At 48.2% G+C, this 57,671-nt stretch carries 44 protein-coding genes (2 of these 44 cut by a window edge); 27 read left to right on the top strand and 17 right to left on the bottom strand.

Going from position 1 to position 57,671, the window contains the following annotated elements:
• Positions 1-60: the 3' end of a sodium:proton antiporter NhaD gene (nhaD, locus tag MED92_RS10325; RefSeq protein WP_007021482.1), read on the top strand. It extends 1,176 nt beyond the left edge of the window; 60 of the gene's 1,236 nt are visible here — the last part of the coding sequence; the start codon falls outside the window, past its left edge; it ends in the stop codon at positions 58-60.
• 65 nt (positions 61-125) lie between these two features.
• On the opposite strand, the gene MED92_RS10320 is transcribed toward nhaD, so the two are convergent.
• Positions 126-1,625 carry an aldehyde dehydrogenase family protein gene (locus MED92_RS10320; protein WP_007021481.1) on the bottom strand — a complete coding sequence of 500 codons (1,500 nt, stop codon included), beginning with the start codon at positions 1,623-1,625 and terminating at the stop codon, positions 126-128.
• 470 nt (positions 1,626-2,095) lie between these two features.
• Between MED92_RS10320 and peaA the strand changes: the two genes are divergently transcribed.
• From peaA to MED92_RS10285, 7 genes are all read left to right on the top strand, one after another.
• Positions 2,096-3,697 carry a quinohemoprotein amine dehydrogenase subunit alpha gene (gene peaA / locus MED92_RS10315; protein WP_007021480.1) on the top strand — a complete coding sequence of 534 codons (1,602 nt, stop codon included), beginning with the start codon at positions 2,096-2,098 and terminating at the stop codon, positions 3,695-3,697.
• 73 nt (positions 3,698-3,770) lie between these two features.
• Positions 3,771-5,201, top strand: coding sequence for a quinohemoprotein amine dehydrogenase maturation protein (gene peaB, locus MED92_RS10310; RefSeq protein ID WP_007021479.1), 1,431 nt, complete (start codon positions 3,771-3,773; stop codon positions 5,199-5,201).
• Between the two features lies 1 nt (position 5,202).
• A complete protein-coding gene (gene qhpC, locus MED92_RS10305) occupies positions 5,203-5,529 on the top strand; it encodes a quinohemoprotein amine dehydrogenase subunit gamma (protein ID WP_007021478.1) in 327 nt (108 codons plus the stop codon).
• 16 nt (positions 5,530-5,545) lie between these two features.
• Positions 5,546-6,688 carry a quinohemoprotein amine dehydrogenase subunit beta gene (gene peaD, locus MED92_RS10300; RefSeq protein ID WP_007021477.1) on the top strand — a complete coding sequence of 381 codons (1,143 nt, stop codon included), beginning with the start codon at positions 5,546-5,548 and terminating at the stop codon, positions 6,686-6,688.
• Between the two features lie 118 nt (positions 6,689-6,806).
• A complete protein-coding gene (locus tag MED92_RS10295; RefSeq protein WP_007021476.1) occupies positions 6,807-8,135 on the top strand; it encodes an alginate export family protein in 1,329 nt (442 codons plus the stop codon).
• Between the two features lie 356 nt (positions 8,136-8,491).
• The gene (locus tag MED92_RS10290) at positions 8,492-10,447 is read left to right on the top strand and encodes a sigma-54-dependent Fis family transcriptional regulator (protein ID WP_007021475.1); all 1,956 of its coding nucleotides are present in this window, start codon (positions 8,492-8,494) and stop codon (positions 10,445-10,447) included.
• Positions 10,448-10,899: 452 nt separating this feature from the next.
• Positions 10,900-12,417, top strand: coding sequence for an alanine/glycine:cation symporter family protein (locus tag MED92_RS10285; RefSeq protein ID WP_007021474.1), 1,518 nt, complete (start codon positions 10,900-10,902; stop codon positions 12,415-12,417).
• Positions 12,418-12,531: 114 nt separating this feature from the next.
• Here the strand turns inward: MED92_RS10285 and MED92_RS10280 are convergent, their stop codons facing one another.
• Positions 12,532-13,914: a peptidoglycan DD-metalloendopeptidase family protein gene (locus tag MED92_RS10280; RefSeq protein ID WP_007021473.1), complete on the bottom strand. Its 1,383-nt coding sequence runs from the start codon at positions 13,912-13,914 to the stop codon at positions 12,532-12,534.
• 193 nt (positions 13,915-14,107) lie between these two features.
• On the opposite strand from MED92_RS10280, the gene gmk reads away from it, so the two are divergent.
• The 3 genes from gmk (at position 14,108) to spoT (ending at position 17,297) form a co-directional block, all read left to right on the top strand.
• A complete protein-coding gene (gmk, locus tag MED92_RS10275; RefSeq protein ID WP_007021472.1) occupies positions 14,108-14,722 on the top strand; it encodes a guanylate kinase in 615 nt (204 codons plus the stop codon).
• A 59-nt stretch (positions 14,723-14,781) separates the two neighbouring features.
• Complete coding sequence (gene rpoZ, locus MED92_RS10270; protein ID WP_007021471.1) at positions 14,782-14,994, top strand: DNA-directed RNA polymerase subunit omega; 213 nt, start codon at positions 14,782-14,784, stop codon at positions 14,992-14,994.
• Positions 14,995-15,155: 161 nt separating this feature from the next.
• The gene (spoT, locus tag MED92_RS10265; RefSeq protein WP_007021470.1) at positions 15,156-17,297 is read left to right on the top strand and encodes a bifunctional GTP diphosphokinase/guanosine-3',5'-bis pyrophosphate 3'-pyrophosphohydrolase; all 2,142 of its coding nucleotides are present in this window, start codon (positions 15,156-15,158) and stop codon (positions 17,295-17,297) included.
• 50 nt (positions 17,298-17,347) lie between these two features.
• On the opposite strand, the gene ggt is transcribed toward spoT, so the two are convergent.
• Positions 17,348-19,093, bottom strand: a complete 1,746-nt coding sequence (gene ggt, locus MED92_RS10260) for a gamma-glutamyltransferase (RefSeq protein WP_040662724.1) — start codon at positions 19,091-19,093, stop codon at positions 17,348-17,350.
• Positions 19,094-19,216: 123 nt separating this feature from the next.
• Between ggt and MED92_RS10255 the strand changes: the two genes are divergently transcribed.
• Entirely contained in the window at positions 19,217-20,524 is a 1,308-nt protein-coding gene (locus MED92_RS10255) for an HDOD domain-containing protein (RefSeq protein WP_050764189.1), read from the top strand.
• A 38-nt stretch (positions 20,525-20,562) separates the two neighbouring features.
• On the opposite strand, the gene MED92_RS10250 is transcribed toward MED92_RS10255, so the two are convergent.
• The gene (locus MED92_RS10250; protein ID WP_007021467.1) at positions 20,563-22,485 is read right to left on the bottom strand and encodes an ATP-binding cassette domain-containing protein; all 1,923 of its coding nucleotides are present in this window, start codon (positions 22,483-22,485) and stop codon (positions 20,563-20,565) included.
• On the opposite strand from MED92_RS10250, the gene MED92_RS10245 reads away from it, so the two are divergent.
• Together MED92_RS10245 and MED92_RS10240 are read left to right on the top strand one after the other, a co-directional pair.
• On the top strand, positions 22,484-23,008 hold the full coding sequence (locus tag MED92_RS10245) for a TIGR02444 family protein (protein ID WP_007021466.1): 525 nt from the start codon (positions 22,484-22,486) through the stop codon (positions 23,006-23,008). The two genes, MED92_RS10250 and MED92_RS10245, sit on opposite strands and share 2 nt — an antisense overlap.
• A 153-nt stretch (positions 23,009-23,161) precedes the next feature.
• Entirely contained in the window at positions 23,162-23,866 is a 705-nt protein-coding gene (locus tag MED92_RS10240) for an FKBP-type peptidyl-prolyl cis-trans isomerase (protein WP_007021465.1), read from the top strand.
• Between the two features lie 55 nt (positions 23,867-23,921).
• Here MED92_RS10240 and MED92_RS10235 read toward each other — a convergent pair whose 3' ends face one another.
• Positions 23,922-24,899: a WD40 repeat domain-containing protein gene (locus tag MED92_RS10235; RefSeq protein ID WP_007021464.1), complete on the bottom strand. Its 978-nt coding sequence runs from the start codon at positions 24,897-24,899 to the stop codon at positions 23,922-23,924.
• A gap of 4 nt (positions 24,900-24,903) precedes the next feature.
• Positions 24,904-25,374 (bottom strand): Rsd/AlgQ family anti-sigma factor, encoded by a 471-nt coding sequence (locus MED92_RS10230; RefSeq protein ID WP_007021463.1) that lies wholly within the window; start codon positions 25,372-25,374, stop codon positions 24,904-24,906.
• Between the two features lie 294 nt (positions 25,375-25,668).
• Between MED92_RS10230 and MED92_RS10225 the strand changes: the two genes are divergently transcribed.
• The gene (locus MED92_RS10225) at positions 25,669-26,073 is read left to right on the top strand and encodes a flagellar basal body-associated FliL family protein (RefSeq protein WP_007021462.1); all 405 of its coding nucleotides are present in this window, start codon (positions 25,669-25,671) and stop codon (positions 26,071-26,073) included.
• 72 nt (positions 26,074-26,145) lie between these two features.
• Here MED92_RS10225 and gshA read toward each other — a convergent pair whose 3' ends face one another.
• Both gshA and pyk read right to left on the bottom strand, forming a co-directional pair.
• The gene (gene gshA, locus MED92_RS10220) at positions 26,146-27,711 is read right to left on the bottom strand and encodes a glutamate--cysteine ligase (RefSeq protein ID WP_007021461.1); all 1,566 of its coding nucleotides are present in this window, start codon (positions 27,709-27,711) and stop codon (positions 26,146-26,148) included.
• Between the two features lie 151 nt (positions 27,712-27,862).
• The gene (gene pyk / locus MED92_RS10215; RefSeq protein ID WP_007021460.1) at positions 27,863-29,299 is read right to left on the bottom strand and encodes a pyruvate kinase; all 1,437 of its coding nucleotides are present in this window, start codon (positions 29,297-29,299) and stop codon (positions 27,863-27,865) included.
• Between the two features lie 184 nt (positions 29,300-29,483).
• On the opposite strand from pyk, the gene MED92_RS10210 reads away from it, so the two are divergent.
• Both MED92_RS10210 and MED92_RS10205 read left to right on the top strand, forming a co-directional pair.
• A complete protein-coding gene (locus MED92_RS10210; protein WP_007021459.1) occupies positions 29,484-31,712 on the top strand; it encodes an ATP-binding protein in 2,229 nt (742 codons plus the stop codon).
• 20 nt (positions 31,713-31,732) lie between these two features.
• On the top strand, positions 31,733-33,097 hold the full coding sequence (locus MED92_RS10205; protein ID WP_007021458.1) for a sigma-54-dependent transcriptional regulator: 1,365 nt from the start codon (positions 31,733-31,735) through the stop codon (positions 33,095-33,097).
• Between the two features lie 5 nt (positions 33,098-33,102).
• Here the strand turns inward: MED92_RS10205 and MED92_RS10200 are convergent, their stop codons facing one another.
• The 4 genes from MED92_RS10200 to MED92_RS10185 all read right to left on the bottom strand — a co-directional run bounded on the left by MED92_RS10200 (position 33,103) and on the right by MED92_RS10185 (position 39,086).
• Positions 33,103-34,329: a hypothetical protein gene (locus tag MED92_RS10200; RefSeq protein WP_007021457.1), complete on the bottom strand. Its 1,227-nt coding sequence runs from the start codon at positions 34,327-34,329 to the stop codon at positions 33,103-33,105.
• The gene (locus MED92_RS10195; protein WP_007021456.1) at positions 34,322-36,670 is read right to left on the bottom strand and encodes a GGDEF domain-containing phosphodiesterase; all 2,349 of its coding nucleotides are present in this window, start codon (positions 36,668-36,670) and stop codon (positions 34,322-34,324) included. The genes MED92_RS10200 and MED92_RS10195 overlap by 8 nt, the downstream gene beginning before the upstream one ends.
• 17 nt (positions 36,671-36,687) lie before the next feature.
• The gene (locus MED92_RS10190; RefSeq protein ID WP_007021455.1) at positions 36,688-37,347 is read right to left on the bottom strand and encodes a cupredoxin domain-containing protein; all 660 of its coding nucleotides are present in this window, start codon (positions 37,345-37,347) and stop codon (positions 36,688-36,690) included.
• Positions 37,348-37,475: 128 nt separating this feature from the next.
• Positions 37,476-39,086, bottom strand: a complete 1,611-nt coding sequence (locus MED92_RS10185) for a methyl-accepting chemotaxis protein (RefSeq protein WP_007021454.1) — start codon at positions 39,084-39,086, stop codon at positions 37,476-37,478.
• Between the two features lie 431 nt (positions 39,087-39,517).
• Here MED92_RS10185 and MED92_RS10180 point away from each other — a divergent pair, with 431 nt between their 5' ends.
• From MED92_RS10180 to MED92_RS10160, 4 genes are all read left to right on the top strand, one after another.
• On the top strand, positions 39,518-40,501 hold the full coding sequence (locus MED92_RS10180) for a TRAP transporter substrate-binding protein (RefSeq protein WP_007021453.1): 984 nt from the start codon (positions 39,518-39,520) through the stop codon (positions 40,499-40,501).
• A 184-nt stretch (positions 40,502-40,685) separates the two neighbouring features.
• On the top strand, positions 40,686-41,276 hold the full coding sequence (locus tag MED92_RS10175; protein WP_007021452.1) for a TRAP transporter small permease: 591 nt from the start codon (positions 40,686-40,688) through the stop codon (positions 41,274-41,276).
• On the top strand, positions 41,276-42,673 hold the full coding sequence (locus MED92_RS10170) for a TRAP transporter large permease (protein WP_007021451.1): 1,398 nt from the start codon (positions 41,276-41,278) through the stop codon (positions 42,671-42,673). Before MED92_RS10175 ends, MED92_RS10170 begins: the two co-directional genes overlap by 1 nt.
• A 180-nt stretch (positions 42,674-42,853) precedes the next feature.
• Positions 42,854-43,354, top strand: coding sequence for a hypothetical protein (locus tag MED92_RS10160; protein ID WP_007021449.1), 501 nt, complete (start codon positions 42,854-42,856; stop codon positions 43,352-43,354).
• Here MED92_RS10160 and MED92_RS10155 read toward each other — a convergent pair whose 3' ends face one another.
• A complete protein-coding gene (locus MED92_RS10155) occupies positions 43,355-44,056 on the bottom strand; it encodes a substrate-binding periplasmic protein (protein ID WP_007021448.1) in 702 nt (233 codons plus the stop codon).
• A 177-nt stretch (positions 44,057-44,233) separates the two neighbouring features.
• Here MED92_RS10155 and MED92_RS10150 point away from each other — a divergent pair, with 177 nt between their 5' ends.
• Complete coding sequence (locus MED92_RS10150; RefSeq protein ID WP_007021447.1) at positions 44,234-45,175, top strand: RluA family pseudouridine synthase; 942 nt, start codon at positions 44,234-44,236, stop codon at positions 45,173-45,175.
• Positions 45,176-45,219: 44 nt separating this feature from the next.
• On the opposite strand, the gene MED92_RS10145 is transcribed toward MED92_RS10150, so the two are convergent.
• Positions 45,220-46,911: a methyl-accepting chemotaxis protein gene (locus MED92_RS10145; protein ID WP_007021446.1), complete on the bottom strand. Its 1,692-nt coding sequence runs from the start codon at positions 46,909-46,911 to the stop codon at positions 45,220-45,222.
• 366 nt (positions 46,912-47,277) lie between these two features.
• Entirely contained in the window at positions 47,278-48,795 is a 1,518-nt protein-coding gene (ilvA, locus tag MED92_RS10140; RefSeq protein WP_007021445.1) for a threonine ammonia-lyase, biosynthetic, read from the bottom strand.
• A gap of 168 nt (positions 48,796-48,963) precedes the next feature.
• On the opposite strand from ilvA, the gene rpiA reads away from it, so the two are divergent.
• From rpiA to MED92_RS10125, 3 genes are read left to right on the top strand one after another with little or no spacing between them, the layout of a single operon-like run.
• Positions 48,964-49,635, top strand: coding sequence for a ribose-5-phosphate isomerase RpiA (gene rpiA / locus MED92_RS10135; RefSeq protein WP_007021444.1), 672 nt, complete (start codon positions 48,964-48,966; stop codon positions 49,633-49,635).
• 24 nt (positions 49,636-49,659) lie between these two features.
• Entirely contained in the window at positions 49,660-50,412 is a 753-nt protein-coding gene (locus MED92_RS10130; RefSeq protein ID WP_007021443.1) for a hypothetical protein, read from the top strand.
• A complete protein-coding gene (locus MED92_RS10125) occupies positions 50,409-50,939 on the top strand; it encodes a GNAT family N-acetyltransferase (RefSeq protein ID WP_007021442.1) in 531 nt (176 codons plus the stop codon). Before MED92_RS10130 ends, MED92_RS10125 begins: the two co-directional genes overlap by 4 nt.
• A 168-nt stretch (positions 50,940-51,107) precedes the next feature.
• Here MED92_RS10125 and MED92_RS10120 read toward each other — a convergent pair whose 3' ends face one another.
• Both MED92_RS10120 and MED92_RS10115 read right to left on the bottom strand, forming a co-directional pair.
• Complete coding sequence (locus MED92_RS10120; protein ID WP_007021441.1) at positions 51,108-51,506, bottom strand: heavy metal-responsive transcriptional regulator; 399 nt, start codon at positions 51,504-51,506, stop codon at positions 51,108-51,110.
• 449 nt (positions 51,507-51,955) lie between these two features.
• Positions 51,956-52,543, bottom strand: a complete 588-nt coding sequence (locus MED92_RS10115; RefSeq protein ID WP_007021438.1) for a hypothetical protein — start codon at positions 52,541-52,543, stop codon at positions 51,956-51,958.
• A gap of 77 nt (positions 52,544-52,620) precedes the next feature.
• On the opposite strand from MED92_RS10115, the gene MED92_RS10110 reads away from it, so the two are divergent.
• A complete protein-coding gene (locus MED92_RS10110; RefSeq protein WP_007021437.1) occupies positions 52,621-55,203 on the top strand; it encodes a DUF748 domain-containing protein in 2,583 nt (860 codons plus the stop codon).
• 119 nt (positions 55,204-55,322) lie between these two features.
• A protein-coding gene (locus tag MED92_RS18545; protein WP_083774928.1) for an EAL domain-containing protein crosses the window boundary here: on the top strand, positions 55,323-57,671 show its 5' portion. 771 nt of this gene lie beyond the right edge of the window; 2,349 of the gene's 3,120 nt are visible here — the first part of the coding sequence; the start codon lies at positions 55,323-55,325; its stop codon lies beyond the right edge, outside the window.

Below are 57,671 nucleotides of genomic sequence, written 5' to 3'. Positions count from 1 at the left end.
CTAGTGGCCTACACGGTGGGCTATTGTGCAGTGTTGGGTATTGCCAGTATTGCGATGTGATAAGGGGCATTAAGTGATAAAAAAGGAGGCTATAGCCTCCTTTTTTATGTCTGCGAATAATCGGGTTAGATGCTCATCAGTACCGATTTAACTTCGGTGTAGTGTTCAATGACATCGCTACCCATCTCGCGTCCGAGGCCAGACTGCTTGTAACCACCGAATGGAAGAGCCGGGTCGAGCGCCGTGTGGCAGTTCACCCATACGGAACCGGATTTAATCCGTGGGATCATGCGGTGGACTTCCGATAGGTTGTTCGACCAGATGCTTGCTCCCAGGCCATATTGGCTGTCGTTGGCGATGCGCACAGCTTCATCGATATCATCAAATGGCATAGCGACCAGTACCGGACCAAAGATCTCCTCTTTTACTACCGATGCATTGTGATCTACATCGACCATTACCGTTGGTTTAACGAAGAAGCCAGGGCCGTCTGCTGCACTACCGCCTGCGACAACTTTAGCGCCGCTGGTGATCCCCTGATCGATATAACCACAAACACGCTGCTGCTGTTTTGCCGACACCAGTGGGCCCATCTGCGCGTTCGGGTCCAGGCCTGCGCCCAGCGTCATACCATTAGCGATATCGGAGATATCCGCGACTACATTGTCGAAATGCTTTTTATGCACATAGAGGCGAGAACCAGCGCAGCATACTTGGCCCTGGTTGAAGAAGATGGCGTTTGCTGCACCGGCAGCCGCGTTTTGCAGATCCGCGTCCTGAAGCACGATCGTCGGTGATTTACCACCCAGCTCAAGCGTCACCCGGGTCATGCTGTCCATTGCGGCTTTACCGATCAGTTTGCCCACTTCGGTAGAGCCGGTGAAGGTTAACTTATCCACATCCGGATGGCTGGAAAGGGCTGCGCCCGCTTCATGACCCAGACCCGTGACTACATTAAATACGCCCGGTGGATAACCGGCTTCGAGGGCCAGTTCTGCCAATTTCAGTGCCGTCAGCGGGGTATCTTCAGCCGGCTTTAGCACCACGGTACAGCCGGTCGCCAGTGCCGGGCCTAATTTCCAGCAAGCGAGTAGCAGCGGGAAGTTCCAGGCAACGATAGCGCCGACAACCCCAACCGCTTCACGACGGGTGTAACCGTGGAATTGTGCATCGGGCATAAAGGGTACTGATACATCAACACTACGTCCCTCAATTTTGGTGGCGAAGCCGGCCATATAGCGAAGGAAATCAACCGCCAGGCGGATATCTACATGCTCAGCAATAACCACGCTCTTACCATTATCCAGTGCCTCAAGCTCGGCAAGGAGTGGCGCATTCTTCTCGATGAGATCAGCGAAGTCCCAGAGTAGTTTCTGACGGTCAACCGGTTTGATCCGGCTCCATTCTGAATCTTCAAACGCCTGTTTTGCGGCGCTTACCGCTCTGTCGATATCCTCTGCTCCTCCGCTGGGAACGGTTGCGATCTTTTCACCATCGGCAGGGTTAACCACGTCCAGTGTGCGACCGTCCTGGGCTGCTTGCCATTCGGCACCGATCAGGATTTTGTGCTGGCGCTGCAGAAATGCCTGCGCCGCTTCGGAAGGTGAAAATGTAGCTGTACTCATAAATTGGACCTTTTCTTATATTTGTTTTTTATCTCCGGGGGCTTTCACCTCGGACCACTATCTTCTTACGTGTTGTTAAGCTGATCGCAAAGCTTGTGCCAGAGTGGCTTTATTGGATTTAACTGACTGATTCTTAAGAGGATATTGGATGCGTGGCCTTGGAGGAGAGGGACTGAAGCTGATTTGGAGGTGTATCACTCTGAGACAGGGTGTCAAAAAATAAGTCAGTGCCTGAGACAGTCCTCAACCGGTGAGAAATCACGGAATTGTCTCGTCGGTGTCGCATTTTTGAACAGGGATGTCGCGGAATAAAACAGTGATTAACCCTTAGGTAAAACCCCTTATTTTTGTTATCTGATTGAAATATAAAGGTTTTGTTCTTTTGGCACGGGCTGTGCTCTATACCTGGCAGGCTTAGAACTAAAGCGATTGTTTTCGCCCCCAGAATAAACATAAAAAGGAGTCTGGCCTTGAACAAGAACCTTAAACTTTCCCGTTTGATGGGAGGTGTTTTGTTGGCAGGAGCGATGCTGCCCACAACGGCTGTTCAGGCAGCCGATGCCGAGTCCATCATCAAGAAAAACTGCCTTGCCTGTCATAGTGAGGAGCAAGCTAAACCTGCTCAGTTCAGTCGTATGAGTCATCAGCGAAAAACCCCTGAGGGTTGGCTGATGACAATTGCCCGCATGCAGCTGATGCACGGTCTTAAGATCACAGATGAAGAGCGCCGTACGCTGGTGAAGTACTTCTCGGATAAACAGGGCCTGGCCCCTGAAGAAACCGAAGGTGCCCGCTATGCGATGGAGCGTCGTCTAAACACCATGGAATCTTTTGAATCTGCTGAATTCACCGAGATGTGTGCCCGTTGTCACTCGGGGGCTCGTGTTGAGTTGCAGCGCCGCCCGCAAGAGGAATGGGAACATCTGATTCATTTCCATCTGGGCCAATGGCCAACGCTGGAATACCAGGCGTTAGCACGTGACCGTGACTGGTTGGATCTGGCCCTGGATAAGATGGTTCCTGCATTAGCAAAAGATTATCCGCTGCAATCGGATAGCTGGAATCAGTGGCAGAAAGCAAAAAAAATGCCGCTGAACGGGCAGTGGAGCTTCACTGCCAATATGCCGGGTAAAGGTGTGCTGCGGGGTGTGATGAGCATTCAGGGCGGCAAGAAAGACCTTTATACCGTCAAAGTAGACGGTGAATACGCCGATGGTTCTGCCTTCAAAGGCAAAGGTAGCGCGATTGTTTATACCGGCTACGAATGGCGTGCCAATCTCACCATTGATGGCGTTTCTATGCGTCAGGTTTTCGCAGCGTCAAAAGATGGCACTGAGCTGACTGGGCGTATGTTCGAAACTATCCATGATGAAAAGGGTATGGATTTTTCCGCGGTGAAAGCGGGATCTAAGGCGAAGCTGCTTGCGGTTCAGCCTGAATTTATCCGCGCTGGTAGCACTCAGGTGTTAACGCTGGTCGGTACCGGGCTGGGTGAGAAGATCTCTCTGGGTGATGGCCTGAAAGTGGTTGAAGTCCTTTACCGTGATAAGAACAAAGTAGTTGCGCAGGTGAAAGCGGATAGCTCTGCAAAACCAGGTAACCGTATGGTTAAAGCGGGTAAAGCGAATGGCGCATCGATCAATGTTTATGACCAGATTGGCAGCGTGAAAGTGGTACCGGACTTTTCCGTGGCACGTGTCGGTGGTAATGGTGGCTCTACGCCGAAATATAACGGCTACTTCCAGGCCGAAGCGTGGATGAATGGCGCGGATGGTAAAGCGGGTACCGATGATGATATGCGTATTGGATTTGTACCAGCGTCCTGGCATGTAGAGCCGTTTGATGCTCAGGCTGAAGCGGACAACGATGTTGAGTTTACCGGCTCGATGGATGCTAAAACCGGCGTATTCACCACAGCCGCTGCTGGCCCTAACCCGAAACGCCGCATGTCGACCAACAACGCGGGTAACCTGAAAGTGGTTGCGACTGTGGATGATCAAGGCAAAAAGCTGACAGCTGATGGCCAGATGATCGTCACCGTACAGCGCTGGAATAATCCACCGCTGCCATAACTCTTCCTGACTGAAGCATAACGGCAACGCTTTAGGCGTTAGCCAGAGAATAAGAATAGTGAGGAGGGTCGTTATGGGCGCCCAATTAAATTTAGTTGAACAGAACCTGCATCTGGTGGAAGTGGACAGCAACCAACTGTTGTTCCATATCCCGTCCAGCAGCTTGTTTCAGTTGGATAACCTAACGTTGCAGATGATCGAGACGCTGCGTGCGCAGGAACAAACCGCTGAGCAGCTGGTGGCAGAGTTACAGCAGCAATATCCAGCCGACCAGATCAGCGAAACATTGAAAGAGCTGATCGCGTTGGAGCTGGTCAGCGATGGTTCCCCGCTGACGCCCGAAATCGGGCTGAAGAAGGTAACCGAGTTTCCGCTGAATACCGTAGTTTTGAACGTAAATACTGGCTGTAATCTGAGTTGTAGCTATTGCTACAAAGAGGATTTGGATAAACCCTCTGCAGGGAAAAAAATGGGACTGGAAACAGCGATCCAGTCGATTGAGATGTTGATAGCGGAATCGCCACAAGAGGAACGCTACAACGTCGTGTTCTTTGGTGGGGAACCACTGTCAAACCTGGCGCTGATCCGTGAGGTAGTGGATTACTCAGAGCGGCGTTTTGCCGAACTGGGTAAGCCGGTGGACTTTACCATGACCACTAACGCTACCTTGCTGACTGAAGAGATCGTTGATTGGCTCAATGAGCATCGCTTCGGCATCTCTATCAGTATGGACGGGCCAAAAGCGATCCATGATAAGAACCGTATCACCGTGGGTGGTCAGGGCACTTATGATGTGGTGAGCCGCAAAGCGCGGATGTTGCTGGAACGTTACCAATCCCGCCCGGTCGGCGCACGTGTCACCCTGACTAAGGGGATCACGGATATTCGCCGCATCTGGGATCATCTGTTCAATGAACTTGGTTTTGCTGAAGTGGGCTTTGCCCCGGTAACCTCCGGTGATATCAGCTACTACAACCTCAGTGATGAGGAGTTGGCAGCGGTGTTTAGCAATATGAAAGCACTGGGCCAGGAGTATCTGGAAGCCGCGCTGGATCATCGCAATATTGGTTTTTCCAATATGCATCAACTCATCACCGATCTGCACGAAGGGAATAAGAAAGCCCTGCCTTGCGGTGCCGGTGTGGCGATGCTCGCAGTGGACCATGAAGGTGGCTTAAACCTTTGTCACCGCTTTACCGGTTCGGACTTGGATACTTTTGGTTCGGTTCAGCAGGGTATGGATAAAGCGCGTCTGGGAGATTTTCTGGAACAGCGTCTGGATCGTACCAACACCGGTTGTGCCAGTTGCCGTATTCGCAACCTCTGTTCTGGTGGTTGCTATCACGAAAGCTATGCCCGTTATGAAGACCCAACTCATCCCGTTTATCACTACTGCGATCTGATGCGCGACTGGGTAGATTTCGGAATCGAAGTTTACAGCCGCATCCTGGCCGAAAATCCGGCCTTTATCGACAGTTACATTACTCCTCGGAGGGCTCACTGATATGAAACATCTTAAGCCTCTAAACAATAAAGCACGCATTCTGGACAAAGCGGTTGGCGATGACCAGGTAGAAGAAGTGGTGGCTATGTCATCTTTGGCTGGCTGTACCGCGACCACAGACCCAGGTTGGGAGATCGATGCCTTCGGCTCGGTGACTTCTCTGTGTCAGCCCATGGAATCTGATCTTTATGGCTGTGCTGACCCTTGCTGGTGGCCAGCACAAGTGCCAGACATGATGAATACCTACCCGGACTGGAACAAAGATGCGCATCAGTCCGGTCAGGACTGGCGCAATCTGGGTACGGTTTTCCCGTCGGATAAAGACTAAGAACAGGATGCATACGATGAAAAACAACAAAAACATTCGTCGCTCCCTAACGACTCTGCTGGCAACCGCCACACTAGGGTTAGCGGCATTGGCTCCGAGCAGTCTGATGGCGGCGCAGGGGCCGGCACTGAAATCCGGTGACGAGTATATGATTGTGGCTAATTACCCTAATCAGCTACATGTACTGGATCTGAAAACAGACTCAATCTACAAAACCTGTGATATGCCGGACCGTTTTGGCCCTGGTGCACTACAGGTGGCTCCCGATAAGAAAACCGCCTTTATTCTGAATAACGGTTACGAAGATATTTACGGTGTGGAGTTGGATACCTGTGAGGTGACATTCCATGCGCGTATGTCACAGAAGCGCAATGAGCGTACCAAAAGCATTTATGCTTTCGCGCTAAGCTACGACGGTAAAGAGCTATATACCGTTCAGAACCCAACGATGCTTGAGCGAGACCACTATCGGGTTCAGCCAACCCGGCTCGCGGTATACAGCACCGACAGCGGTCTGGATGCGAAACCGATCCGTATGTTCCCATCCCCTCGCCTGGTGACGGCGATGCAGGTCGGTAAAGATGGTGGTCTGTATATGGCCGGTGCTGATATTTACAAGATGGATGTAAATACCGGTAAATATGAAGTGGCTGTCGCGAGTCGTAACTGGCAGCGTGAGCGTTATGTGCAACCGGATGTGCTTAACGTCTGGGCAGTACAAACGCCGACTAAGGATTTCACCATCCTCTATACCACCGCGCGTTTTCAGGAAGGCTCTGAAGACCTGAATACCGCTGACTGGCTGTACGGTTACTTCAATATCAATCTTGAGACCGGTGCGACGGAAACCAAAGACTTTGGCCCGATCACAGAGATCTACTTTACCGGGACCCGTTCACCTAAAGACTCCAACATCATGTATGGCGTACTTAACCGGTTGGCTAAGTATGACATTGAGAAGCAGACCTTGCTGAAAGCTGCTGAGCTGGATCACTCGTATTACTGCATCACGGTGAGCAATGATGGCAGTAAGATCTATCTTGCCGGCACTCATAACCATGTAGCGGTATTTGATGCGGATTCACTGGAACGTCTGAACACGATCACCCTGCCAGGGGGAGATATGTCGACGACCACTGCGCAAGTCTTTATCCGCTAAGACGTTCTTCACTCCAAGCACTACCCCAAGGCAGTACCTCCTGGTGCTGCTTAGGGGACCTTTTTGCCTGGAGAAACGCAAAAGACAGAATAAAAAGCACACGAGTGGACCATAAAAAATGAATAAAAAAAGAATGTTTCAACTGAACTCACTGGCAGGGGCAATACTGCTGGCAGGCTCGATGCAGGCAGGCGCTGCAGAGATATACAACCAGGATGGTAAAACGCTGGAATTTAATGTCGAAGGTATGGCCGGTATCTTCTCCACAGATGAAAACTATAAGGGAACCTCAGGAGGCGAAGATTGGCAGGAAGCATACCTGAAAGGTGATTTGGTTGGTCGATCAACGATTGCCAATGGTAGTTCCTTATACGGTGGCTTAGGGGTTATCGGTCTTGGAACATGGGGTGACGGTGATGCTGCAGGCTATACCGATGGCGAAGAGCGTGAACTGAAAATTGAAAATGCTTTTGTCGGTTGGCAGAGCAGTGATGGATTGCTCGATTTCTCCTTTGGCCGCCAGCAGTTCACATTGGGAGATGGCTTCCTGATTGCAGGTGATGCAATAAGCCTGGGTAATATATCCGGGGTCGATGTTGATCGTGGCGGTGCATACTATTTGGCAGGGCAGAAGAGCTTCGAGAACACGGCAATCCTGAAAATTGACCCGGAAGGTGCATTCCGAAGCGATCTTTTCTGGCTGCAGTCTGACAACCCCTACCATCAGGATACTGAGTTAGCGGGTATTAATCTGGAGCTGGTGGATGAGGAAAAAGGCACATTGGGTCTGAGTTATATGACCGTTCTGGATGTAGAGCAGAATACCGGTTTAAGTGCCTGGAATCAGCGTGACGGTATGGATGTGGTTAGTCTGCGCGGCCAGGGCAATCTGGGTGTGGATAACTTGTTCCTCTCATTCGAATATGTGGATGAAAGCGGTGGTGATACAGCGACTAAAATCGATGCAAATGCCTGGTATGTAGAAGCAGGCTGGACCTTTGCAGATCTGCCTTGGTCACCGACCCTCAACTACCGTCATGCAGAGTTCTCCGGGGACAGCAATGCCACGGCAAATACCAATGAGGCATTTGACCCATTGTTCTTCGGCTTTACCCGCGGCTTTGGTACCTGGTTCCAAGGTGAGGTGGCTTCGAACTATGCGGGCCCAGCGAATACCGGCAATACGGTTGATCGCATTGAATTGATGGTGCAGCCCCGTGAAGATCTGACTGTGGGTTTGCAATACTGGGACTTTGGTAAAGATGCGGATGCTTCTGACTTGTCCGGTACCGAGGTAGATCTGTTTGCTCTGTGGTCGATTAATGATAATTGGGTATTCAGCCCAATGGTGGGTGTTTATAACCCGGATGGTTCCAATGTGATCGCCAACCAGGGTAATGACAACACCAACTTATATCTGCAAGGGGTACTGATGTACTTCTATTGAGTTGTTTAGGAATCTGCGACAAAACCTACTACCAGCTTTGCTAACCCCTTCGGCGAAGCTCTATGGTGAGTATGCGGTTTGTTCGTGGTTTCTTATTGTTTCTTCAACGTTCTCTTGGTGGGGCAACCCGCCCCCTTCGCTGTGGTGATGGGGGGAATGCAATGTTCTTCCCGTTACCTTTGCACGGTATCTGCTTCGCAGTGCCGTGTTTTTTTCGTTGAAGCTGGCATGTCTAAATGAACAAACATTGATTGAATATTGAACAGGTATAAGGTACATAAGTGTATTCACTTATTTTTTCCGCTAAGGCAGGTGCGAATAACAAGCACCAGAACAATAACAAGAGGCCCGGCGATATGAGCAATCAGCAGCACAGTTCCGCGCTGACTGTAGAGGACGCCCGTAAACAGTTCTTACAGCAGGGTGAGGTGCCTAGTGGCATCGTTCGTAGTGAGATAGAAGATTCCTGGATTCGCAGCCTTGAGGCGGGGGTTAAGTGCGAATCCCCGTTAGACATGGAATCGCTTTCCCGGGGCGGTGTTGCTGATCTCAAAGATAAAAACCGTCACCTGATCGAAGCCGCACACCCAGAAGTTAAGCAACTGGTTGATTACTTTGCTGCGGATGGTGGTTTGGTGATGCTGGCTGATTGCGAAGCCACGATCCTGGGGGTTAAAGGAGATAAGCGCCACCTGGACAGTGCAACACGTCAGGCATTAGAGACCGGTGCTAACTGGGACGAGCAACTGCGCGGCACAAATGCGGTGGGTACCGCGGTGGTAGAGCGTAGCCCGGTGATGATTAAGGGCCATGAACATTTCCTGGATAAGGTTGGCTATCTCTCCTGTTGTTCTGCGCCTATTACGGATTCGAAGGGTGAGTTGATCGGGGTGCTGGATCTGACTTCACCTACAGATAATCGTGAGCTTCCCCCGAACTTAAGCCTTGTTCAGCAAGCGGTTCGCTCCATTGAAAACCGGATGTTCTCCGGTCAGTTCCAGCAGCAAGTTGTTTTAAGTGTGCATAGCCGCCCGGAATACCTGCGTTCTTCCTGGCAAGGGATGCTGGCTATGGAACTAGACGGTCATATACAAGCGGTTAATGAACAGATCTGCCAACTGCTCGGGCGAAAGCGTGAGCAACTGGTCGGTAAAAATCTGGAGGAGTTGTTTGGTATACGGCCGGAGGTGCTGCTAACGGACCTGCACCGTAAACAACGCGGTCAGTTGCGTACCCGTGGTGGCGATTTTGTTTGTGAACTCCTGCATTTTCCCAATAGCTTTCCGGCTTCAATCGCCAAAACACCGGCGAAGCCAGCAAAGGCCAAACCTTCTCAAATACCTCTGTCTGCACCTGAACTGAGCGAACTTGCTGGACAGGACCCACGACTGAAAAAAGGCGTACGTATGGGGAGTCGGGCGCTGGCCCATGAGCTCCCTGTACTGATTCAGGGAGAAACCGGCACGGGCAAGGAAGTCATGGCCAAATCCCTGCATCTGGACAGTCGTCGCAGCGACGGACCCTTTGTTGCAGTGAACTGTGCAGCAATACCTGAAGGGCTGATTGAATCTGAGCTTTTTGGCTATCGTGAAGGTGCGTTTACCGGTTCCCGTAAAGGGGGGATGACCGGGCGACTTGAACAAGCTCATGGCGGGACGCTATTTCTTGATGAAATTGGCGATATGCCGCTTGCTCTGCAAGCCCGATTATTGAGAGTGCTTCAGGAGCGGACAATTGCGCCACTGGGCGGCGGAGACGAGGTGGCTTTAGATATAGCGGTTATCTGTGCATCGCACCGGGATCTTAAATCACTGGTCGCCGAAGGTGCTTTCAGGGAAGACCTCTATTACCGTCTTAATGGTGTATGCCTGCGTATCCCGGCCTTTCGGGATCGCACGGATAAGCGTGAATTCATCAATGGTTTTCTTCAGCAGCTAACCCCGGATGGTCGTCGTATAGAGATCGATCCGGTTTTGCTTGAGGATCTGCTCGATTACCAGTGGCCAGGTAATATCAGACAATTGGAAACGACCCTTCGGGTGGCTATTGCCTTTATGGAACCTGATGAGGCGATCATCGATATGAGCCATATCAGTGATGATTTCCTCGAGGAGCTCAATCAGACATCGGTTGCTGAGTTACCCGATTGTATCCAGGCGGATGCGATCGGAGCACTGAAAAGTTCTGAGCTGGTCGCTGTACAAAAAGCGGTTGATCAGTGTGGAGGTAATATATCTGCAGCGGCCAACGCTTTAGGAATTAGCCGTGCAACGCTCTATCGCAAGTTAAAGCAATTGCAAGGAGATGGATAAACTATCCTCAATAGTTACCATTTTTGTAAGTTGAGAATTACAGCTGTTTGTATCCTGAGCGTCTCAGAGCCTGCTCTTCTGTAAGAATTCTCCTGTTTGGCGCGATCCGATGTGACATAGGCGCGTCAGGATGTTTACTTTAGTCTAATGCCCGTAATAATGGCTCCCGCTGATTTTTGAACGCTCTTCTGGAAATATGGTTTTGCTCAGCCTTTCCAGAAGAGCCTCAAAACCGGAGCAGAGATCGCTTTGCTTTCTAAGTTCTCATTTGATGAGTCGCTACAGGAAGTACGATTCATGTCCCATATTCCCGATGCTTATTTCTTGTAAAGCGGTCATCGTTGGTTTCCGTTCGCCCCACGAATGTTAGCCGGCCGGTTATCAGCACTTAATAGCAAACAATAATTCTAAATCTCGCGTGAATAACGCGTTGCTAATTGGAGTGCATCAATATGCAACAATTTGTAGATTTCATGAATGGAATTATCTGGAGCCCGGCTTTGATTTATCTTTGCCTGGGTGCGGGTTTGTTCTATTCAATTATTACCCGATTCGTTCAGGTGCGAATGTTCCGCGAAATGTGGAACCTGCTGCTGGCGGGCAAAAGCTCTGAACACGGTATCTCTTCTTTCCAGGCATTGGCGGTTTCCCTTTCAGGGCGTGTAGGCACAGGTAACATCGCAGGTGTTGCTGCGGCGATCGGTTTCGGTGGTCCTGGAGCGGTGTTCTGGATGTGGGTAGTTGCCTTCTTTGGTGCCGCAACCGCTTATGCTGAATCGACGCTGGCACAGATCTATAAAGAAGAACATGAAGGCCAGTATCGTGGTGGTCCGGCTTTCTATTTTGAAAAAGCGTTAGGTCAGAAGTGGTTTGCATGGCTATTTGCCATTGCGACGATTTTTGCTTGTGGTGTTTTCCTGCCAGGCGTTCAGGCAAACAGTATCGGTAATGCAGTAGAAGCTGCATTTGGTACGGGCAGCATGATCGAAACCTCTTTTGGTACGCTGAGCTCGGCTAAAATTCTAACCGGTCTTGCGGTGTTGATGGTGCTTGGCTTTATCATCTTTGGTGGTGTGAAGCGTATTGCTAACTTCACCCAGATTGTTGTGCCATTCATGGCGCTGGCTTACATCATTATTGCGGCAACGATCGTACTGCTTAATATTGATATGCTGCCAGGCATTATCGCGATGATCCTCGAAGATGCCTTCACTCCAATGGCAGGCCTGGGTGCAGCGATTGGCTGGGGTGTGAAACGAGGTGTTTACTCCAATGAAGCGGGTCAGGGCACAGGTCCTCACGCAGCGGCTGCAGCAGAGGTTGAGCATCCAGCCCAGCAGGGTCTGGTGCAGGCATTCTCGGTTTATATCGATACATTGTTCGTATGTTCCGCAACGGCGTTTATGATCCTGATTACGGGCGCTTATAACGTACATGGTGTTGGTGATAGCTTCCTGGTGCAGAATGTTGCCTCGGATATCGCTGCCAATGGCCCTGTTTTCACGCAAATGGCGATTGAGAGCGTGATGCCGGGTATCGGTAAACCATTTATCGCCTTCGCGCTGTTCTTCTTCTCCTTTACGACTATTCTGGCTTACTACTATATCGCTGAAACCAATGTCGCTTACATTCAGCGTACTATCAAAGTGCCTGCGTTGAACCTGCTGTTAAAAATTACCATCATGGCAATGACATTCTATGGTGCGATTAAAACAGCTAACCTTGCATGGGCGATGGGTGATGTTGGTGTAGGGCTGATGGCATGGTTGAATATCGTCGGTATTCTGGTCATCTTCTTCATGTCTAAGCCAGCGATTAAAGCGCTCAAGGATTATGAAAAGCAGCGTAAAGCGGGTGTCGCCAAGTATGAATTTAACCCAGCAGAACTGGGTATTAAAAATGCGACCTTCTGGGAAAAGCGTAGCGGTGTAAAAGCCGACGATAAGCAGGCTGAGAAAGAGCTGGCTTAATTCAGGGCGCGGCTTAACTTAATGACGATAAAAGCTCGAATTAGGGATAATTCGAGCTTTTTTATGGGCGGAAAACGGTGAGAGAACGCCAAACTTGAAGTTTTCGGCCTACCACTAAAGGGTCGACTGTTTGGCTTTATCGCTCTGATTCAGCGCTAACTGGCTATTAGAGGGTTTATCAATCTTAGCCAGGTAACTCTTCAGCTGACGTTGGAACGCCGACTTTTTCTTTCCTGTAAGCGATACCGCGATAGGGATCTTCGCTTTCATCGCATTAACCGGGCGACCATTTTTATGCAGTTCAAAGTGCAAATGTGGCCCCGTTGAGCGCCCTGAATTTCCAGAGAGGGCAATCTTCTGACCGCGTTTAACTCGCTGGCCTTTGATAACGTAAGATTTCTTTAGGTGCAGATAACGGGTTTTATAGCTCTGCCCGTGTTTGATCTCGATATAGAGACCTGCATATTTGTGACGAACAACGCGTGTGACAACCCCATCGCCGGTAGTGACAACAGGTGAGCCGATACGCATAGCGAAATCTGTGCCGTTGTGCGGACGAATCAGGCCGGTAACCGGGTGACGGCGTCGCGGGTTGAAGTGCGACGACAGCCGATATTTACCGTTAAATGGATAGCGCTGGAAGGCTTTCTCCAGATTACGCCCTTTTTCGTCGTAATAGTTGTCTTCAAACAGGAACGCGCTGATGTTGTGGCGGTTGCGGATACGTATTGCCTGAACTTTGCTGTTGCCGGTGGCTTCACCATCGACAAACTGGCGTGAAACCAGAACCTCAAATTTATCACCGCGCTGGATGTCACGGCGGAAATCGACCCGTTGTTTTAACACCTGGGTGATCGCCGACGCTTCAGCCTGGGACAGGCCCGCTTTTTTTGCAGACCCTGTAAATGAGTAGAGGATATCACCTCGAATCAGGTTTTCTTTCCAGTCGCCTTCAATACGGACTTCACTGAACTCGAAACCATCGCCTTTACGTTGATATACAACTTTATGATCCAGGCTAAACTGAAGTTCGAGGCGTTGCAGAGCCTGGTTCTGTTTTTCGAAAACCAGTGTGTGCCCGGGCATCAGATTGTCCAGCGCCAGAACGTTAACGTCTGTTTCCAGCAGTTGGTACATGGTTTTCTGCGGAAGGTGGAGACGTTCGAATATCTTGCCTAAGGTATCGCCGCTACGGACGATATAGGAGTAACTGTTCGGCCCGATGCTGGGCGCAGGAACCAAAAGGGTTTCGCTGTCAGGGACTTTGTCAAAAGCCCATGGGGCGCGTAGCTGTCGTAAGCTCAGTTCGGGCGCATCAAAAATGGGCGCTTCGGTATCGATCAGGTGATCCAGAGAAAGTGGAGTGCTGGAAACTGAGTTTTCATTGGAGGGCAGAAAAGCTGCCACTAGTAAAAGAGCCGCTAAGGCTGCCAGTGCCTGCTGATGCAGTTTAGGCAGGGCTGAAACAAATGTTGTTGAGGCTGAAATCCAGCGCATCAATGTAAACCGTCGTACTGAGTTATAAACAAATTCCGACCATCATATATCAATTTTGCCTGAAACACTCGTATTCACTGAGTTTAGCGGCAGTTTGCCCGCAGAATTTAGTCTAATGATGCTGAAAACCAGTAAAACATTCTATAATGTGCGCCTAAGTCAATCCAATTGAGTCAGGATATAGAGAGACATCATGGCAAAAGGCACCCTATACGTTGTTTCAGCTCCTTCTGGTGCAGGCAAGACAAGCCTGGTTAAAGCAATGTTGAAGCAAGATCAGAGCATTGTTGTCTCTGTATCGCATACCACCCGTGAAATGCGTCCGGGTGAAGTTGATGGCGTTGATTATAATTTTGTCTCTATGGATCAGTTCAATGAAATGATCGGCCAGGCAGATTTTCTCGAGTTTGCTGAGGTTTTTACCAACAAATACGGTACATCCCAGCGTTGGGTCGAAGATCAATTGGAGCAGGGTAAGGATGTCATTCTGGAAATTGACTGGCAGGGCGCCCAACAGGTACGTCGCCTGATGCCTGATTGTCTGTCTGTGTTTATCCTGCCGCCTTCCCGAGAAGCCCTTGAGGAGCGACTGACCAACCGTGGTCAGGATAGCGAAGATGTTATTGCGCTAAGAATGTCCGAAGCGGTCAGTGAGATGAGCCACTATGGCGAGTATGACTTCCTGGTGATTAACGACGATTTTGATCAGGCTTTGCTGGAACTGCACGGTGTGTTCCTTGCTCAGCGTATGAAGATCGAACAGCAGCGCGAACGTTGCCACGATCTGCTGGCTTCGCTCTTGTCATAAGCCCGCTTAGACGGTACACTGCGCGGTCTTTTATTACACCCAATTTCTGAGGTTAGCCCATGGCACGAGTTACAGTTGAAGATTGCCTGGAAAACGTAGATAACCGTTTCCAGCTGGTTATGGTTGCAGCTAAGCGCGCACGTCAGCTGGCAACAGGCGGTAAAGAGCCAAAAGTAGAGTGGGAAAACGATAAGCCTACTGTTGTTGCTCTTCGTGAGATCGCTGAAGGTCATACTGACCGTACTGTTCTGGATGAGATCGAACAAGACTAATTGTTCAATATCTATTCAAGTTAAAACGCCTCGCTAATTCAGCGGGGCGTTTTACTTTAAGTGGTTTGTAAATTATTCCCGCCTAGATCTTTTCCTACCCGCATGATTACGGCATTATCAGGGGTATATGCGGTTTGTAATATTGTAGTACCGGAGGGGCAATGCCTACCATTGACGCGCTTTCACAACGACTAAGTGATTACCTGGATCCTCAGCAGATCCGGCAGGTGCGTCGTTCCTATTTTTACGCGGAGCAGGCCCATGATGGCCAGAAGCGAAAAAGTGGGGAACCCTACGTTACTCATCCGCTCGCAGCGGCAAACATTCTTGCCGAGCTAAGGATGGACCATCAAAGTTTGATGGCGGCCATGCTTCACGATGTGATCGAAGATACCGAAGTGACCTACGAAGGGATCGAATCCCAGTTTGGTAAAGTGGTTGCCGATATCGTAGATGGTGTATCTAAACTGACTCACCTTGAATTCGAGACCAAAGCCGAAGCCCAGGCCAACAATTTCCAGAAGATGGTGCTGGCCATGGCGGAAGATATCCGCGTTATTCTGGTTAAGCTTGCCGATCGTCTGCATAACATGCGCACCTTAGGTGCCATGCCGCCGCATAAACAACGCCGTATCGCCCGTGAAACTCTGGATATCTACGCGCCGATTGCAGCGCGCTTGGGGATGCGTGATGTGCAGGTTGAGCTTGAAGATCTGGCTTTTCAGGCTCACTACCCGATGCGATCGAAGCATATTCGTCGTGCGGTGGTACAGGCCAGAGGGCAACGAAAAGATGTTATCAGCACGATTCAGGAAACCATTGAGAAACGCCTGCAGAAAGAGGGGCTCAGTGGTCAGGTAACCGGTCGAGAAAAGCACCTTTACAGCATCTATTCGAAGATGCGGGCTCAGCGCAAATCCTTCTCTGAAATCATGGACGTGTTTGCTTTCCGTATCGTTACGGATTCCGTTGATGACTGCTACCGAACACTGGGCGCCGTTCATAACCTCTACAAACCTGTACATGGTCGCTTCAAAGATTACATTGCGATCCCTAAAGCCAACGGTTATCAGTCGCTGCATACCGATCTGTTCGGTGCCCGGGATATTACCATTGAGGTACAGATTCGTACCCATGAGATGGATGCGGTGGCGAGTCAGGGTATTGCTGAGCATAGCCATTACAAACACGATGAAGATGATATTGATGCTTCTGAAAGCGCGTTAGGAAACTACAAACGTGCCAGAAAGTGGGTGCAGGGTCTGCTCGAAATGCATCAGCGCGCGGGTAACTCGATGGAGTTTATCGATAGCGTTAAGACCGATCTGTTCCCGGATGAGGTCTATGTATTCACGCCATTAGGTAAGATCATGGAGCTGCCGAGTGGTGCGACGGCTGTCGACTTTGCCTATGCGGTGCATACCGATGTCGGTAACTCCTGTGTCTCCTGCCGTATCAATCGTCGTCTGGCGCCTTTGTCACAACCTCTGGAAAACGGTCAGACAGTCGAAATCATCACCACGCCGAGTGCTCAGCCGAATATGGCCTGGCTGAATTTTGTGGTGACGGGTAAGGCACGTAGTGCGATTCGACACTTCCTGAAGAATCAGCAGCGACATGAATCGGTGGAACTGGGGCAGCGTTTGTTGAATCAGTTCCTGGCTAATTATGGTGCGACACTGAACGATATTGATCCGTTCAAACTACGTGACCTGCTGCAGGAAGCGGAGCTTGAAACCCTCGAAGACCTGCTCGAAGATATTGGCTTGGGTAACCGCATGGCTTATGTGGTGGCAAGGAGACTGCGCCCTGATGAGGAGAGCCTGCCTTCAGGCGATGATTCATCAGATAGAGGTCGCCGTCAGAAACCTATGTCGATTAAAGGTACCGAGGGTATGGTCTTGCAGTATGCGAAATGCTGCCTACCGATACCTGGCGACAAAATCATCGGCCATATTAGCACTGGGCGCGGCTTAGTTATTCACCAGACCGATTGCCGTAATATCGGCTACCTGCGTGATGACCCGGAAAAGTGTATCTATCTGGAATGGTCAGATAATCTGGATGAAGAGTTCAGTGTTAATCTGAGCACGGAAGTAGAATCCCATCGCGGTATTATTGCTGAATTGGCAACAACTGCATCTAGTGTCGGGGCGGATGTCCTTGCGATCGACATCAGCGAACATGAAGGCCAACTGGCCAGCGTGCATATGGAAGTGACGGTGACCGACCGAATTCATTTGGCACGGGTTATGAAAAAACTGCGCCGCCTGAAGAGCGTTAACCGAATTAGCCGGGATTAACTGAAATCTTACGGGGGCTTTCAATTGCGCCCCCTAATCAAGCATTCATGCTATTGGCTGAGTGCTTCTCCTTCACGGCGGTTATCAACGCCGCTTTCCCAACGCCCATCGTTCAAGCGTCTGAAGCCATGTAGGCCACTGTTCAGATCTCTGACTTTGATTTTATGGCCCAGCTTTTCCATCTGTTCCTGTAACTGCTCTGCAGGGGTGCCTTGTTCCAGTTCTGTCAGGCTGTTTCGGTTGCTGACATGGGGTAGGTTAACTACCTCCTGTAGCGGGATGTCGGTGTTGAGCATAACTAACAGACTTTGAGCTACATAATTAATGATTCGGCTCCCTCCAGGGGAGCCTATAGCTGCATAGAGCTCGCCGTTCTTATCGAACACCATAAAGGGCGACATCGAGCTGCGTGGGCGCTTACCCGGCTGAACTCTGTTCGCAACCAGTTGGCCGTCTTTTTCTGCGACAAAAGAGAAGTCAGTGAGCTGGTTATTGAGCAGGAAACCACCGGCCATGACCGTTGAGCCAAAGGCCATCTCGATGCTAGTCGTCATCGAAACGGCATTACCCCATTGGTCTCTCACCACAAAGTGACTGGTGGATGGCCGTTCCGGAGATTGGTCATCAGCACGGCTAAGGTTGATTTTTTCAGGTTCTCCGGCCGCTGCCTTCCCCATATCTTGTTCTGCTGAGATCAATTGCGCACGTTGATCCAGATAAGGTTGGCTTAGTAGTGCATTAACCGGTACGTCAACGAAATCCGCATCGGCTAGATAACGGCCACGATCGGCAAAGGCCAGGCGTGAGGCCTGAGTGAACACATGATTAAACTCCAGGGAGCTTGGAGGCATATCCGCTAGTGGTTGGTTCTCTAGTAGCTTGAGGATTTGAAGAACAGTAACACCACCTGAGGTTGGAGGCGGGAATCCGCAAACCTTATAGGATAAATAGGGCAGACAAATCGGGCTGCGCTCTTTTGCTGCATAAGCCGCCATGTCGTTCATGCTGAGCAGGCCCGGATTATCGGAGATCTGCTGCACTTTCTCGGTAATCTTGCGAGCCAGCGGACCCTGATAAAAGGCTGAAGCGCCTTTTTCAGCAATTAATGTCAGAGATTGGGCAAGCTCAGGGTTAGTCCGATTGAAGCCAATGGGTAAAGGCTCCTCTTCACCCGTGAAGAAATAGTTCAGAGCTTCTGGGTAACGTTTTAGCCCCGGATTAATATTGCTGGCGATTAGCTGATGTAGGCGCGGCCCAACCGTGAATCCTTCTTTGGATTGCTGGATCGCTGAACTAAACAGTGATTTCCAGGATTGATTGCCATGTCGACTGTGGGATAGCTCAAGCATCTTCAGTACCCCGGGCGTGCCTACGGAACGGCCGCCGACCATGGCATCATGCCATTTCATCGGTTTACCGTCGCGGTAAAAGAGCTTTTCACCGGCTAGTGCCGGGGCTGTTTCGCGTCCATCATAGGCGTGCAACTGTTTATGTTGCTGGTCCCAATAGAGCATAAATGCTCCACCGCCAATCCCTGATGACTGGGGTTCAACCAGTGTCAGCATTGCTTGAATTGCAACAGCCGCATCAGCGGCTGTGCCGCCATTGCGTAGGATCTGTTGTCCTGCTGCAGTCGCTAGGGGGTGGGCAGTCACAACCAATGCCCCTTCGCTAATAACAGAGGCATTCTTCGAAATCCCGGTTGCGCTTTCCGGAGCGAGGTCTTCTTCAACCGCAAAAACAGGGCTGCTTCCTAGTGCAGAAACCACCAATGCGGCAAAAAACGGTTTAAACAAACGTTTTTTTGAAGAAAAAGTCGGTTTTAATCGTGAATATTTGATCAAGAGCTTTGCTTTCCCTATTTGTTGCTAATAATCTACTCTTATCATAAAGCCAAGGCTAGATTTGGAGATATAGATTTGTCTGTCGGCGTAAGAGTATTGGAAGCCAGTGGTGAACTGCCTCAGTTCAGGCTGGTGCTTCTGCACGATTCTGAAGGAAAGGTAATTGCATTACTGCCTGCTACTTCGTTGCTTAATCTGGTGTCTATCTGGAAGGAAACTGGGCGCCAGCTGCAACCTGTTCGGGGTGATGATGCGTTGCGTTACTTCAGTCAGGAGGCGCTTAAATACCCTGAAGGGCAGGCGAAACTCTTATCTTTGAAGCTATTGGTCGCTCCTGAATGTGCTAACTTCGAGCAGATGGAGTTGATCGAACCTCATTCTGGTTTGTCATTCTCTATTGTTGCTGAACAGCTGCGTGAAGGTACGGTATGCAATTTCAGCCGCACCGCTGAAGAGATTGTTGCTCAACAGCCAGCAGGTGATGATGTTGCACAGATTACGCGTGCAGTTGAGCGCTTTACCGCTTTACGGGTAAAACAGCGCCTTGAAGACACGCTGGGCTTACCCTCGCTGTCCGCAACCATGCAGAAGATAATTGAACTTCGCTCGGACCCAGAGGCGGGTGTGAGTGATCTGGTACCGGTTGTGCGTCTGGATCCAAGTTTATCTGCACAGGTTATGAGCTGGGCAGCGTCCCCTTATTATGCTGCGCCAGGCGATGTCAGTTCGATTGATGATGCGGTTATTCGTGTTCTCGGTTTTGATTTGGTCATCAACATGGCGTTGGGTACGGCGATGGGCGAGATGCTTAAAGTGCCGGAAGATGGCCCGCGAGGCGCGACGCCATACTGGCTGCAGGCAGTATACAATGCCAGCTTTGCTGAACAGCTTTGCCGTGCAATGCCCGAGACGGAAGATTCTCCTCGTCCAGGGCTGGTTTATCTGGCATCACTGCTACATAACTTTGGGTATCTGGTACTGGCGCATCTGTTCCCTCCTCATTTCATCATGCTGTCCCGGTACTTTGAAGCGAATCCTCATTTTGCTTTTGATACCGTTGAAAAACAGGTGCTGGGTGTTACGCGTGAGCAGATTGGTAGCTGGTTATTGGATAGCTGGAGCCTACCGAAAACAGTCACGACTGCGATTCGTCATCAGAATGAGGCGGATTACCAGGGTGAGCATAGCCAGTATGTGAAAATCCTCTTTATGGCGAACCGTTTGCTTCGTCAGCAGGGCCTAAGTGATGGGCCTTTAGAGGAGGTACCTGAAGAGATGTACGCAGAATTAGGTCTTAAAGAGCCTGACGTCGCGAAAATGCTTCGACGTCTGATGCGTAATGATGATGATATTAAAGAGCTGACAGCTCTACTTGGCGATTAATAACTGAGGGGCTAGTACGCTAGCCCCTGCTATAAGCTCTATAGCTCCGCTTCCAGCGCTTCAAGAGCTTCCTGTTGCTCCATCCATTCCTCTTCGGTTTGCTCCGCTTGTTGTTTCAGCTCAGCCTGCTGTTGCAACACTGCCTTTAGCTGTTCTTTATTAGCTTCTTCGTAGATGCTTGCATCAGAGAGGGTTTCTTCAACCTCGCTGAGCTTTTCATGGAACGTTTCCATGGCGGCTTCTAGTTTTTCCAGCTTTTTCTTCAGTGGACGTAGTTGGTTTCTGCGCTCCGCTGCAAGTCGCTTCTGCTCTTTACGCTCTGCTGCAGAGAGTGACTTTTTATCTTCGGTTGGTTTGGCAAATGCTTCGGCTTCGGCGCGTTGTGCTTCGCGTTTCTGTTCGAGGAGCCAGTTCTGGTAATCATCAAGGTCCCCCTTGAACTCGCTGACTTCGCCATTAGCGACCAGTAAAAACTCATCTACGGTATTTCGTAGTAGGTGACGGTCATGGGAGACCAGAATCAGCACGCCCTCGAAGGTTTGCAGCGCCAGCGTCAGCGCGTGGCGAACTTCCAGATCAAGGTGGTTGGTAGGTTCGTCCATCAGCAGGAGGTTTGGCTTCTGCCAGGCGATCATGGATAGAGCCACACGGGCTTTTTCGCCCCCGGAAAAGTTTTCCACAGGTTCCAGCGCGCGATCACCAAAGAAACCAAAGGAGCCCAGGAAGTCCCGAATCTCCTGCTCTGAGGCTTTAGGGCTGATGCGTTTAATATGCAGTAGCGGGGACGCTGCCATGTCCAGCGCTTCTAACTGGTGCTGAGCAAAGTAACCGATCTGTAGGTTTTCACTTTCGTGACGGTCCCCTGAGCACAGACCCAGATCACCGACCAGGGTTTTTACCAAGGTAGATTTACCGGCACCATTAGGGCCTAACAAGCCGATGCGCATCCCTGGAACCAGTGTCAGAGAGGTTTTATTAAGAATCGCCTTATCTGTATAGCCACAGTCCGCCTGATAAAGTGTTAAAAGCGGCGATGACATCTTATCTGAAGCGCGGAAGTGGAAGCTGAAAGGGCTGTCCACGTGAGCCGGCGCGATCTTCTCCATGCGCTCCAGCTCTTTGATACGACTCTGGGCTTGCTTAGCCTTGGTTGCCTTCGCTCTGAAGCGCCGAACAAAGTCCTCAATCTCACCAATACGTTGCTGCTGTTTTTCGAAGGCTGCTTGTTGCTGTGCGAGCCTGTCAGCACGCTGCAATTCAAAGGCAGAGTATCCGCCCTTATAGAGGTTCAGCTTCTTATGCTCAACATGGGTTATATGGCTAACCACGTTATCCAGGAAATCGCGGTCGTGAGAGATCAGAATAAGCATCCCTGGATATTGGCGTAACCACTGCTCCAGCCAGATCGTAGCGTCCAGATCCAAGTGGTTGGTGGGCTCGTCAAGCAGCAGCAGGTCAGAAGGGCACATCAGCGCCTGAGCCAGGTTCAGGCGAATCCGCCAACCGCCGGAAAATTCCTTAACCGAACGGCTGATATCCTGGTGACTAAAGCCCAGACCAGCTAGTAGTTGAGCCGCTCTGGATTCAGCGCTGTAGCCGTTATGGCTATCAAGCTCTGCATGGAGCTCCCCCAAACGATGCATGTCGTGTGCGGCTTCTGCATCACTGATCTGCTGTTGAATCTGTCTGAGTTGATGATCACCGTCTAATACATAGTCCAGAGCCGTACGCTCGGATGTCGGGACTTCCTGGGCCATATGCGAGATACGCAGCCCACCTGGCAGATCGAGATCACCATTATCACAGTGAAGTTCACCCATAATTAATTTAAATACGGATGACTTACCTGCACCATTTGCGCCGACCAAACCAATTTTCCAACCAGAGTGCAGGGTTAAGTCTGCCTGCTCTAGCAATAGGTTGTGGCCGCGTTGTAAGCTAACTTGCTGAAATTGAATCATGGCCGCGGATTTTACCACACCGATGAAATTGAAAAATGACCTCTGGGACTTTGCACTGCTTTTTTATCAGCATCCGGGTATAGAATCCCTCTGTCTCAAGCTGCAGGACCAGTACGGACTTAGTATTAACCGACTGATTATGGCTTGCTGGGCAGGTTTGAAAGGAAAAGAGTTGAATGAAGCCGTATTTGAATCCTCGGCAGAGCAGTGGAAAAACCAGATAACTCAGCCGTTGCGAGAAGTTAGGTATAAAGTTCGCCAGGCCAAGGCGGACACACCTGAACTGGAAGCCTGTTATGCTGCACTTAGAAAAGCGGAACTGGCCTGTGAGCAAGTTGAACTGGCGCTGCTTTATGAAGTGGTAGAGGGGATCCCTGAATCTGAAATCCTGGAAGCGACTGTAGAAAAAAACCTCTATCAGTATTTGAATTTTTGTAAACAGCCTATAGATAACTTATTAGAGGCGGATATCCAGACTTTAGTTCGGGCAGCAAAAACCTACTTAGGAACAAATATGCGCTAAGAAGGTGGTTTAACACTGAACTTTGCTGTTTAATCGAGGACTAACACTGATTAGGGGTTCTGGCTTTGTTCAGATATAGGTTACAAAGAATCCCAACGTATCTGTTGTAACTGGCAGGTTATCCCTGAAGAAAAACTGACAAGGATTATTAGCATGAAACAAACGTTACTGGCGGTTGCACTGGGTGCCGCACTGGTATCTTCTACAGCTACCGCGGTAGAGCTGAAAACTGACGAGCAGAAAGAGAGCTACGCGATTGGTTTACAGCTGGGCTTGCAATTGCAACAGGTTGATAACATCGATTTTAAAATTCTGACAGAAGGCCTGAAGGCAACTTATAACCAGGAAGAGCCTGAAATGACACCTGAAGAGGTGAACAAGGCTCTGATGGGCCTGCAGCAGAAAATGCAGGAAAAACAGCGTCAGGCATTCGAAAAGCTTAGCTCAGATAACCTTGAAAAAGGTAAAGAGTATATGGCTGAAAACGGTAAGAAAGACGGTGTGACAACCACTGAGTCTGGCTTGCAGTTTGAAGAACTGGAAGCAGGCAAAGGCAAGAAGCCAACAGCAGACGATACCGTTAAAGTACATTATCGCGGCACGCTGATCGACGGTACAGAGTTTGATAGCTCTTACGCGCGTCAGGAACCTGTTTCATTCTCTCTGAAAGGTGTGATTCCTGGTTGGACTGAAGGTGTACAGATGATCAAGGAAGGCGGTAAAGCGCGCCTGGTGATTCCAGCTGACCTTGCTTATGGCCCAGGTGGTATGGGTAATGCGATTGGACCAAACGAAACGCTGGTTTTTGAAATTGAGCTTCTGGAAGTGAATCCAGGTGCTGAAGAAGCTGCGAAGTAAGTTTAGAACATTAAAAAAAGGCCGGTAATACCGGCCTTTTTTGTATCTGATTGAATCAATTAAGTTCATTCATAATGCCGTTTGATCCAATGGCATAATACTTACCTTGCCCAAAGGCGACAGCATAGACCCCTGCGTGAACCGGGCCGTAAGGATCACGCTTATGAATACGCCAGTTACGTAGTTCCTTACCGCTATTAACGTCCCATAGTTGCACTAAACCGGCGGCCGTGCCGGTGAGAAGTTGGGAATTATCGGCAGAGAAACGTGCACTCAGATAGCTGACACGTTTTTGTGTCATGCTGCGCAGATCGCTCAGGACATGAATTTCCTGACCTGAATTCAGATCCCAGATAACGGCTTTATCCAGACTGCCTGAACTGAAAGCAAGCTGCGCATTGGGTGATATGGCAACAGTATCGACCACATTACGGAAACTCATTTCCTTCAGCAATTCACCGGTCTGAACGCTCCAGAGTTTGGCTTTATAGGCATCGGAACCGGTCAGAGCAAGGCTTCCATCCTGACTTAAATCGACACTTCGAACACGAGCGTCGTGGCGGAAAGTGCGTTGTACACCGCCGTTCTTCACATCAAACAGCACAGCCGTATGATCTGCCAAACCTAGCAGGGCAAAGTCTCCATTGGGGGAGAGATCCATCTGCATAATTTCAGCAGGGGATGCCCAGAACCACTCAGGTTTGCCGGTGCGAACGTCCCAGAGTACCAAGTCCTGCTGATTCGCTGTGGCAGCATAGTTAGCTTCAGGAGAGATGGCCGTTGCTGCAATAATCGAGAAGTCGCCCTGTTTATGGTTCCAGTTGAACAGGCGCTCATGCCCCTGCGTGCGCCATAAACTGCCGCCATGGTTATACGAACCGATGGTGGCGTAGTCTGCTTTTTCCGAAATAGAAGCAGAGTAGGCCCCAGCAAGAGCGTACTCTTTCCATAAGGCAGGCGCATCGCCATCGCTACAGCCTGCAAGGCCGATTAAGCCGCTGACTAGCAGTAGCTTTCTAAGCCCTTTACCCATCGGTTTATCCTTCAACTAACTCTTTGTGAGAAGTATGCAGTACCGCGATCATCTGATCTTCCAGTTCAAATCGCTCTTCCAGTGCTTCACCCAGCTTGGATAAGCGTTCAGAGAACTCTCTGATCTGTTGGACAGTTGGGTCGAGTAGATTGGAAAAGTCATCATTGAAATCCAGAGCCACATCGGTACTGATCTGGATTTTTGGCAGGATCGATTGACCCTCTTCCAGGCTTCCGTCATCAAAGTCACTACCTTCACGTAGCAGCTGTTCATAGACTTCGAAATGACCGGAAGATAGATAATCCATCAGTACCTGACAAAAGCTTTGTACCTTAGTGTTCAGTTCGTCATTGATATGGTGTTCGGGCAAATGAACAAACTGGCTGATCAATGCTTGCCGTTCCTCTAACCAGGAGTCGATAATTTCACTGACACCACCCCAGCGTTCTTTGGCATTTTTACATTTCTCAAGCATCACATGCTCCTTAGCTACCTGATCAGGTAGTCGTTTGGAATTCGGTCTCTCGCTTTCACTATTAGGAGAGACCGGCGTCGTTTCGGACTAACTTAGTGTTGTTAGCTTCATAATATTCCTAAGCTGTTTAAGGGTGCAACTACATCTATCTGAAAAAAGCGTATTTTAACCTGCGCGGGTGTGTATCTGATCCTGCCTTAGGATTAGATAAGTTTTTTTCTGACAGTGCTCTGTCGGGTTACCAAATAGCGAGTTATACTCTGAAGATTAAAGGAACGAAACTGAGGCTCAAACATGCTTAAGCGACTGGTTTTATTGTTTTTTATGACGTTTTCTGTACAACTTGCCTGGGCAGAAGGTGAGGAAAATGCAGCCGCAGATGATTACGTTAACTACATTGAACTTAAGCCATTTGTGACTAACTTTGGTGGTGTTGGTAAAACCCGTTTTTTGAAGTGCGAGATCACGATTCAGGTATCCAGTGAGGCTGCGCACCATGCTGTGAACCAGCATATGCCGCATCTACGTAACGATATTGTCTTTTTGCTATCCGCTCAGACGGATGACACAGTAGGCACGGTAGAGATGCAGCAAGCTTTGGCGAAGAAAGCGCTAAAGAAAGTGCAGAATATTTTGGTTGAAGAACAGGGCGAAGCCATGGTTTCTGATCTCTTCTTTACCAGCTTCGTTGTTCAATAAGCGCTGAATAAAACTAGAAACATAAAAAAAGCAGGCCTGGGCCTGCTTTTTTTATGTGCTAAACGCGCTTATTCAACTGGCCATATAGTTGGCGAGGAAAGTATCAAAATCATCTTGATCCGCCGCTTCTATCTCGGCCTGTTCCTCCAGCGAACTTTTGCTGAGTTTAGCAAGCGTTTCAGCCATAACGGTTGATACAGGCTCTGAAAGCAGGGTTTGTTTGTGCGCTTCTGCTTGTTGCATGACAAACTCGCCGTGATTTAGATTCTGTTCGCGCATAACTGCCAGAATTTGCGCAGAAGGGGTAAGCTCTGGATTGCCAAGTTTTTCTGCCTGGACTGCCACAGCTTCAGTGTAACGGGTTCCGGATAGGTAACCATCCAGTAGGCTTGCTGTCTTACCAATCTCTGCAAGTAACTCGAAGCCCCACTCGGCAAGCAGCTGCTCTTCATCATTGTGGATCAGGGTAAGTCCTGGTTCGCGACCACGTGTAACTACACGTTGGTGGTTCTCATTGATCTGGTCACACTCTTCTACACTGATCTCTTTCTCTTCCATCAACAGGCAGGTAATGAGGAATAGGTCGAGGAAATCTGATTGGATCTGATCGATACCTAATGGCAGGAAAGGATTGATATCCGTATTACGGACCTCGATATACTCGACCCCCCGGGCCATCAATGCATGAATAGGTTTTTCGCCGGACTGGGTTACACGCTTAGGACGGATGTCACTGTAATACTCATTCTCGATCTGAAGAATATTGGTATTTAACTGACGGTACTGACCCTCGACTTTAACACCGATTTTTTCGTATGGCTCATAAGGGGTACGGATCGCCCTGTCCAGCGAGCTTGCATAGGTGTTCAAATGGTTAAAGCAGATGTTCAGTGATGCCTGAGCTTTATTGGAGTAGCCCAGGTCGCTCATACGCAATGACGTTGCGTATGGCAGATATAGCGTACCAGGTGAGAGCTCTTCTAACTGATGATCTTTTCCTTTGAGGAATGAGCTGCACAGCGCTGGTGATGCGCCAAACAGATACATTAACAACCAGGAATAACGGCGGAAATTACGGATCAGACTGAAGTAACCTGCAGATCGAAACTCCTGCAGAGATCCCTCTTTCTGCTGATAAGCCTGGTACAGTGGCCAGAATTCATCAGGCATAGAGAAGTTGTAATGGATGCCCGCGATGGTCTGCATGATTTTACCGTAACGGTGTTCCAGACCGACCCGATAGAAATATTTCATCTGACCGATGTTTGAGCTCCCATAACGAGCAATAGGAATCTGATCTTCTTCTGGGAGAACGCAGGGCATGCTGGCCGGCCAGACCTGTTCATTATCAAGGTTTTGATAAGTGTAGCGATGGAGGTCGGCGAGGAAGTCGAGTGCTTCGGAAGATTTCTCGAAAACGGGCGTGATAAATTCCAGCAATGCTTCAGAATAATCGGTTGTGATATTTCCGTGAGTGAGTGCTGAACCCAGAGACTTGGGGTGCGGGGTCTGCGCGAGGTTTCTCTGCGGGTCAACACGCAGGCCTTCTTTTTCTATACCGTGTTTCAGTCGGGTTAGCAGTTCAGCGTGACCTTCGTTTTTTAGCCAGCTTAGCTTTTGTTCTAGGGTTGAAGACAAAAGAAAGTCCTTTAATCACTCATTGGAGGGCGCTCATTATAATTGAGCTCTAATGAAATATCTGCATGGAAACAGAGCGTTCGCGATTTTGACCTCAAGTGGTTCAATAAATTCCATAAGATGGCAGAGGTCACCCTCTGCCAGAGAAATTTTATTGTACTGCGAGAACCTGCATGGAGTTCGTACCGCCATCTTCACCCAGTGATGCGCCGCGAGTCAGAATCACCAGATCACCGGTCTGCAATAAATTACGTGCTTTGAGTCCGGCCAGAACCTCTTCATTTAACTTGTCTTTATCAATGCGGGTCGAGTCAAAGAAGATAGGTTCCACGCCGCGATATAGTGCGGTACGGCGCATTGTGCGTTCGTTGCGGGTTAAGGCATAGATCGGTAGCCCGGAACGAATTCGTGACATCCATAAAGGCGTAGAGCCTGATTCAGTTAAACAGATAATTGCTTTAACTCCCGCCAGATTATTTGCTGTATACATTGCAGAGCGGGCAATGGTTTCATCAAAGCGTTCAAGTTTCTGCGAAATATTGGTTGGCGCAGGGCGGGAAAGCTGGTGCTTTTCAGCGCCCTGGCAAATCGATGTCATGGATTTAACAACTTCAACCGGATGTTTACCCGCCGCAGTCTCTGCCGAAAGCATGACTGCATCCGTACCATCAAGAATGGCATTAGCGACGTCAAATACCTCAGCACGGGTGGGCATCGGATTCTCGATCATTGTCTCCATCATCTGGGTTGCCGTAATGACAAAGCGGTTCAGTTCACGAGAACGCTGAATAAGGTGTTTCTGTACACCGATTAATTCTGCATCGCCGATCTCTACACCCAGATCGCCTCGCGCCACCATGATGCCGTCGCAAGCCAGAATGATCTCATCAAGGGCTTCGGTGCTAGCGACCGTTTCAGCGCGTTCAACTTTAGCGACAATTTCAGCGCGAGAGCCTGCAGCATTGAGCAGTTCACGGGCCTCTAACAGGTCAGCTGCGCAGCGCGGGAAAGATACAGCGATATAATCCATATCGATTTCAGCGGCGACTTTAATGTCTCTGCGATCTTTCTCCGTTAGAGCCGCAGCCGATAATCCGCCGCCCTGGCGGTTAATGCCTTTATTGTTGGATAGAGGGCCGCCGATGATCACTTCGGTATCGATGCGGTTACCTTGCACTTCAACAACTTTTAACTGAACGCGACCATCATCCAGTAAGAGGATGTCACCGGGGGAAGAGTCTGCCGGAAGGGCTTTGTAATCGATCCCTACCTGGCTTTGATCGCCATCGTTATTCCCGAGATCGGCATCCAGAGCAAATCTATCACCAACGGCAAGTTGGATACGATCCTCTTTGAAGCGAGCGATACGGATTTTAGGCCCCTGAAGATCACCTAATACAGCTATAGACAGGCCAAGCTTTCGCGACGCTTGCCTGACTTCTTCGGCTCTGCGCTTATGATCATCCGCGCTACCATGAGAGAAATTCAACCGAACGGTATTCACGCCATTACGTAGAATATCTTCAAGAACACCCGGCTGATCTGTTGATGGGCCCAGGGTTGCAACTATTTTGGTTCGCTTCAGCATGAGAAAAACTTGCCCCGTATTTGAGATTACTCGATAGTACCTTAGTATAGAGCGACTCAGGTTACGATTATAAGTTTTTACTGAGTTGATCCGAAAAAGATTTTCTTAACATAGTGTTACGGAGCCAATACGGCCTTTGAGTATGTCCACTGACCCTCGATCACGCTGGCGCAGATATCGCCTGATGTTTTTTATCGTTCTCAGCCTGGCATTTGTGCTGGTGGTAGGGCAAACGTCACTGGTGAGCCGTTCTCAGGGGTATACTGAGCTTCAGCAGCGCTCTAGTGCAGATTTAAATCGCTATATTCTGAGTTTGCAGCAGAAGCTTGATCGATATAAAGATCTTCCCGCATTGCTTTCTTCACACTCAATTTTGATTGAAGCTTTGACAACGCAGCAAGATGAGTTTCTCAAGGGGCAGGCTAGTGTTTACCTTGAGCAGGTTAATAACTCGATTAATGCTGCGGACGTTTACCTGATGAATACCGAAGGCACAGCCATTGCTGCGAGTAATTGGGCTGAGGCACGGTCTTTTGTCGGTAAAAACTATGCATTTAGGCCCTATTTTCAAGACGCCCTTAAAGGGCGCTCCGGACGCTATTTTGCGCTAGGGACCGTGTCTAAGAAACGCGGTTACTATTTCTCCTACCCGGTCTATCAACGCAGCCAGATTATTGGGGTTGTCGTCGTTAAGATTGACCTTAATGAAATTGAGTCTGATTGGACTGATCCCGATCTGGATATCCTTGTAACGGATGAGGATGGGGTGATCTTTATCTCAACCCGCGGTGATTGGAAGTTCAGAACGCTGAAGCCCCTTTCACAAGATGATATTCAGCGTATCGCAGAAAGCCTTCGCTATGGTGATCATCAGTTATCTGCGTTGGATATTGTCGAAAAAGAACCCTATGACGCGGGTGGCTCTCTTATCACCCTGGTTGATGGGACGAAAATCAAAAATGAAGCATTGGACGGCATTAAAACCCGCGAATTTCTCCAGCTTAGTCGAGAGCTAGAGGATAGTGGATTGACGGTGGTGGTACTGGCGAGCACAAAATCTGTACAAGCTCGGATGTTCTATACCGGTTTAACGACCGGATTCATTTTTATTGCACTGGTGTTGCTGGTCTTGTTCCTTTCGACCCGGCAGCGAATTAAACGCGAGCGGGCTCGTTTTAAACGCCTTGAAACGCAGGCGTTGGAAGAGAGTGAGCAACGCATCAGAGCGATTATTGATAATACGCAGGCTGGTTTGATCACACTGGATGATCAAGGCAGAGTTGAAAGTATGAACCTGATGGCTGAAAAGCTTTTCGGCTATAAAGAGGAAGCGATAAAGTTCCAGTACTTCAGCAAACTGCTATCGCAAGCGGACCGTGCCCTCTGCTGGCAACACCTGACTGCAGAAGAGAAAGACCGTCAGGATGAACTGTTTACCGAAGCGAAAGGGCTTCGTCAGGATGGTTCTTCGTTCCCAATCGAATTGATTATTGGCTATATGCCGCATGGTCCTGTGCAGCGTTTTTTGGTGACGATCCACGATATTACCCAGCGTAAACAGTATGAAGAGGAGCTGCAGCATGCGAGAGAGTTGTTAGAGCATCGTGTTGAAGAGCGAACCGCTGATCTAACGGATGCCAATAGCAAGTTAAAAGATGAAGTAGAGAAACATAAGAATACACAAAATGAATTGATTCAGACGGCTAAGCTGGCGGTACTTGGGCAGATGTCGGCAGGGATTAACCATGAGCTGAATCAGCCCCTGACGGCTATTCGTACCTATGCTGATAATGCCAAAGCATTTATGGAGATTGGCAAAAGCGAGACGGCTGAGAATAACCTGCTCGAGATCAGTAAGCTCACAGAGCGTATGGCTAAGATCATCCATCCTTTGAAAGAATTCTCTCGTAAGACATCTGGAACACCTGAATCGGTATGTTTGAAAAATGTCCGCGATGGCGCCATGTCAATTATGTATGGCCGGTTGAGTAAAGTGCATGCGGATGTTAACTGGCCGGACAGTCTTGAGAATGTTTATGTGATGGGAGATACCGTACGACTGGAGCAGGTGTTGGTAAACCTTATCAGTAATGCACTGCAGGCGATGGAGGGGCATCCAGCTCCCGCAGTGGATGTAACTCTGGAACAGGGCAAAACCTTGATATGTCTACAGGTCAGGGATTATGGTTCAGGCATTCCTGAGGAGGATCTGGGCCGGGTATTCGAACCTTTTTATACCACCAAAAAAGCAGGCCAGGGTTTGGGTTTAGGTCTCTCTATCTCTCATCGAATTATTGAGAGTATGGGCGGTGCACTGTCTGTGCTTAACCATCCTGATGGTGGCGCACAGTTTAGGATCTGTTTACCTCGGGCTGAGCCTCCTGCTAATGTGTCTGTAAACACCATTGGATAACCGTGGAATTCTGAATTTAGATGAGTGATAAGAGTTCGCTACCCATTTTGCTGGTAGATGATGAAGAACATATACGACTGGCAGCCAGTCAGGCGCTGGAATTAGCTGGCTATGAAGTCACGTCAGTAGATACTGCTGAAAAGGCTGTCGACCTTATCAATGGTGGTTGGCCAGGTATATTGGTCACTGATATCAACCTGCCAGGTATGGACGGACTTGAGTTGATGAAATGGGTAGTTGCCCATGACTCAACCTTACCGGTGATTCTTATTACAGGTCATGGTGATATCTCGATGGCGGTAGGGGCTATGCGAGATGGTGCGTACGACTTTATTGAAAAGCCCTTCTCTTCCGAGCTGATGCTCGATGTTGTAAGGCGTGCAGTGGAAAAGCGCAATCTGGTTATTGAAAACCGGCGCCTGAAACAAGAGCTTGAAGCACAAAGTGCGCCGGGGCCTCGTTTGATCGGCAATACTGCGGCCATTGCCCAGGTGCGAAGTTTGGTTTATGCCATTGCGGATACGCCTGCAGATGTTCTGATATTGGGTGAGACGGGCACAGGTAAAGACCTGATGGCGCGCTACATACATGAACATAGCAAACGCCGGGATCAGAATTTTGTTGCGATTAACTGTGGGGCGGTGCCCGAGAATCTGATCGAGTCTGAGTTGTTTGGTCATGAAAAGGGGGCGTTTACTGACGCTAAGGCCCGTCGTATTGGCAAGTTTGAGCATGCCAATGGCGGAACCTTGTTCCTTGATGAGATCGAAAGCATGCCGATGACACTGCAGATTAAATTGCTCAGGGTCCTCGAAGAACGTGCAATCGAGCGGCTGGGTGCCAATGAGATAATCCCACTGGATATTCGAATCATCGCAGCCACTAAAGTGGATTTACGAGACGCTGCGGAAAAGGGCGAATTTCGTGAAGACCTCTATTACCGCCTGAATGTTGTCCGTTTGGATATCCCTGCATTACGTGAACGCAGAGAAGATATCAGTCTTCTCTTCCAACATTTTGCGCTGATCGCTTCTTCCCAGTACGGTCGCGAGGTGCCGCTTCTTTCTGCTGAACGTTTACACAGCCTGATGACTCACGATTGGCCAGGAAATGTGCGAGAGTTACGGAATCTGGCCGAACGTTATGTTTTGTTGGGAGAGGGGTGCACTTTCGATTTTGAAAATAAGCCGATTACTGAGATGAACGGTAAAACGGATATGACCTTGCCTGAAAAGGTAGATCAGTTCGAAAGCATGCTGATCCAGGCTGAGCTGTCTCGTTGTGCCGGTTCCATTAAAGAAACCCTGACCTCCCTGGGCCTGCCGCGTAAGACGTTATACGATAAAATGAAGAAGTACGGTTTGGATAAAAAGGACTTTAAGTAAATCGGCTAAAAATAGTATCGGAGTGCCATCTGAAGTTGCTGCTCTATCTTTCTGGTATTTTCGTTGCTGTAGGCTCTGGCCGCTCGATTACTATCAATCCAGTTTAATTCACTGAGTAAAAACCACTGTTTATCCAGTCGGTAACGGTAGCTAAGCGTGAATGCTTTGCCATACTCATCGTTATTATCTCCGGGTGTCTGATCAAGATCGGTTACAGAGAACTCTTCTAAACGTGCATTTATGCTGTGCGGTTTATTATGCCAGCTTAGTGTCAGATAGCCGCTTCGATAATCATTATCGACGACATTAACCCGCTGTGGAGACTGCATCAGGGTAGAACCTTGCATTAATTGGCCCATCAGACTCCATTGCTTGTTCAACCGCCAACGAAAACCAGCATAAGTGAATTGTGTATTCCAACCATACTGGCCATCGGTTTCAACATAAGGCGTCGCATTATTGTCGTAATACCCCGCCTGTAAGAGTAGCTTCCTTTTCAGTAGATACTCCGCATTGAGATAATATCCGAGCCTGTCATCCCCCTCGTGAAAAGGATCTGACTCTTTTGCTTGAACAGAGAGAATGCCTGTTTGCGCCGGTGTCTGCGGAATCGGTAACCCTTCACCATAAACGGATTGTCGGGAGCTAAGTCCCCAGCCATGCCACGAAAGCATCGCTCCCGCAGTATCGTTCATCGTAAATAGGCCTGTGCTTAATTTAAGGTCATAATCGGCTTGCCTGAATTTTCCCAACCATTCCGCTGTGTATTCAAAGCCTGTGGTGCGAATCTCTTCACCAATCCAGCTATTCATAGTCGAAGGGGTGAGGGAGTTAGCGGGTGACCAGGCGGTTGCTCGATTCTCCAGGGAGATAGGTGGATAAAACATACCTAGACGCATTCCATGCCGAAGGCCGTTTTCATTCGGTAGGCCTGAGCGCTGGTAGAAAAGCTCTGTCAGTCCTGTTGAGTTTTTTTCATCGTCGATAAAACTGTTCCCTACAACCGCGATGCTACTTTGGTCATTAATGCCCAGATTTAACGCTACTCCAAGTTGCCCTAAAGAGAGATCACCGCCAGGGGAGTTCTGCAGCTTTCCGGTTTGACCGCTGACATAGCTTTGGATTCCGGATGAGTGGCTGATACGCATATCAGCAACCCCCTTCCACTCAATATCCATTGCATTGGCAGGAAGGCATGTCAGAGAGAGAAGCAATAGCCATCGACTAGCCATGTAATACCCTTAGCTGTGTCGGATTGAAATCAGATGATAGTAACCACTGGCTAAATTCATCTGCGGGCAGTGGCCTGCTGATAAAGTACCCTTGTGCTAAGTCACAATCATGTTCTTGTAACCATAATAGCGTGTCCTTATCTTCAATGCCTTCTGCGACAACACTGAGGCCCATATCGTGTGCCATACGAATCGTTGAGCGAACAATAATTTGATCATCGGAGCTGAGATGTACTTTATCCACAAATGAACGATCAATTTTAAGCTCAGAAACAGGCATCTGTTTGAGTTGCGCTAATGAAGAATAGCCGGTTCCATAGTCGTCAATGGAAAGCTTGATCCCTTGGTCCCTGATCTCGCAGAGCATATGAATTGCACTTTCCGGATCGCTTACAACGGCACTTTCAGTCACTTCCAAAGAGAGGGCGTTGGCGGGTAACTGGTGTTGGCTCCATATTTTTCGTAGTGATTCTGTAAATCGTTGGTTTTTAAGATTATCTGCCGAAATATTTACTGCGATGGAAAGATCTAAGCCTTGGTTTGACCAGGTTCGATACTGACAAGCTGCTTCGTTTAATACCCAATTACTTAGTGCATCGATCTGACCTGTTTGCTCGGCAATAGAGATGAAGGCATCGGGTGGAATCATGCCCTGGAGCGGGTGCTGCCAGCGAACCAGTGCTTCGAGGTGATGAATTTTTCCTGAGTTCAGATCGAGTTTAGGCTGATAAAAAAGGCAGAGCTGATTTTGCTCAATCGCTATTTTCAGATCATTTACCAAGCTTAGCCTGCGGTTCGCATCAGCATCCATCTCTGTGAGATATTGCTGGAAGTTACGTTGTTCTCGCTTACCATGGCTCAGCGCAGTATCTGCCTTCTGTAACAGTTGCTGCGGATCTTTTGCATCGTCAGGGGCTCTGGCAAATCCGATCTGCAATTGAAGGTGAAGCAGAGTATCCTCACCACATAAGGGCTCATCCATCGCCTCTTCTATTTTAGTCTGCCAGTTCGCAAGTTCGCTTAGGTTAGCGCTTTCAATAATCATGGCAAATTCATCGCCATCAAGGTGAAAGGTCTGACTGTTTGCATTAAGTCTGACTAATCTTTTTCCTACCTCCTGAATCATAAGGTCACCAATCTGATAACCCAGCGTGTCGTTAACCGTTCGGGTGCGGCGAATATCTAGATGGAGGAGGCTGAACGCGGAGCCTTGTTCTTTCAGCTTGTCGTCCAGCGTTTGTAGTAGTGAGTACCGGTTAGGGAGGTTGGTCAGGCTGTTGAATTTTAGCTGGTGGCTGATTTTCTGTTCGCGAACCAATACTGCTTTCTGCATCTGATTGAATTCGTTAGCCAGTTGTCCCAATTCATTTTTTTCTACTATATCTACGCTACTTTCATAGTTCCCGCGTGCAATAAACTGGGCCTGACGGACTAGCTTTCTCACCGGGCGGGTAATACCCCCAGCAAGTAGGTAAGCTGCAAACAGTACGATTGAAACCATGCCGCCTTCCAATGCCAGTAGGTGCCACCAGTTATCCTGAAGGGTCTCTAGTAGGTTTGAACGAGAACCAAAAATGGTGACGTGCAGAGGCTGCTCACTGACCACACCGACCTTGATCTGGGTAGCGATCAGGTTTTCAGGAATAGTATTCTGGAGAATATTCAGCCCCTGCTGGCTAGGGGCCAGGGGATAATTGCTGGGAATCGCAGCGGCTATAGAGCGCCAGTTATCAGACGTCTGCTCAAGCATGAATTCAATACTCAACCCGGTTATATCAGCAAATGTCTGAGCGAGTACTGCATTGATCTGGTAGCCATAACCTATCCAGCCGACAATTTGTTGGCCACTTTTCAACGGCGCAAAACTGAGTTGGTAGAGCTGTTGGCCTTGCTGGTATAGATGGGTAAACGCCTTCTCACCTGTAAACCAATCTGGGGTTGGGAAACTATTACCTTGGTCCGGACCAAGGCTGATCTTTTCATTGGGTGATCTGCGAATGAGTTGTCCGACAATTGACTGATTTTGATCCACGGCAACCGCGATATCAGCGTCAATACGTTTACGATGGTTATTCAGCGCGATAAGGAAACTACGTTGATCGGCGCCGAATACTTCTTTAAGGCCAAAATCCTTAGCGGCCGTTTCAGCAAAAGCCTGTAAATAATAACTACGTTGCTGGTACTGGGTCTCAAACACCGACTTCGCGGCATTGAGCCGGGACTGAATTTGCTCCTCTCCCTGTTTGGTGTTGGCATTGTAGACTGTCCATAGGGATGTCGCTTGTACAACCATTAGCAAGGTAACAAAGAAGATAAAAATCTTGGTTTTTAAGCTGCCCATGGTCCGCAATTCCATCCTTAGTACTTATCTAAAAACTCAAAGTCTTCTTCGTCGGCTTGAGGAGGCACAACTTCGAAGCGGTTAGCTAAAGACCAAGTGATATTTTGGTCATTAGCCAGGTTGATTGTTTTAGTTAATCGATTGTCAGTGGTTTTTAACTGGGGATGCCATAAGGTTAGGCGATATTTGCCCGTTTGTTGCAGTTTTAAAGTTGCTTGGCCATTTTTACCTGTTTCTGTGAAGTAAGGCGTATCAAGGATGAGTATGAAACCGCTCATCCAATCATGGATATTGCAGCCCATCGCGATGGTTTCAGAGCCTGCATTGTTGCTGAGCCCTTCCAGGGCTTTAGACTGGCCTGATCTGAGCTTGAAAGAAAAGCGGTTTTCGCCAGATATTGAATAGATATGATGGGTGAAATCGTCTTGGTTACTAAACTCAACTTCATCCTGCCGCTGCATAACGGTGATGTAAGGAGCGAAAGCCCTGTCCTTTTGGGCAATCTCTATTTTTTGGCTGGGTAGATCAGGAATAGAGTGTTCAAGAGGTTCGGCATAAAGAATCATGCCCTGCACGCCAGATTGGTCGGGATTTAAAACGGTTACATCTAAGGTGGCTGCATTGCTTAAAGAGGGGATGAGTAACGCCAGGCTGGCCAGTAGCGGGCTTTTGTACACAGCTATTCTCCATATTGAGGTCAGTTCCAGTATCACTGACTGTTTCTGTGAGAATAGGTTCCTTATTTTTGATCAGTTGCTACAAAAAAGCCCCGCTCATGGCGGGGCTTTTTCATATATGTGAGCTGTTAGAGTTTAAACTTCTGCACCATATGTTCCAGTTGGCCTGCCAGAGTATTGAGCTCGTGAGCTACCTGGTTCAACTTGCCTGCGCGTTCAGAGGTATGCTCTGCGGTTTGAGCAATCTCATGGACGCTGGCCTCTACACTGCTTGCCATCTCTGTTTGCTCTTTAACTGAGGATGAAACCATATGATTCATGTCGTTGATCATACGAACTTCTTCAGCGATTTTTGTCAGTGCGTCGGATGTTTCCTGAACTTTATCAACACCGGCTTCAGCACTTTGATGTGCTTCATCCATCACTGCAACTGCATCACGGGCATCCTGTTGCAGCTCTTCGATGATTGCGTTGATCTCTTCGGTGGAGTTACGGGTTTTGCTCGCCAGTGTACGGACTTCGTCAGCCACTACCGCAAAGCCTCTACCTTGTTCCCCAGCTCGTGCGGCTTCAATCGCAGCGTTAAGTGCCAGCAGGTTGGTTTGTTCAGCAATTTTCTGAATGACCTCCAGAACCGTGCCTACGCTCTGGCTTTGCTCATCAAGCTTGTTAATAACGCTAAGTGCTTTATCGATATTCTGTTTCAAAGCCTCGATAGCATTGATTGCCTGGTCAGTGATTACAGTACCGTCCTGGCTCTGTTGTAGGGCTAGGTCAGATGCAGACACGGTATTTTCAGCGCTGCCTTCTACACTGCGCGTAGCGGCTTCCATCTGCTCCATCGCTGAAGCAACCGCGCTGGTTTGCATCTGCTGGTTATTGACGGCGCTATTCGCCATGTCAGCAATACTATTAATCGATGAACTAGAAGTGCTCAATTGGTGAACGGTTGCGCTTACCTTGCTCAGGCTGGTGTGGAAATCTTCCAGCATAGTATTCAGAGAGGTAGACATCATACCGATTTCATCTTTTGAATTTACATCGATACGTAATTTAAGGTCTGAATTTTCGTGGATCGTATTGATGGTCTTGCCCATCTTTTTAATTGGGCGAACCACAAGGTGGCGCAGCATGAAGCTAACCAGTACTAAGCCTGCAATAAACAGGATGATCTCTGTAACGGCTACACTGATTAGGTTCTTTTGAATGGTGTTATCCAGATTTTCGAAGGAGTAGGTAACGCGAACAGCGCCAAGAACAGCGCCTTCTTCGGTCTGGTGGCATAACATGCAGTTAGTGCCTTTGTAATCCGGGAGGGATTTCATCGGTGTAACAACAGTAAGGCGATGGCCTTGCTCGTCATTGAACTCTTCTACAACGTGCTCGCCATTCATTGCGCGGCGATCTAACTCATCAACTACTTTTGAATCTGCAGTGCCAGCTCCGTAAACACTGGATACCAGATCCCCTCGGATAATACGTGCTTCAGTGACATCAGGATTGGCTAATATTTTCTGTTGCAATGCCTGTCTGTTACCCATTGCACCGCTCAGCATAAGTATATTGATACTGTCGAAGTAAGAGTCCGCTGTATCGGTTGTGTTCTTTTTAACAACCTCGGAGACTAAGTCTGATTCGCTTTTATAGATTGCTGTCAGTGAGCTGACCAGGATGATCAAAAACACCAGCAATAAAGACGCGTTGACTTTGGTTTGTATCGATAGGCCTTCCAGTTTCACTGCTTAGCTCCCGAAATCCGCACACATGTAATAGTTATGATTGTAGTCGATCAATAATAAGGTGAAGTTTTCCCCGCGTATACCCCTGATAAAAAGTTACTAGAGATTTAGATCAATAAAACGGCTGGTTGGTCTGTGTGAGCGTTATGTATAAATGTAAATGGGTGGAATCGCACACGCTGGAAGAAGTTGTTTGTGTGGAAAACCGCCAATTTTGACGGTGTTGAAATCAGTCTTTAGCAGACGGAAAAAAAATTAATCCCACGTTATATAGGCGCTGCAGGCGAATAAGTTCTGCCTTCTCAACAGTTGGCCCCCTTCTTGCTCAATAGTATGCAGATATTCAGAAAGTGCTGTCGCTGCTAAACAGGCTTTACTGAATTTCAAACAAAACAACGATAAATCAAAGTCTAATAAACAGGAGATGCAAAATGCGTTTACTGACTGCTGCTGTTACTTCCCTAGCTCTGACTCTCGGTGCACAGGCTGCCGTCGCTGCTCCGGTTGAGATCAAGTTCTCACACGTAGTTGCGGAAAACACGCCAAAAGGTCAGATGGCTATCAAGTTCAAAGAAATTGTTGATGAGCGTCTGGCGGGCAAAGTTGAAGTTAAAGTATTCCCTAACTCTCAGCTATTCGGTGATAACAAAGTACTGGAAGCAATGTTGCTGGGTGATGTGCAGATGGCTGCGCCTTCACTGTCAAAATTCCAGAAGTACACGAAAAAGCTACAGATTTTTGACCTGCCTTTCCTGTTTAAAGATATGGAAGCGGTAGAGAAATTCCAAAACAGTGAAGATGGCCAAAAACTGCTGGGTTCACTGCAGAAGAAAGGTCTGGTAGGTCTTGGCTATCTGCACAATGGTATGAAGCAGCTGTCTGCGAGCCAGCCGCTTAAAGTACCTGCTGATGCTTCTGGTAAAAAGTTCCGCATCATGACGTCTGATGTACTTCAGGCTCAGTTTGAAGCAGTAGAAGCGGTACCTCTGAAAAAGCCATTCTCTGAAGTATTTACGCTGCTACAGACTAAAGCGATCGATGGTCAGGAAAACACTTGGTCAAACATCTACTCCAAGAAGTTCTTCGAAGTTCAGCCATACATCACAGAGTCTAACCACGGTGTACTGGACTACCTGGTTGTAACGTCTGCTGAATTCTGGATGGGTCTGGATGATGGCTTGAAAGCTGAAATCAAGAAAGCCCTGGATGAAGCAATCAAGCACGGTAATGGTATTGCTGCTCAGAAAGCAAGCGCAGACAAGCAGCAGATTATCGATTCTAAGCGTTCTGAAGTACTTGAGCTGACTGATGCTGAGCGTGCTCAGTGGGTTACAGCGATGAAGCCAGTTTGGAAAAAGTTTGAAGACCAGATCGGTGCTGATCTGATCAAAGCAGCTGAAGCGTCTAACAACTAATCTCATTTGAGTTTGTTGTAAAGGCAATCAACCGGGTGGGCGTTCGCTCCTCCTGCCCGGTTTTTTACCTCTGACTATTCAGAGGAGAGCTTCAGACGGGATGTCTGAACGCCTGGAGCTGTCCTGTGGAATTTCTTCATAGCAATAATAAAACATAACGACGTGAGTCGTTGCGGGGGCCGTTATGGTACGTAATCTCGTAACCAAGCTGGAAGAGGCATTTCTGTCCTTACTTCTGGTTTCGATGACATTGTTGGTGTTTGCTGAAGTGGTAGCGCGCTTTGGTTTTAACGCTGGTATTCACTGGGCGCAGGAAGTGACTCTGCTGCTTGCTGCCTGGTTTGTTCTCTTTGGCGCTTCATATGGCGTGAAAGTGGGTGCTCACATTGGTGTGGATGTATTTGTAAAACTGATGCCACACAACACCCATCGTTTTATTACCCTAGTTGCCGTAGGCCTTTGTTTGGTTTACTGCGGTCTGTTCCTTTACGGTTCCTGGATCTACCTGAGCAAGATGAAAATGATCGGAATCGAGTTAGAGGACTTGCCGGTACCGAAATGGATCCCAATGAGCATTTTGGTGATCGGTTTTGTATTGCTGATTGTCCGATTCCTGCAATTGGGCTGGAAAGTTGTTACGGATCAGGCTGACGGTTTCCACTTTGCTGATGAAGCTGAAGAGTCAATGGAATTGGCAAAAGAGCTGGAAGAAACCGCGTTGGCCACTGAGCCAAAAGAGGGTGCGAATCAAGTTAAGAAAGAGGGGGATAAATAATGACTATCGCGGTACTGTTTATCACTCTGTTTGGTTGCATGCTGATTGGTATGCCTATCGCCATTGCGCTGGGTCTGTCCTCTGTAACCACGATTCTATTGTTCTCAAATGATTCACTTGCATCGATTGCGCTGAAACTGTTTGAGGCTACGTCAGAGCACTACACGCTGCTGGCGATTCCTTTCTTTATCTTGTCTTCCGCCTTCCTTTCTACGGGTGGTGTGGCTAAACGTTTGATCAACTTTGCAGTTGATACGGTTGGACACATTAAAGGTGGTCTGGCAATGGCATCGGTTATGGCTTGTATGCTGTTTGCCGCTGTGTCCGGTTCTTCGCCAGCAACCGTGGCGGCTATCGGTACCATTGTTATTGCCGGTATGGTGCGCTCTGGATATCCGCAGTCTTTCGCTGCGGGTGTGATTGCGAATGCGGGCACGCTGGGTATTCTGATTCCACCGTCCATCGTAATGCTTGTATACGCTGCAGCGACTGAAGTATCCGCTTCGCGTATGTTTATGGCGGGCTTCATTCCAGGTTTGATGATGGGCCTGATCCTGATGATCGCGATTTATATTGTGGCGCGCATCAAAGGATTGCCATCACAGCCGTTCCCAGGTTTCAAAGCGCTGGCTAAATCTGGCTTGATTGCGCTGGGTGGCCTGATGCTGATCATCATTGTACTGGGCTCTATCTATGGTGGTATCGCCTCTCCTACAGAAGCGGCGGCTGTGGCTGCGGTTTACGGTTATTTTATTGCGGTGATGGGTTACCGTGATATTGGCCCGATGAAAGGCGTACCTTGGTGTAAAGAGGGTGAGAACTTTGTGACAGCAGCTCTGCGTAATGCGGTTCAGATGTTGTGGGCGTTCCCGAAATCAATCACCGATCCTGAAGTACGTAAAGTGATTCTGGATGCTTCTAAAGTATCTATGATGCTGCTGTTTATCATTGCTAATGCGATGCTGTTTGCTCATGTTCTGACGACTGAGCGAATCCCACACACTATTGCTGAAACTATTATCGCTTGGGGCCTGCCTGCATGGGGCTTCCTGATCGTAATGAACATCCTGCTGTTGATTGCGGGTAACTTCATGGAGCCTTCAGCGATTCTGTTGATCATGGCGCCTATCCTGTTCCCTATCGCGACTCAGCTGGGTATCGATCCGATTCACCTGGGTATCATTATGGTTGTAAACATGGAGATCGGGATGCTCACCCCACCGGTCGGGCTCAACCTCTTTGTAACCGCCGGAATAACCGGGCAGAACATGGTTTGGGTTATCAAAGCTTGTCTGCCATGGCTCTGTCTGTTGTTAGGCTTCCTGATACTGATTACCTATGTTCCGCAGATCTCCCTGTTCTTGCCGGAATATATCGATCACCTGAATGGGTATTGATTAACCTTCTTTTTCAACCCGAAAGTCGGAGGGCTCCTCTGGGCCCTCTTGCCTTAATCTGTTGATTAGTGCTTTAACCACCGCTTGCGGTGGTTTTTTTTGTCTGAAATTTGGGTGAATGCCCGCTGTGAAGGTATAATCGCCGCTTTTAGATAGCGCTTTACGAAGGGGTACCGCCAAGTGTTGGGTTACATTGCTGCATTATGGGGAATTACGGGTATCTGTATGCTATTGGGTAGTGCTATTTATCGCCTGAGTGCAATCGGCTTGCAGACCTTTAGCTACGACCTGTCCTGGTACCATTGGGCCGCATTGTTGTTCAGCGTTGTATTCATGGGCTTCTTTGAGGGCTATCGGGGGTTTCAGCAAGCATGGTCACCGCGTGTTGCCGCCAGAATCCTTTACCTGTCGCAAAACGCCTCTGCACTTCGAGTCATTCTGGCGCCTCTCTTCTGCATGGGTTTTTTCTCGATAGTCCGTAAACGCATGATTGTCACCTACTGCCTGACGCTAGGGATCGTCACGATGGTCATGTTGGTTCATCAGCTGGATCAACCGTGGCGAGGCATCGTTGATCTTGGGGTTGTGACGGGGCTTGCCTGGGGCTTGGCTTCGTTGCTGCTATTTACGGTTCAGGCGTTTTTTGGTCGATCTTTTCAGCATTCCCCAGAGATGCCCTGATTATTCCACTAGCCTGTAATTGAAGCGCCTGAGGATATTTTCAAACAGGTTCTCATTTTCTGCATTGGTGGCTTTCTTAGCTTGGTCCAAAGGACGTTGAAAGTTTTGAATGATGCTGTCGTCTGTTTCCGGGTTAAACGCAAAATAAAGCCAGCCCGGTTGCCCAAGGTAGAGTCCCACTTTGTAATCTAGCGAAGGCAGCCCTAAACGTCTTTGAATGTCGGTAGCGACATTGACATCATAGGCCCAGGCATCAAGACGACCATGTTCGAGCATCTTCGCTGCTTTGTCTGGATTGGAGAGCGGAATGAGGTGAATGTTTGGAATATTTAACTCTTTGAGTAGTATGCCGCCAATGTCATTTTTGATAATTCCAACCCTTAAATCTTCAAGATCAGCAAAGTTGCTGAAGTCTCTATTAAGATCGGATCGAATAATTAAACCGTTTTGAGATGAAGCGATAGGTCCCACCCATTTGAATAGTTCCTCTCTGGCAGGTGTGCGGTAGGTTGAAAATAGCATGCTGTTTTTGACATTCAGGGTTCGCTGATAGCCACGTGGCCAGGGAACAAAATGGATTGTTTCAACGCCGAAGGGGGCATCCATTTGTTCGAGCATCAACTGCAAAAGCTCTACAGAGATGCCTTGCGGGGATTGATTGCTATAAAAATTGAAGGGTGGGTAATGCTCAGAATAGATCATCACCTCATCATCGGACGAGTACGCCTGTAGGGGGAGTAGAAGTATGGCTGCTAGCAGCAAGCATAAACTGCGGCAACAGGGGATAATCTTCGCTAGACTCATCGTTTACTCATTATGGCTTGCTTACTACAGAGTTTAGCCTATTTCACAAAGAGCAAGGAGTTTAGATCGCAAGCAATGCAATCCTTATTCACGCTTAAATTTTCATCTATCAAACCCATTGTCCTATGCAGTCAATTTTTAAAGCAGCGCCTGGTTTCTGTGCATGCTGAACAGGTTGATCGTTGGTTGGCAGCAGGAATGGTTCGCCTCAATGGTCAGCCGATTATAGAGGATTGTGTGTGCGGGAAGGGAGATAGACTGGAATTGGATATTCCTGACCATCAAGAGGCACAGGTTGATGATAACTGGCAACTGGTTTGGGAAAGCGACGAGCTGATGGCCATTAACAAACCTCCTCTGTTACCGGTGAGTCGAACAACCCGTAATCTGTATATGACATTGATCTCTTTGGTACGCAGACAAACCCCTTATCCTGATGCTCAGCTATTGCATCGTTTAGATACGGAAACCTCGGGACTGATTCTATTGGCTAAGAATCGGGAGGCTGATCGTAAATGGAAGCCGCAGTTGGCTAAGCTGATTCGGCGCAAGGTCTACCAAGCATGGGTACATGGGTCACCAAACTGGGACCATTTACTGATGGAATGCGAGTTGTCCGAGAAAGCAGGCAGTGACATCCGTAGTCAGGTTTATGTTGTTGAGCCTCAATCTGATAGCCAATATTTAAAACCGCGACCAAGTAAAACAGAGTTTCTTGTATTACAAAGGGCAGGAAGCAAGAGCCTGATCCAGTGTGAACTGTTCACGGGAAGGAAACACCAAATCAGAGCTCAGTTAGCCCATTTAGGCCATCCAATCATAGGTGACAAGATCTATTCACATGATGGTGCATATTATCTAAAGCGGTTGGATCAAGTCTTAACTTCGAAGGATTTTGAGGCATTGGGGGCACCATATCACATGTTGTCGGCTAGCCTACTGGAAATCGCATTAGAAGATAAAACAGTTATTGTTGAGATTGGGGCGGCTCGGTTCCATGAGATGAACCCCCGATGATGAGTTCATTACAGCTGGCAGCCTGCGGCTGCCAGCTGTATTAATTAGATTTTAAACTGGCCAACAATGCCTGAAAGACGTGTTTCTAGTTGGGCAAGTTCCTGAGAGGTTTGTGACAGTTCTTCAGCGCTGGTAGCTGAATACTCAGCGATGTCAGCGACTTGTTGTACATTTCGACTGATCTCCTCTGCTACTGAGGTTTGTTCCTCTGCGGCACTGGCGATCTGAGTGTTCATCTCAGTTATGGTGCCTACGGACTGGGTAATCGTATTGAGTGAATTACTTGCATCTGCGGCTCGGTCAACTGTGAATGAGCTTTGGCTGCGGCTACTGTCCATCACAGACACCGCCTGGCGCGAGCCCGACTGCAGGCTTTCGATCATCTTGCGTATCTCATCGGTACTTTGTTGAGTCCTGTTTGCCAGCGTTCTTACTTCATCCGCAACCACGGAGAATCCGCGCCCCTGTTCTCCTGCGCGTGCGGCTTCTATGGCTGCATTAAGTGCCAGAAGGTTAGTTTGATCGGCAATGTCATTGATGACATTAACGACTTCGCCAATCTTGTCGGCATCACTTTGCAAGGAGGTTATCACGTCTGATGCGCTGTTAATTTCACTGGATAACGAGTTAATTGCTGTGATGGTCTCATCCACAGTGCCTTTACCACTATTGGCCTCTCCATCAGCGCTACTCGCCGCATTAGCCGCGCCTGCTGCGTTGGTGGCAACTTCTTGAGCTGCCGCTGCCATTTGGTGAACCGCCGCAGCTGCTTGAGCGGTTTCATGTCGTTGCTGACCAACATTCGAATGGGTTTCATCGACGACATGGTTCATTTTTTTGATTGAGCTGCTTAGGTCGACTACGCCGTCACGAATATCAGAAACTAATGCCTGTATTTTGTCAGCGAATTCATTAAACCCCTGCGAAACCATACCGACCTCGTCATTAGTTTGGACGGCCAGGCGCTTGGTCAGATCTCCTTCTCCTTTGCTAATATCCAGCAAAGCTTCGGCGGTATCTTTTAAAGGTTTTGTTACTCTGCTGGCGATCCAGGTGCTGATAACAATCGCCAGCACGGTAAGTACAATTCCAAGGCCGGCAATGACGAGCATGGTTTGCCATATCTGGCCTTTTATCTTAGCTTCGGCTGCGGCTACAGCGTCATCTATATCGTCAATATAAAAGCCCGTTCCAAGCATCCAGCCAAATTCCGGGACAATAGATGCAAAGCTGAGCTTGGGAGCATCGCTGCCTTTAGAGGGTTTGTTCCACATGTAGGAGACGAATCCACCGCCTTTGCGCCCTTCATCGATCAGATCCTTGATGATCTCAACCCCGTTGGGGTCTTTCAGGCTCATCATGTTTTTACCTTCCAGGGATGTTTTTGGCCGCATAGCTACCGCATTACCCGCGAAGTCATAAACGAAAACATAACCATCTTTACTTTTCTCAAAGGTAATTGAGCGCAAAATATTTGCCGCTTGTTCCCTTGCGGTATCTTCACCAAGCTGTGGAATGGCTTTTATAACAGGCTGGATGGAGGTCAAGGCAATTTCTACATAGTTTTGCAGCGTGCTCTTCTTCTCTTCGTACATCGTTGCTCGAATGTCTTCAACCTCATGTTCACCCAATATAGTCAGATTTGAATAAACGAAAGCCATGACTAGCACCACGATTAAGATAATCGGGGTAATGCTGAGTAATAGAATTTTTCTCTTAAGGGTTAGCCTGCTCATACCTGGCAATACTCCATTAGGAAGTCCGTTTAGTTATTCCTTATATATTACAGTATAGATGCTTAATTAGGTCTGGCTAATATTTTTGTTTGTTGTGGCAAAAATGTTCTGTTGGTGATTTGTTTTATATTTATATTTTTATAATCAATTAATTAGCATTATGATCGGTTGTTGTTGTATTTTGTTAATTAGGTACAAAAACGGTCGTTCGGTCTCTAAGAAACGGGTGGAAAATAGACGCAAATGAAGCCCAGGCAACTTTTAAATAGAGCCTGCGTTTATTATAGAAGTTAATTTGCGGGGCAGTGGGAGGAACAGGCAAAGATTTGCGGTGATAAGGGCTGCCTGAAAAGGCAGCCCGGAAGATTAGCCTAAGAACAGTTGATAGGCCTTGTTGTCAGTTTCTTCCCAGAAGTTATATCCAATCTCTTCCAGGAAACCTTCAACTTGCGCTCGTTCAGCTTGCGGAATTTGCATGCCGACTAAAACGCGCCCATAAGCGGCACCGTGGTTGCGGTAATGAAACATCGATATATTCCATTTGCTGCCCAGCTTGCTGAGGAATTTCATCAGTGCACCGGGACGTTCGGGGAACTCAAAACGGTAGATAACTTCGTTTTCGAGATTTGCAGGGGCGTGACCCCCTACCATATAGCGCACATGGATTTTTGCAATTTCGTTATCGCTGAGGTCTTCTACCTCATAATCACTACTACGAAGTTCATTGACCAGCTCTTCGCGACCACCTCCGCCAGCTTTGAGCTGTACTCCGGCAAATACAATCGCATTGCTCTCATCGCTATAACGATAATTGAACTCGGTAATATTTCGGCTACCCAGGGCTGAGCAGAATCGTTTAAAGCTACCCGGCTTTTCGGGAATACGTGCAGCGATAATTGCTTCGCGTTTTTCGCCAAGTTCAGAGCGCTCAGCGATATGGCGTAAGCGGTCGAAATTAACATTAGCACCGGAGTCGATCGCAATTAAGGTTTTATCCGAACAGGCTTCACGTTCCACATATTTCTTCATACCCGCAACACCCAGGGCACCGGCAGGTTCACAGATTGAGCGGGTATCATCGTAGATGTCTTTAATGGCCGCACAAATTTCATCGGTGGAGACGGTAATCACATCATCGACGTAGCGTTGTGCCAGCTCAAAGGTATTCTCGCCGATGGTCGCAACAGCAACACCGTCAGCAAATATGCCGACTTGCTCAAGGGTGACACGTTTGCCTGCATCCATCGCTGCCTTAAGGCAAGCTGAGTCCTCTGATTCTACGCCAATAATTTTTGTATCTTTACGTAGGTATTTTACGTAAGTTGCTATACCTGCAACTAATCCGCCGCCACCCACAGGGACAAAGATCGCCTCAATAGGACCTGACTCCTGCCGTAGGATCTCCATCGCTACAGTGCCCTGACCGGCAATGACATCAGGATCATCAAAAGGGTGGACAAACGTCATGCCTTTTTCTGCAACCAGTTTTTGCGCATGGGCTGCGGCATCATCATAAGCATCGCCATGCAGTACGACTTTACCGCCTAGGCGTTTAACGTTGTTAACTTTTACATCGGGTGTGGTCTTGGGCATGACAATCGTCGCTTTCACACCCAGCTTCTTAGCGGACATCGCCAACCCCTGGGCATGGTTGCCAGCAGATGCTGCTACGACCCCGCAGGCACGCTCTTCTTCGGAGAGTTGCGATAGCTTGTTGTAGGCACCGCGAAGTTTAAACGAGAAAACGGGTTGCTCATCTTCTCGTTTCAGCATAATTCGGTTATTCAGACGCTCAGATAGACCTTTTGCTTCATCCAGTGGTGTCTCTACCGCAACGTCGTAGACGCGGGCCGAGAGGATTTTCTTGATATAACGATCTGGCATGGTTGTTCGCCTGAATAACTATTAATTAAAGAGAGCCGGAAATGGTAAAGGTAAACCCCCTATAGCGTCTACAATAGAAGGGTAAAGCTGCGTATAATTTGCCCCAATTCTTATTATTATCAGAGAAAACCGTGAGGTTTTCCGCGCTAAAGAGCACAGGTACCTATCATGACCCAGGACGAGATGAAAAAAGCAGTTGCTGAAGCTGCTGTGGAGTACATCAAACCTAAACTTACAGAAGATAGCATTGTCGGGGTTGGTACCGGCTCAACGGCTAATTTCTTTATCGATGCCCTCGCAGAGATCAAGCATATGTTTGAGGGAGCAGTTGCCAGTTCAGAAGCGACTGCAGAACGTTTGAAAGGTCATGGTATTGAGGTGTTCGATATGAACTCAGTATCAGAGATGGAAGTTTATGTAGATGGTGCTGACGAATTTGATTCAGGCCTGAACCTTGTAAAAGGTGGCGGTGGCGCATTAACCCGTGAAAAGATTGTTGCGGCTGTAGCTAAAGAGTTTGTCTGCATTGTGGATAGCAGTAAAAAAGTGGACGTTCTAGGGGAGTTCCCATTGCCTGTTGAGGTGATTCCAATGGCACGTTCGCAAGTGGCGCGTGAGCTAGTCAAACTGGATGGTATGCCTGAGTGGCGACAGGGTTTTGTAACAGATAATGGTAATCTGATTCTTGATGTTCATGACCTTGAAATCATGCGTCCGAAGGAGCTGGAAAAACAGCTTAATAATATCGTCGGTGTAGTGACCAATGGTCTGTTTGCAAACCGTGGAGCGGATGTAGTCCTTATGGGAACTGAGTCTGGCGTTGAGACGATAAAGCTTTAAGGCCGTATCATTGAGGGGTGCCCTATGTGGATTGATCGAGAGATAAGAGATTTTTCCCATGGGCACCTTGAACTGCTTGTTCAAAACCTAATCCCCGCGATAAAAATTCCCCTGTTCGCTTCCCAAGCAGAACTGCGTAACTTAAAAAATGCTTTATTAACTGAGTCGGTGCGCGGCAATAGTGTGCCTGAGGTAACGCGGCTCGGGATTAGTCAGTACCAGCATGGTGTTTTAAAAAGTAAGCAGGATTATCTGAAGTTAGCTATCCAGTCGCGAGAAGTGCAGAAGGTAATTTTTGCCGCCAGTTTTGATCCGCTGAATCGCTTAATCCAGCTCTTTAACGAGCAAGGTGTAGATCTGGATATTATGGCGGAAGAAGGCCAGCAATATTTTGCTGGATGCGGAAAAGTAAGGAATGGATTTAGCCCTATTCACGTTGATTACGCGCCTCAGGATTCGGATGGCTGGGAAATAGGCGCTGCTTCTGCTCAACTGGCCTGGAATCTCTATCTTGATCCCGGATCGAAGGCTGGTGAATTGATGCTCTGGGATAAGTGCTGGTCGCCCGAAGATGATATTTATCAGGTAGATGATAACTATTACTACGAAGCCGAAGTCGTCGCTGGAATTGATCCTCTTATGGTTCCGGTTGAGGTAGGTAGTGTATTTCTGATTAATTCCCGAAACTTTCATGCCGTGAATGAAGCAGAAAACCGCCTGGCCTTCGGCTCTTTTATCAGCGTCTTCGGAGATGGTCGAATGAGATTATTCTCATGAAAGTGCGGCTCATCCATTTTTCGAAGGCTGACGAGGTGTTCTTTGAGAGGATCTCCCAGGTCAGGCAGCTGCGATTTGATGTCTGGAAACCCATTGTTGGCGACCAAGTAGCCCAGCAACGTTTTTATGATGATGGCTTTGATGACCATAGCCATCATGTAGCATTGCTTGAGGGTGATGAGATGCTGGCTACTGCCCGTCTTACTGTGTGCGAAGCTACAGTTCAGATTCCTGATGCTGAAAGTTACCAATTCATGCTCGAAGCGATGTCGTTCCCCCTGGCTATTCTGAGTCGGATGGTTGTACGAAAAGATAAACAAGGATTGGGATATAGCACTGAATTAACCAGACAACGAATCGCCATCGCTTGTCGGTTTCACCTTAAAGAGGTTTGGATAGAATCTCGTCGTCAGCGATGCAAACAGCTGAGTGAAGTCTTGGGATTTGAAGAGAGGGGGCTTAGTCAGGATGTCAGTGTTGAAGGGGAATGGTTGTTGCTTCGGAAGCCCTGTCATGAACAAGTTTAATGAGTTTTAGTTTCTGCGAGCATCGATAAAGCTTCTCAGTTTGAAAAGTTCAGGGTTTGACCTCGATGCCCACCCGTAGGCTACCCTATTTTATACTCAGTTATATGTTTTTGAGTGTTTTCAGGCGCCATCTGGTTATGCAGGTTTTTGTATGTCCAGTGCTTTCGCTTACTGCTTTAAGAAGTCGATAATTGGGCAATCTGACACAGGTCCGTCACCACAGCAGAGGTCAGACAGCTGCTCAAGGGAATGTTCTATTTTCTGCAATTCCCCGATCTTCTGTTTAACCAACTGAATTTTATTCTCTACTTGTTCTTTTACAAGGGCGGAGCTTGTTGCGGGATCTGTTTGCAGATTCAATAGCTCACCGATCTCCTGTAGGGAGAAACCCAGGTCTTTGCAGCGTTGAATGAAGTGCAGGCGTTGCAGTATTGATTGGGGGTAGACCCTATATCCAGAGTCTAATCGTTGCGGTGCAGGAATGAGGCCACGCTTTTCGTAGTAGCGAACGGTTTCGACACTGATGTCGGATTGTTTGGCCACCTGGCCTATTTTTAATAGAGTCATACTGCCTGTTTAGCACAGGCAGTATGTGCACTCAACATCCGTAAAGCGTATTAGATTGCTACGCGGCTAACGGCGATGCTTGCAGGCATGGTGATCCACGCCAACGCAACTAGGTTAATGATGATCCAGGAAAAACCGGAAGAGTCGCGGAAATTTTCGTTATCGGCCATGAAAGTCACCCTCGTTTTCAGGCAAGCAGCGGGTACCGTTGAGCCGTTGAAGTAAAACAGCAATTTACTTCGCCAATGGTGAACACTTGAGTGTTTCTAGTCTGGGTGGCTTGGAACCATGCTTAGGTTTAATTTGCATAGAACTGTCTAGTTTCTGGCGCGGGATTCTATCAGGGTTGTTCAAATTTTGATAGGCAAAATAAATTATCCCTAAGCCATGTGATAGTTAATAGGTATCACTACAAAAGGTGTGGTTTTTGAAATGATTTAGCAATCAGGCTAATCAGGTCGACACCAGTCGCCTGCCATTTTTCGCAGTAATATTTTATTGCGGGTTGGCTTTTGTCTTGTTCCGTAAGCGTCCAATAAACGTTTAATCCACAATAATGCCTGCAGGGGCAGTTGCTCTGCCGTGTTGTAACTGGAATGTATGATAACGTTATCTTCTGAATAGAGAAGGCTGGTTATATCGCCGGATGTAAGATCAACAAGCACCATGGCTTCCTCCATACCACCGCAGTGATCTCGTGTACCTTTAATGATGAGCAGGTTTTCTTCAACCCTGATGGGCACAAAACCGCCGCCAAGATTCCTGAAGAGGTGTTGAAAGCCCGATAAACCTTGCATAGCGATTAAATTGGCATGTAGGTAATCGTCATAGAGAGGCTCTCGCAGGTATTGGTTGTGATTACGACGCAGAAGGTTCGCCTCATCTTTGTCAATGAACAGATTCACCTGTTCTGACATAGGGAGAAAAGCCAGCTGCTCTTGGCCGAAGACCTCTTTAAGCTGGTTGTAATTAATATCCTGTGCGTAAGTAGTAAGGCTAATTAATAAGCCAAAAAACAGACAAATCTTATTTTTCATTGCACAAATTCACTTTCTGCTCATCATTCTGGATTATGATAGATAAATTGCGATCGGATAAATGAGCGAAAAGGATCATGGTGCGCTTTCTAGTTTTTTTTATTGTCTTTATTGCTTTAACTCTGCATAACTTGCCACTGCTGATACGAGATCAGGCAGTTATCTGGCTATTAGATAATGGCGCTGAAAAGGCAGGTTTAACTGCTTTGGACGTGGATTGGTTGAAGGGCAAAGTGCATATCAAAGGACTGTATGCCCAAGCTGAGGGGAAACCTAAACTACAGGTTGATCAGCTGGAAGTGGACCTGGATTATGAATTGTTATCTGAAAAGCGGATTCTGATTTCTGAGCTACGCCTAGAAGGGGTTGATCTAGGGGTTAAGCAAAGAGAGAAAAACCTTTGGTTAGGAACCATCGATCTTAACCAGTTCTCAGGTGAAAAAGAGAAGCAGGAGCCCTCTCCGAGTGAGAGTAGTGAATGGAGTTTTGGCCTTGCGAATATGAGGCTGAATAATGTTCATTGGCGTACAGACCTTCCTGGGCAAAAACACCATCTAGCTTTGCTAAACGCTACCGTTGCAGACTTTTATCTATGGGATCAGCAGCAGCCGGTACGTGTTGATCTTGAGGGCTCCTTAAATGGAGCACCCATTGCAATTGAGTCATCATCAAAGCCTTTACCGGAAGAGAAGAGCTCCGAACTACATATCAAACTGAATCAGTTCCCGGTTCACAGTGTAACTGCTGCTTTTATCCCTTCACTACGGGCTCATGTGGATCTCGATCTTAACCTTTCTGCGACCACAAACCTCAACAGCCAGCTAATGGCGCTTAAACAGTCGGGCAACATTAAGATCAGAGATTTCTCAATTGCTCAGAATGATCTGAATGTTAAGCATAAAAAACTGAATTGGCAGGGTGATCTGCAATTGTCCCTGTTGAGAAGCACGTTGCAAAACATGCAGATGACCAGCAAGTTAGAGCTCGGAGGTTTGCAATTAAAGGCGCCAGGAAACAGCCTGAATCTATCTGATCTGAAGTTGGTATCAGCTCTGGAGATGGAAGGGATGCAGTCCATTTTAGCCAAGGACCTAGCGATGTCTGCTAAAGGTATTTTGGTGGATACCGGTACACAGCAGCTTTCCCTTGAAAATGCCCATTTTCGTGGCGATGCAAAGAGCGAAGACCTGAAAAACTGGCAGGCCAATATTCCATCATTAATTTTAGGTTTAGTGGAGCTATCAGCGAATAATCAGCAGCTTGTTACAGTGGAGAAACTACAACTGGATCGTTTTAAGTTTTACGAGCTGAATCGTATTGAACTAGCGACGATGGGTGTGGATAACCTGAAGGTGATGGGCGATGGCGGTGTCTTCACCCGCTGGAACAGGATTCAAAGTGATGGAATCCAATTCAATCAGATGAATCATCTGAATATTGCAAATCTGGCTCTTTCCGGCAGCAAGACAAGATTGCACCTTTCGCAGCAGCGGACGCTTCCCGATCTGGATTGGTTATTAGCTAATTTGGCTTCTCCTGAAAAGAAGGAAGCAGAAACTAAGCCTACGGCAAGTGAGCCGACTGCTCCTTTCAGAGTCAGTATTGGCTCGATCAATTTAAGTGGCAATAACCCGGTTTCGGTGGTGGATAAAGGGGTCAAACCTAGTTTTAAAACAGACCTAAATCTTTCGAAGTTAGTGCTTAAGGATTTAGATACGGCTTCTAAAGGTAAAACTAGCTTTTCCCTAAATGCTAAAAACGGATTCTCTACCATCAGTGCTAAGGGGGCGATTGAGCTGTTCAGTGGTAACTTTGGTGGTAACTGGGATGCATCGGTTAAAGGCTTGGGTTTGCCTCAAGTGAGCCCTTACTCACTTGAATATACTGGTTACTACATGCATAGCGGTCAGTTAAGCCTGGATACAAAGGGCACGATTAAGAGCCGTAAGCTTAAGGGGGATATGGATATACGCCTCAATAAGTTAGAAGTTGAAGCCCGAAATAGCGATCGAAGCGGAGAATTTGATCAGAAGGTTTCTATGCCTTTGGGCACGGCGATAGCGGTCCTGCAGGATAACGATGACAATATCGACTTACAGATTCCCGTCGATGGTTCCTTAGATGATCCGCAGTTTGGTTACCAGACTGTGATTAATAAACTGGCCGGAAAAGGCTTAAAAAGTGCCGCAATGGGTTACCTGAGCCAGGCGCTACAACCGTTTGGTGCGTTGATCTCTATTGGCCAGATGGTTATGGATGCTAGCGATAAGGGGAGCTTCATTAATCTCCAGCCAGTCTTCTTTGGGCCTGCTAGCAGCGCGCTGGATGCAGAAGATAAGCAGTACCTCGCGAAACTTTCTGGAATGATGAAAGAGCGCAAGGGGATGCGAATGAATATTTGTGGGCTTGCTGTTGCTGCCGATGAGCCGGTTGTTTGGGCGGAGCTGATGGCAGAAAACAAAAAGCGCAAGAAGCCTTTGGCAGAAGAGGCTTTAAAATTAGAGCTGAGCCCAATGTTGCAACAGCTTGCTGAACAGCGGAGTAACCAGATTAAAGGCGCATTAGTTAAGCAGGGTATCGATATTGAGCGGTTGTTTAGCTGTTACCCTAAAGTAGATCTGAAATCAGATGAGAAGCCTCAGGTAACTTTAGGTTTATAAAAACCCCATTGACCTGAATCAGTATCAACTCGTTTTGGTTGCTTCCTTTTAAGGTGAAGTATGCGAAATCCACAATAAGCTGTAGTATGTAAAGTATTACACTTTTTTGTCTTTATATTATGAATCCTGTAGTACGTGCCAGGGAGCTATTAAAACGCTTCTCTAGACAAGTTGGACTCAATTCTGGACAGGGTAGTCTCATTAGCCGTTGGTTTAGGCCATCGGCTATTTTATTCTGCTTATTTGCCAGCTTATCCGTTACGGCAAACAGCCCTATTTCCAGCGCTCCTGACTTTAAAGATATCTTTGCCAAGCATGGTTCGGTGATGCTGTTAATCGATCCCTCTTCAGGGAAAATTATCGATGCCAACCCTGCGGCAGCAACTTTTTATGGATATGGTCGTTCAACGCTTCGAGCGATGAGTATCCAGCAAATTAATACTCTCACCCCTGAACAGGTAAAAGAGGAGCGTAAACTCGCTAAATCTCAGGGGCGAAATTACTTTATTTTCCGTCATGAACTGGCTTCTGGGGATATCCGCACAGTGGCGGTTCAGTCCAACCCTTTCTCTTTTTCGGGTAAAACCCTGCTGTTATCGGTGATCAACGATATAACCCCTGGAAGGCATGATGATCAGGCGCTTTGGCATTATCAAAGCCGGCTAGAAGAGATGGTTGATCAACAAGTTCGCGAGATAGAAGAGGTTCGCCAGCAGAAAGAGTGGATCCTTTGGGGGGGCATAACGCTTCAGGCGATCATCATCCTGGGATTAGTGTTTAGTATTCATCGTGGATTGAAGTTGCGCGATGAGCTATCCAGCCAGCGCCAGAGCCTTCGCAATATCATTTGGGGCACGGATGTCGGAACTTGGGAATGGAATGTCCGTACGGGGGAAGCCCATCTGAACACCCGTTGGGCCGCGACCCTGGGTTATACACTGGATGAGTTGCAACCTATTAGCATTGAAACCTGGTGGATGTACGTACATCCAGATGATGTGGAGCGTTCTCGAGAGGCTCTCCATAAACATTTCTCTGGAGAGTCTGACGCCTATCAGTGTGAAGTGCGCATGCGGCATAAAGAGGGGCACTGGGTTTGGGTGTTAGACCGCGGGAAAGTGGTTGCATGGAGTGAGTCTGGAAAGCCTGAATGGGTTTCCGGAACCCATACAGAGATTACTGAGAAAAAAGCAGCAGAAGGCTCTCTGTTACAGGCTGCCAGTGTTTTTGAACATGCCAATGAAGGGATTATGATCACGGACCCTGAGGGCACCATACAGAATGCTAATTTGGCGTTTAGCCGCATCACCGGGTATAGCAGAAACGAAGTGATTGGCCAAAACCCGAGAATATTTAGTTCGGGTCACCATGATGATCAATATTTTGCGGAGATGTGGAAAAGCCTAAGCGAAAAGGGAAACTGGACCAACGAGATCTGGAATCGTCGTAAAGATGGTGAGATTTTTGCAGCTATCCAGACGGTTAGTGCGATCAAAGACGAGAATGGCGAACTGCTACGCTATGTCTCTCTGTTTTCAGATATAACGGCGCTGAAAAAGCAGCAGCAACAGCTGGAAAAGATAGCCCATTACGATGCGCTTACCGGGCTGCCAAACAGGGTGCTACTCTCCGACCGATTACAGCAGGCTATTTTACAAGCTAAGCGACATAAACGTTTGCTCGCCGTTGCTTTTTTCGATCTTGATGGGTTTAAAGAGGTCAATGATACCCACGGTCATAGTATCGGGGATAAGCTCTTGATCGAACTGGCTGAGCGCAGTAAGCAAGCCCTTCGTGAAGGTGATAGCCTGGCGCGTTTAGGTGGGGATGAATTCGTCGTTGTGCTGCAGGATTTACACAGCTCTGAAGAGAGCTTGCCAGTACTTGAGAGACTTCTAAAGGCGATCTCTAAGCCTATATTCATGAACCATACTGAAATCTGTGTTTCTGCAAGTATAGGGATTACGTTCTACCCGCAAGCGGATGAAATTGATGCCGACCAACTGATTCGTCAGGCAGATCAGGCCATGTATGTTGCCAAGCAAAGTGGCAAAAATCGTTATCATATATTTGATACAGAGCATGACCGAAGTGTGCGGGGCCATCACGATCAGGTTCTACGTATTCATTCGGCGCTCAATAACCGGGAATTCGAACTTTATTATCAGCCAAAAGTAAATATGCGTACCGGGCAGGTAGTGGGAGCCGAGGCGCTGATACGGTGGAATCATCCTGAGAATGGTTTGGTTATGCCTGGGGATTTCTTACCGGTGATTGCCGGCGATGCCGGGTTGGTCGTTGAGGTGGGTGATTGGGTGCTTGAACAGGCGATGACACAGATTGATCAATGGCATCAGCAAGGATTAGATGTCCCGGTCAGTGTCAATGTTGATGCCTTACATCTACAGCTGCCTGATTTTGTCGATCGTCTGCAACAAATGCTGGCTGCTCACCCAGGGGTTTTACCA

The organism is Neptuniibacter caesariensis (assembly GCF_000153345.1).
GTDB lineage: Bacteria > Pseudomonadota > Gammaproteobacteria > Pseudomonadales > Balneatricaceae > Neptuniibacter > Neptuniibacter caesariensis.
The sequence above is the reverse complement of the archived record's forward strand: the minus strand, read 5'-3'. Positions and strand labels throughout refer to the sequence as shown.

Excerpts from the sequence above, each read along its gene's own strand:
- MED92_RS10240 (WP_007021465.1), top strand. The coding sequence starts at position 23,162 with ATGAAACAAACGTTACTGGCGGTTGCACTGGGTGCCGCACTGGTATCT.
- spoT (WP_007021470.1), top strand. The coding sequence starts at position 15,156 with ATGCCTACCATTGACGCGCTTTCACAACGACTAAGTGATTACCTGGAT.
- MED92_RS10150 (WP_007021447.1), top strand. The coding sequence starts at position 44,234 with ATGCAATCCTTATTCACGCTTAAATTTTCATCTATCAAACCCATTGTC.
- rpiA (WP_007021444.1), top strand. The coding sequence starts at position 48,964 with ATGACCCAGGACGAGATGAAAAAAGCAGTTGCTGAAGCTGCTGTGGAG.
- MED92_RS10175 (WP_007021452.1), top strand. The coding sequence starts at position 40,686 with ATGGTACGTAATCTCGTAACCAAGCTGGAAGAGGCATTTCTGTCCTTA.
- MED92_RS10170 (WP_007021451.1), top strand. The coding sequence starts at position 41,276 with ATGACTATCGCGGTACTGTTTATCACTCTGTTTGGTTGCATGCTGATT.
- MED92_RS10155 (WP_007021448.1), bottom strand. The coding sequence starts at position 44,056 with ATGATCTATTCTGAGCATTACCCACCCTTCAATTTTTATAGCAATCAA.
- rpoZ (WP_007021471.1), top strand. The coding sequence starts at position 14,782 with ATGGCACGAGTTACAGTTGAAGATTGCCTGGAAAACGTAGATAACCGT.
- MED92_RS10320 (WP_007021481.1), bottom strand. The coding sequence starts at position 1,625 with ATGAGTACAGCTACATTTTCACCTTCCGAAGCGGCGCAGGCATTTCTG.
- MED92_RS10125 (WP_007021442.1), top strand. The coding sequence starts at position 50,409 with ATGAAAGTGCGGCTCATCCATTTTTCGAAGGCTGACGAGGTGTTCTTT.
- MED92_RS10200 (WP_007021457.1), bottom strand. The coding sequence starts at position 34,329 with ATGGCTAGTCGATGGCTATTGCTTCTCTCTCTGACATGCCTTCCTGCC.
- MED92_RS10120 (WP_007021441.1), bottom strand. The coding sequence starts at position 51,506 with ATGACTCTATTAAAAATAGGCCAGGTGGCCAAACAATCCGACATCAGT.
- MED92_RS10130 (WP_007021443.1), top strand. The coding sequence starts at position 49,660 with ATGTGGATTGATCGAGAGATAAGAGATTTTTCCCATGGGCACCTTGAA.
- MED92_RS10205 (WP_007021458.1), top strand. The coding sequence starts at position 31,733 with ATGAGTGATAAGAGTTCGCTACCCATTTTGCTGGTAGATGATGAAGAA.
- MED92_RS10225 (WP_007021462.1), top strand. The coding sequence starts at position 25,669 with ATGCTTAAGCGACTGGTTTTATTGTTTTTTATGACGTTTTCTGTACAA.
- MED92_RS10180 (WP_007021453.1), top strand. The coding sequence starts at position 39,518 with ATGCGTTTACTGACTGCTGCTGTTACTTCCCTAGCTCTGACTCTCGGT.
- MED92_RS10230 (WP_007021463.1), bottom strand. The coding sequence starts at position 25,374 with ATGCTTGAGAAATGTAAAAATGCCAAAGAACGCTGGGGTGGTGTCAGT.
- MED92_RS10195 (WP_007021456.1), bottom strand. The coding sequence starts at position 36,670 with ATGGGCAGCTTAAAAACCAAGATTTTTATCTTCTTTGTTACCTTGCTA.
- qhpC (WP_007021478.1), top strand. The coding sequence starts at position 5,203 with ATGAAACATCTTAAGCCTCTAAACAATAAAGCACGCATTCTGGACAAA.
- MED92_RS10250 (WP_007021467.1), bottom strand. The coding sequence starts at position 22,485 with ATGATTCAATTTCAGCAAGTTAGCTTACAACGCGGCCACAACCTATTG.
- MED92_RS10280 (WP_007021473.1), bottom strand. The coding sequence starts at position 13,914 with ATGCGCTGGATTTCAGCCTCAACAACATTTGTTTCAGCCCTGCCTAAA.
- MED92_RS10210 (WP_007021459.1), top strand. The coding sequence starts at position 29,484 with ATGTTTTTTATCGTTCTCAGCCTGGCATTTGTGCTGGTGGTAGGGCAA.
- MED92_RS10115 (WP_007021438.1), bottom strand. The coding sequence starts at position 52,543 with ATGAAAAATAAGATTTGTCTGTTTTTTGGCTTATTAATTAGCCTTACT.
- gmk (WP_007021472.1), top strand. The coding sequence starts at position 14,108 with ATGGCAAAAGGCACCCTATACGTTGTTTCAGCTCCTTCTGGTGCAGGC.
- MED92_RS10145 (WP_007021446.1), bottom strand. The coding sequence starts at position 46,911 with ATGAGCAGGCTAACCCTTAAGAGAAAAATTCTATTACTCAGCATTACC.
- MED92_RS10295 (WP_007021476.1), top strand. The coding sequence starts at position 6,807 with ATGAATAAAAAAAGAATGTTTCAACTGAACTCACTGGCAGGGGCAATA.
- MED92_RS10285 (WP_007021474.1), top strand. The coding sequence starts at position 10,900 with ATGCAACAATTTGTAGATTTCATGAATGGAATTATCTGGAGCCCGGCT.
- MED92_RS10245 (WP_007021466.1), top strand. The coding sequence starts at position 22,484 with ATGGCCGCGGATTTTACCACACCGATGAAATTGAAAAATGACCTCTGG.
- peaD (WP_007021477.1), top strand. The coding sequence starts at position 5,546 with ATGAAAAACAACAAAAACATTCGTCGCTCCCTAACGACTCTGCTGGCA.
- ilvA (WP_007021445.1), bottom strand. The coding sequence starts at position 48,795 with ATGCCAGATCGTTATATCAAGAAAATCCTCTCGGCCCGCGTCTACGAC.
- pyk (WP_007021460.1), bottom strand. The coding sequence starts at position 29,299 with ATGCTGAAGCGAACCAAAATAGTTGCAACCCTGGGCCCATCAACAGAT.
- MED92_RS10110 (WP_007021437.1), top strand. The coding sequence starts at position 52,621 with ATGGTGCGCTTTCTAGTTTTTTTTATTGTCTTTATTGCTTTAACTCTG.
- MED92_RS10235 (WP_007021464.1), bottom strand. The coding sequence starts at position 24,899 with ATGGGTAAAGGGCTTAGAAAGCTACTGCTAGTCAGCGGCTTAATCGGC.
- peaB (WP_007021479.1), top strand. The coding sequence starts at position 3,771 with ATGGGCGCCCAATTAAATTTAGTTGAACAGAACCTGCATCTGGTGGAA.
- MED92_RS10290 (WP_007021475.1), top strand. The coding sequence starts at position 8,492 with ATGAGCAATCAGCAGCACAGTTCCGCGCTGACTGTAGAGGACGCCCGT.